At 64.6% G+C, this 56,271-nt stretch carries 52 protein-coding genes and 1 pseudogene (1 of these 53 only partly in view); 19 read left to right on the forward strand and 34 right to left on the reverse strand.

The features are described 5' to 3' along the window. Nucleotides 1–151: 151 nt before the first annotated feature. The 4 genes from QJT78_RS17185 (at nt 152) to QJT78_RS17200 (ending at nt 3,008) form a co-directional block, all read left to right on the forward strand. Nucleotides 152–493, forward strand: a complete 342-nt coding sequence (locus QJT78_RS17185) for a hypothetical protein (protein WP_038945206.1) — start codon at nt 152–154, stop codon at nt 491–493. Nucleotides 494–507: 14 nt separating this feature from the next. Then, nucleotides 508–1,332: an ABC transporter permease gene (locus QJT78_RS17190; RefSeq protein WP_240537795.1), complete on the forward strand. Its 825-nt coding sequence runs from the start codon at nt 508–510 to the stop codon at nt 1,330–1,332. A gap of 20 nt (nt 1,333–1,352) precedes the next feature. Continuing rightward, nucleotides 1,353–2,192, forward strand: coding sequence for an ABC transporter ATP-binding protein (locus QJT78_RS17195; RefSeq protein ID WP_038945204.1), 840 nt, complete (start codon nt 1,353–1,355; stop codon nt 2,190–2,192). Nucleotides 2,193–2,282: 90 nt separating this feature from the next. Next, nucleotides 2,283–3,008: a Crp/Fnr family transcriptional regulator gene (locus tag QJT78_RS17200; protein ID WP_028148492.1), complete on the forward strand. Its 726-nt coding sequence runs from the start codon at nt 2,283–2,285 to the stop codon at nt 3,006–3,008. A 10-nt stretch (nt 3,009–3,018) separates the two neighbouring features. Here the strand turns inward: QJT78_RS17200 and atzF are convergent, their stop codons facing one another. The 9 genes from atzF to flgB all read right to left on the reverse strand — a co-directional run bounded on the left by atzF (nt 3,019) and on the right by flgB (nt 12,013). Next, nucleotides 3,019–4,404 (reverse strand): allophanate hydrolase, encoded by a 1,386-nt coding sequence (gene atzF / locus QJT78_RS17205; protein ID WP_028148493.1) that lies wholly within the window; start codon nt 4,402–4,404, stop codon nt 3,019–3,021. 169 nt (nt 4,405–4,573) lie between these two features. Beyond that, nucleotides 4,574–5,605, reverse strand: a complete 1,032-nt coding sequence (locus QJT78_RS17210; protein WP_028148494.1) for a TIM44-like domain-containing protein — start codon at nt 5,603–5,605, stop codon at nt 4,574–4,576. Between the two features lie 229 nt (nt 5,606–5,834). Then, on the reverse strand, nt 5,835–8,417 hold the full coding sequence (locus QJT78_RS17215; RefSeq protein WP_028148495.1) for a PAS domain-containing protein: 2,583 nt from the start codon (nt 8,415–8,417) through the stop codon (nt 5,835–5,837). A 154-nt stretch (nt 8,418–8,571) separates the two neighbouring features. Beyond that, nucleotides 8,572–9,651, reverse strand: coding sequence for a flagellar biosynthesis protein FlhB (flhB, locus tag QJT78_RS17220; protein ID WP_028148496.1), 1,080 nt, complete (start codon nt 9,649–9,651; stop codon nt 8,572–8,574). 7 nt (nt 9,652–9,658) lie between these two features. Next, complete coding sequence (gene fliR, locus QJT78_RS17225) at nt 9,659–10,429, reverse strand: flagellar biosynthetic protein FliR (protein WP_028148497.1); 771 nt, start codon at nt 10,427–10,429, stop codon at nt 9,659–9,661. Nucleotides 10,430–10,446: 17 nt separating this feature from the next. After that, on the reverse strand, nt 10,447–10,710 hold the full coding sequence (gene fliQ / locus QJT78_RS17230) for a flagellar biosynthesis protein FliQ (protein ID WP_014494021.1): 264 nt from the start codon (nt 10,708–10,710) through the stop codon (nt 10,447–10,449). Nucleotides 10,711–10,785: 75 nt separating this feature from the next. Continuing rightward, nucleotides 10,786–11,094, reverse strand: a complete 309-nt coding sequence (fliE, locus tag QJT78_RS17235) for a flagellar hook-basal body complex protein FliE (protein WP_008142413.1) — start codon at nt 11,092–11,094, stop codon at nt 10,786–10,788. A 16-nt stretch (nt 11,095–11,110) separates the two neighbouring features. Beyond that, on the reverse strand, nt 11,111–11,536 hold the full coding sequence (flgC, locus tag QJT78_RS17240; RefSeq protein WP_028148498.1) for a flagellar basal body rod protein FlgC: 426 nt from the start codon (nt 11,534–11,536) through the stop codon (nt 11,111–11,113). Nucleotides 11,537–11,608: 72 nt separating this feature from the next. After that, entirely contained in the window at nt 11,609–12,013 is a 405-nt protein-coding gene (flgB, locus tag QJT78_RS17245; RefSeq protein ID WP_014494019.1) for a flagellar basal body rod protein FlgB, read from the reverse strand. A 349-nt stretch (nt 12,014–12,362) separates the two neighbouring features. Between flgB and QJT78_RS17250 the strand changes: the two genes are divergently transcribed. Together QJT78_RS17250 and fliP are read left to right on the forward strand one after the other, a co-directional pair. Beyond that, on the forward strand, nt 12,363–13,346 hold the full coding sequence (locus tag QJT78_RS17250; RefSeq protein ID WP_028148499.1) for a flagellar biosynthetic protein FliO: 984 nt from the start codon (nt 12,363–12,365) through the stop codon (nt 13,344–13,346). Beyond that, on the forward strand, nt 13,343–14,098 hold the full coding sequence (gene fliP / locus QJT78_RS17255; RefSeq protein ID WP_028148500.1) for a flagellar type III secretion system pore protein FliP: 756 nt from the start codon (nt 13,343–13,345) through the stop codon (nt 14,096–14,098). Before QJT78_RS17250 ends, fliP begins: the two co-directional genes overlap by 4 nt. A gap of 228 nt (nt 14,099–14,326) precedes the next feature. On the opposite strand, the gene QJT78_RS17260 is transcribed toward fliP, so the two are convergent. The 5 genes from QJT78_RS17260 to QJT78_RS17280 all read right to left on the reverse strand — a co-directional run bounded on the left by QJT78_RS17260 (nt 14,327) and on the right by QJT78_RS17280 (nt 20,452). Further along, nucleotides 14,327–14,563: a hypothetical protein gene (locus tag QJT78_RS17260; protein ID WP_028148501.1), complete on the reverse strand. Its 237-nt coding sequence runs from the start codon at nt 14,561–14,563 to the stop codon at nt 14,327–14,329. 81 nt (nt 14,564–14,644) lie between these two features. After that, nucleotides 14,645–18,379, reverse strand: a complete 3,735-nt coding sequence (locus QJT78_RS17265) for a tetratricopeptide repeat protein (RefSeq protein ID WP_212490703.1) — start codon at nt 18,377–18,379, stop codon at nt 14,645–14,647. Nucleotides 18,380–18,610: 231 nt separating this feature from the next. Continuing rightward, nucleotides 18,611–18,805 (reverse strand): hypothetical protein, encoded by a 195-nt coding sequence (locus tag QJT78_RS17270; RefSeq protein WP_085965484.1) that lies wholly within the window; start codon nt 18,803–18,805, stop codon nt 18,611–18,613. A 36-nt stretch (nt 18,806–18,841) separates the two neighbouring features. Then, nucleotides 18,842–19,705, reverse strand: a complete 864-nt coding sequence (locus tag QJT78_RS17275; RefSeq protein WP_038943411.1) for a tetratricopeptide repeat protein — start codon at nt 19,703–19,705, stop codon at nt 18,842–18,844. A gap of 54 nt (nt 19,706–19,759) precedes the next feature. Next, nucleotides 19,760–20,452 (reverse strand): FecR family protein, encoded by a 693-nt coding sequence (locus QJT78_RS17280; RefSeq protein WP_080586591.1) that lies wholly within the window; start codon nt 20,450–20,452, stop codon nt 19,760–19,762. A 113-nt stretch (nt 20,453–20,565) separates the two neighbouring features. Here QJT78_RS17280 and QJT78_RS17285 point away from each other — a divergent pair, with 113 nt between their 5' ends. Then, the gene (locus QJT78_RS17285; protein ID WP_157790162.1) at nt 20,566–20,748 is read left to right on the forward strand and encodes a hypothetical protein; all 183 of its coding nucleotides are present in this window, start codon (nt 20,566–20,568) and stop codon (nt 20,746–20,748) included. A 219-nt stretch (nt 20,749–20,967) separates the two neighbouring features. Beyond that, nucleotides 20,968–24,567 (forward strand): VCBS domain-containing protein, encoded by a 3,600-nt coding sequence (locus QJT78_RS17290; RefSeq protein WP_049807636.1) that lies wholly within the window; start codon nt 20,968–20,970, stop codon nt 24,565–24,567. Nucleotides 24,568–24,589: 22 nt separating this feature from the next. On the opposite strand, the gene QJT78_RS17295 is transcribed toward QJT78_RS17290, so the two are convergent. The 5 genes from QJT78_RS17295 to fliL form a co-directional block, all read right to left on the reverse strand. Continuing rightward, nucleotides 24,590–24,784: a hypothetical protein gene (locus QJT78_RS17295; RefSeq protein WP_038952814.1), complete on the reverse strand. Its 195-nt coding sequence runs from the start codon at nt 24,782–24,784 to the stop codon at nt 24,590–24,592. A gap of 658 nt (nt 24,785–25,442) precedes the next feature. Next, nucleotides 25,443–26,204, reverse strand: coding sequence for a hypothetical protein (locus QJT78_RS17300; protein ID WP_014494009.1), 762 nt, complete (start codon nt 26,202–26,204; stop codon nt 25,443–25,445). 9 nt (nt 26,205–26,213) lie between these two features. Continuing rightward, nucleotides 26,214–26,660, reverse strand: a complete 447-nt coding sequence (locus QJT78_RS17305; RefSeq protein WP_038943407.1) for a DUF6468 domain-containing protein — start codon at nt 26,658–26,660, stop codon at nt 26,214–26,216. Then, the gene (gene fliM / locus QJT78_RS17310) at nt 26,657–27,859 is read right to left on the reverse strand and encodes a flagellar motor switch protein FliM (RefSeq protein WP_014494007.1); all 1,203 of its coding nucleotides are present in this window, start codon (nt 27,857–27,859) and stop codon (nt 26,657–26,659) included. The genes QJT78_RS17305 and fliM overlap by 4 nt, the downstream gene beginning before the upstream one ends. Nucleotides 27,860–27,878: 19 nt before the next feature. Continuing rightward, nucleotides 27,879–28,379, reverse strand: a complete 501-nt coding sequence (fliL, locus tag QJT78_RS17315; RefSeq protein WP_028148507.1) for a flagellar basal body-associated protein FliL — start codon at nt 28,377–28,379, stop codon at nt 27,879–27,881. Nucleotides 28,380–28,760: 381 nt separating this feature from the next. On the opposite strand from fliL, the gene flgF reads away from it, so the two are divergent. The 4 genes from flgF to flgH are packed head-to-tail and all read left to right on the forward strand — an operon-like array spanning nt 28,761 to nt 32,263. Then, nucleotides 28,761–29,522: a flagellar basal-body rod protein FlgF gene (gene flgF, locus QJT78_RS17320; RefSeq protein WP_028148508.1), complete on the forward strand. Its 762-nt coding sequence runs from the start codon at nt 28,761–28,763 to the stop codon at nt 29,520–29,522. Nucleotides 29,523–29,538: 16 nt separating this feature from the next. Further along, nucleotides 29,539–30,327, forward strand: a complete 789-nt coding sequence (gene flgG, locus QJT78_RS17325) for a flagellar basal-body rod protein FlgG (protein WP_014494004.1) — start codon at nt 29,539–29,541, stop codon at nt 30,325–30,327. Between the two features lie 10 nt (nt 30,328–30,337). Continuing rightward, entirely contained in the window at nt 30,338–31,495 is a 1,158-nt protein-coding gene (gene flgA, locus QJT78_RS17330) for a flagellar basal body P-ring formation chaperone FlgA (RefSeq protein ID WP_038943403.1), read from the forward strand. Nucleotides 31,496–31,498: 3 nt separating this feature from the next. Beyond that, the gene (gene flgH, locus QJT78_RS17335; RefSeq protein ID WP_028148510.1) at nt 31,499–32,263 is read left to right on the forward strand and encodes a flagellar basal body L-ring protein FlgH; all 765 of its coding nucleotides are present in this window, start codon (nt 31,499–31,501) and stop codon (nt 32,261–32,263) included. Nucleotides 32,264–32,410: 147 nt separating this feature from the next. Here flgH and QJT78_RS17340 read toward each other — a convergent pair whose 3' ends face one another. After that, the gene (locus QJT78_RS17340) at nt 32,411–33,190 is read right to left on the reverse strand and encodes a fumarylacetoacetate hydrolase family protein (protein ID WP_038943401.1); all 780 of its coding nucleotides are present in this window, start codon (nt 33,188–33,190) and stop codon (nt 32,411–32,413) included. A 96-nt stretch (nt 33,191–33,286) separates the two neighbouring features. Then, entirely contained in the window at nt 33,287–34,315 is a 1,029-nt protein-coding gene (locus QJT78_RS17345) for an aldehyde reductase (protein WP_038943400.1), read from the reverse strand. 93 nt (nt 34,316–34,408) lie between these two features. Here QJT78_RS17345 and QJT78_RS17350 point away from each other — a divergent pair, with 93 nt between their 5' ends. Beyond that, nucleotides 34,409–34,807, forward strand: a complete 399-nt coding sequence (locus tag QJT78_RS17350) for a helix-turn-helix domain-containing protein (RefSeq protein WP_028148513.1) — start codon at nt 34,409–34,411, stop codon at nt 34,805–34,807. Between the two features lie 297 nt (nt 34,808–35,104). On the opposite strand, the gene dksA is transcribed toward QJT78_RS17350, so the two are convergent. Together dksA and QJT78_RS17360 are read right to left on the reverse strand one after the other, a co-directional pair. Continuing rightward, nucleotides 35,105–35,470 (reverse strand): RNA polymerase-binding protein DksA, encoded by a 366-nt coding sequence (gene dksA, locus QJT78_RS17355; RefSeq protein ID WP_008554760.1) that lies wholly within the window; start codon nt 35,468–35,470, stop codon nt 35,105–35,107. Nucleotides 35,471–35,684: 214 nt separating this feature from the next. Then, nucleotides 35,685–36,296, reverse strand: a complete 612-nt coding sequence (locus QJT78_RS17360; protein ID WP_038943399.1) for an NAD(P)-dependent oxidoreductase — start codon at nt 36,294–36,296, stop codon at nt 35,685–35,687. A 165-nt stretch (nt 36,297–36,461) separates the two neighbouring features. Between QJT78_RS17360 and QJT78_RS17365 the strand changes: the two genes are divergently transcribed. Further along, a complete protein-coding gene (locus QJT78_RS17365; RefSeq protein ID WP_028148515.1) occupies nt 36,462–36,833 on the forward strand; it encodes a helix-turn-helix domain-containing protein in 372 nt (123 codons plus the stop codon). Here the strand turns inward: QJT78_RS17365 and QJT78_RS17370 are convergent. Next, a complete protein-coding gene (locus tag QJT78_RS17370) occupies nt 36,830–37,243 on the reverse strand; it encodes a flagellar assembly protein FliX (RefSeq protein ID WP_028148516.1) in 414 nt (137 codons plus the stop codon). The genes QJT78_RS17365 and QJT78_RS17370 overlap by 4 nt on opposite strands. 270 nt (nt 37,244–37,513) lie before the next feature. Between QJT78_RS17370 and QJT78_RS17375 the strand changes: the two genes are divergently transcribed. From QJT78_RS17375 to QJT78_RS17390, 4 genes are all read left to right on the forward strand, one after another. Next, nucleotides 37,514–38,638 (forward strand): flagellar basal body P-ring protein FlgI, encoded by a 1,125-nt coding sequence (locus QJT78_RS17375; protein ID WP_028148517.1) that lies wholly within the window; start codon nt 37,514–37,516, stop codon nt 38,636–38,638. Then, on the forward strand, nt 38,638–39,006 hold the full coding sequence (gene flgJ, locus QJT78_RS17380) for a flagellar assembly peptidoglycan hydrolase FlgJ (protein WP_028148518.1): 369 nt from the start codon (nt 38,638–38,640) through the stop codon (nt 39,004–39,006). Before QJT78_RS17375 ends, flgJ begins: the two co-directional genes overlap by 1 nt. A gap of 11 nt (nt 39,007–39,017) precedes the next feature. Beyond that, nucleotides 39,018–39,515: a hypothetical protein gene (locus QJT78_RS17385; protein WP_028148519.1), complete on the forward strand. Its 498-nt coding sequence runs from the start codon at nt 39,018–39,020 to the stop codon at nt 39,513–39,515. A 159-nt stretch (nt 39,516–39,674) separates the two neighbouring features. Further along, entirely contained in the window at nt 39,675–40,037 is a 363-nt protein-coding gene (locus QJT78_RS17390) for a hypothetical protein (RefSeq protein WP_028148520.1), read from the forward strand. 53 nt (nt 40,038–40,090) lie between these two features. Here the strand turns inward: QJT78_RS17390 and flaF are convergent, their stop codons facing one another. The 3 genes from flaF to QJT78_RS17405 form a co-directional block, all read right to left on the reverse strand. Beyond that, nucleotides 40,091–40,459, reverse strand: coding sequence for a flagellar biosynthesis regulator FlaF (flaF, locus tag QJT78_RS17395; protein ID WP_028148521.1), 369 nt, complete (start codon nt 40,457–40,459; stop codon nt 40,091–40,093). A gap of 290 nt (nt 40,460–40,749) precedes the next feature. Then, nucleotides 40,750–42,363, reverse strand: a complete 1,614-nt coding sequence (locus QJT78_RS17400) for a flagellin (RefSeq protein ID WP_038943398.1) — start codon at nt 42,361–42,363, stop codon at nt 40,750–40,752. A gap of 244 nt (nt 42,364–42,607) precedes the next feature. After that, nucleotides 42,608–44,212, reverse strand: coding sequence for a flagellin (locus tag QJT78_RS17405; RefSeq protein ID WP_028148523.1), 1,605 nt, complete (start codon nt 44,210–44,212; stop codon nt 42,608–42,610). A 323-nt stretch (nt 44,213–44,535) separates the two neighbouring features. Here QJT78_RS17405 and flbT point away from each other — a divergent pair, with 323 nt between their 5' ends. Further along, nucleotides 44,536–44,961, forward strand: coding sequence for a flagellar biosynthesis repressor FlbT (gene flbT, locus QJT78_RS17410; RefSeq protein WP_028148524.1), 426 nt, complete (start codon nt 44,536–44,538; stop codon nt 44,959–44,961). Between the two features lie 79 nt (nt 44,962–45,040). Here the strand turns inward: flbT and QJT78_RS17415 are convergent. From QJT78_RS17415 to QJT78_RS17445, 7 genes and pseudogenes are all read right to left on the reverse strand, one after another. After that, nucleotides 45,041–46,535 (reverse strand): annotated as a pseudogene (locus QJT78_RS17415) (aspartate aminotransferase family protein). Next, a complete protein-coding gene (locus tag QJT78_RS17420) occupies nt 46,532–47,785 on the reverse strand; it encodes a hypothetical protein (protein ID WP_028148526.1) in 1,254 nt (417 codons plus the stop codon). The pseudogene QJT78_RS17415 and the gene QJT78_RS17420 overlap by 4 nt, the downstream one beginning before the upstream one ends. 1 nt (nt 47,786) lies before the next feature. Beyond that, a complete protein-coding gene (locus QJT78_RS17425) occupies nt 47,787–49,436 on the reverse strand; it encodes a hypothetical protein (protein ID WP_212480623.1) in 1,650 nt (549 codons plus the stop codon). Next, a complete protein-coding gene (locus QJT78_RS17430; protein WP_028148528.1) occupies nt 49,426–50,208 on the reverse strand; it encodes a hypothetical protein in 783 nt (260 codons plus the stop codon). Before QJT78_RS17430 ends, QJT78_RS17425 begins: the two co-directional genes overlap by 11 nt. 72 nt (nt 50,209–50,280) lie before the next feature. Further along, on the reverse strand, nt 50,281–52,155 hold the full coding sequence (locus tag QJT78_RS17435; protein ID WP_028148529.1) for a flagellar protein: 1,875 nt from the start codon (nt 52,153–52,155) through the stop codon (nt 50,281–50,283). A gap of 20 nt (nt 52,156–52,175) precedes the next feature. Next, on the reverse strand, nt 52,176–54,059 hold the full coding sequence (gene flgK, locus QJT78_RS17440) for a flagellar hook-associated protein FlgK (protein WP_028148530.1): 1,884 nt from the start codon (nt 54,057–54,059) through the stop codon (nt 52,176–52,178). 34 nt (nt 54,060–54,093) lie between these two features. Next, nucleotides 54,094–56,271: the 3' portion of a flagellar hook-basal body complex protein gene (locus QJT78_RS17445; RefSeq protein ID WP_028148531.1), read on the reverse strand. The gene runs 102 nt beyond the window's last position; only the last 2,178 of its 2,280 coding nucleotides appear in the window; its start codon lies off the right edge, out of view; it ends in the stop codon at nt 54,094–54,096.

Here is a 56,271-nt window from a genome sequence, read left to right on the forward strand (position 1 = left end):
CATAAACGTCCTGCCTGACCGGCTACTGCTGTTCAGCGGCGCTGACGGCGATCATCAGGTGGGGGAGTTTCAAGTGACCATACCCGGGGGATTTTGACCGACCCACGGGGATACAAAGGGCACTTACTCCGAAACGTTCAACATCGTCGTCATGAGGACCTATCTGGATGCCAACCCGGCGCTGGTTGAGAAGTTCATCGCCGCGCTGATCGACGCCGAGGTCTGGATGGAGGCACACCAGGATGAAGCGATCACGGTCGTGGCGGACGCGGTCGGCATGAAGCGGGACGACCTCGCTCCGATCTGGGCCGACTATGTTTACCGGGTGCGTCTCGACGACCGGCTGATCGAGATTCTCAAGACCCACTCCGCATGGCGCCTCGAGAGCGGCAACCATCCTCCGGGAGCGGCGATGCCCGACTTCAGCAAGGTCGTCGTCGCCGAGCCGCTGAAGAAGGTCGACCCCGCACGCGTCACGCTCTCGTGGAAATAGGCACCCGCACAGCCATGCAGGATGGCACCTCAGCAGGACAGGAGATTGCTCTCCGCACTGACGGTCGCGGTCGGCGGCCGGATTCAGCTCGTCTTCGCCGCCTCAATATTCTGGTCGGGGCGCTTTCGCTCCCCCTTTTCATCGGCCTCTGGGAACTGGTCTCCCGTTCCGGGGCCGTCAACATGGTGCTGTTTCCGCCGCCGACGGTGGTTGCTGCGGCGGTCCTTGAGTGGATACGAAGCGGACAGTTCCTTGGCGATTTGCTGGCCAGCCTCTTTCGCGTCACCACGGGGTTCATCTTAGGCGGCGCGCTCGGCATCCTGCTCGGTATCCTCACCGGCCAATTCCCTGTTGTCTCGAGCTTGCTGTCCCCGCTATTCCACATCCTGCGGCCAATTCCGCCGATTGCTTTCGTGCCGATCGTCATCCTCTGGTTCGGCCTGTCGGAGGCGGGAAAACTGTTCCTCGTCGTATGGGGCGTGTTCTTCACGGTTTGGCTTTCGACCCACATCGGCGTGCAGAAGGTCGACCGCGGCCTGATTCGGGCGGCGTTGATGCTCGGCACGCCCCGGCGGCAGATGCTCCAGGAGATCGTGCTGCTGGGCGCGCTTCCCTACATCGTGGTCGGGTTGCGCACCGCCGTCAGCATCTCCTTTTACACGCTTGTCGCCGCCGAACTCGCAGGCGCTTTCGCCGGCATTGTCTACAGGATCGAGATTGCGCAGCAGAATTTGCAAACGGGCCAGGTCATGGGCGGGCTCGCAGCGCTCGGGTTGATTTCGTTCGCTGCCGACAGGCTGTTTTCGGCTGTTGCGGAACGTACTGTCTGGTGGCGTTGATGTCGGGAGCTCGATCGATCATGAAATTGGCTCTGGCAAGTTCGCCAGCCTCCGTCGAACCGGCGCGGAAACAACCGGTCATTCAAGTCTCAAACCTGAGCATCGTTTTTGACACCCGCCGCGGGCAGACCATCGCGGTGGATCGCGTTTCCTTCGACGTGGCGCCTGGCGAGTTCGTTTGCATCGTCGGGCCCTCCGGCTGCGGCAAGTCGACGGTGCTCAATACGATCGCCGGACTGGAAGTGCCGTTTGAAGGCGACATCCTGGTAGAGGGCTCGCGTGTCTACAGCCCGCGACCCGATGTCGGCATGGTGTTCCAGCAGCCGCATCTTTTCCCCTGGAAGTCGGTCCGCAGGAACATCGCCCACGGCCCCAGGATGCTTGGGAAGTCCAGGATGGAAGCGAATGCCATCGCCGACGATCTGATCGCGATGGTCGGTCTCAAGCGTTTCGCCGACGCCTATCCGAACACGCTGTCCGGGGGCATGCAACAGCGCGTGGCGATCGCGCGAGCGTTGGCCAATCAGCCCCGCGTGCTGCTGATGGACGAGCCCTTCGGGGCCCTCGATGCGCAGACCCGGGCGGTGATGCAAGACAATCTGCTGGAGCTGCGCGACCGGATCAAGGCGACGATCGTGTTCGTCACGCATGACATCGATGAAGCCATCGTGCTGTCCGACCGTGTTCTCATCATGAGCGCGGGACCCGGCCGCATTCTGCGCGAAGTCGCGGTCAAGCTGCCGCGCCCGCGGTCGAGTTCTGTCATGGTCGAGCCAACCTATCTTTCCCTCAAGAAGGATTGTCTCGACGTCATCCGCGCAGAAGGGTTGCGGGCGTTCAATCAGTCGGACGCGAGCTGATCCCCAAGAACCCGGAAATCGCGAAGCAGCCCGCAGCGCGCTGGCATGGTTCTTGAATAATCGATGCCGGGTCTCACCGTGGAGCCGGCGATGCACAGGGCGAATAGCGCGATAGCGGCAGGCGTGATGCTGGCCGAGTCGGACAATCTCGTCAGGCCGCTGCCCGGCTTGCTGGACGGTCTCAACCGGGCTGATTGCAATCGGCTGCGTGCGATCGGACGCGAGAAGGCCCTGGAAGCCGGCCAACTGGTTTGGTCTCAGGGCGACACACAGGCTGGGATCTACCTGATCAGCGAGGGACGCATACGCAGCTACTATGCGGCGCCGTCGGGGCGCGAGGTCACGCTCGCCTACTGGTTTCCCGGCAACTTCGTCGGCGGCCCCGATATATTCGGAACGGGCCCGCACATGTGGTCATCGGTTGCGGCCGAATCCAGCCTGTTGACGTTCATGCCGGGACTGGCGCTGCGGCGGCTTGCGCTGGAATCGCCGGCGATCGCCGTCGCCTTGCTGGATGCCCTGGCATTCAAGGCGCGATGCTATTCGGCGATGGCCCAGATGCTCGGGACGCGCTCGGTGACCGAGCGGCTGCATAGCCTGTTGATCTTCCTGTCGCACGTCTACGGCGTGAAGCGCGACGGCGAGATCGTCATCGGGATGCCGTTTACCCACGGCGATCTCGCCAATCTCATCGGATCCACCCGCCAATGGGTGACGGTACAGCTCGCACGGCTCCAGCAGGAAGGCGTGATCAGGTACGACAGATCCGTGATTTCGATCCTGGATCTTTCGACGCTCGAGCAAGAGATGGAATGAATTCCGACCTTCAGCCGCCAGACTTCAATTCGAACGCCGCTCGGCCTGCACTGGCCTCGAACCGCCGCGCCAGTCCGATCAGCGCGCGATCATGCCAGGCCGGCGCCAGCAGGGTCACGCCCATGGGCATGCCGTTCGGCAATGTCGCGTTCGGAACCGCCACGCCGCAGAGATCGAGCAGATTGGCAAAGTACGAGTAGTAGCCGAGGCGATTGTTGAGGGTGATCGGATCGCGATCCATCTCCTCCAGCGTGAATGGCCGCGGTGCGGTCGGGACCACCAGCGCATCGATACCCGCAAAGATCGCCTCGGCGTCGCGGCGAAGCCGGTGCAAACGGTGAATGGCACCAAATGTATCGATCGCTGAATAGCCGGCGGCCGAGCCCAGCACGGTCCTCGTGACATCAAGCAGGGAGCCGGAATCGATGTCCATAAGCGAAGCGATGGCCGAGTGCCGCTCCGCGACCCAGGGTCCGCTGAACATCAACTCCCCGGCCTGGCGGAACGGCGCGAAGTCCACCTCGATCGCCGTTCCCCCGATCTCCGTGAAACGCTCGCAGGCGCGCTCATAGAGCTCGCCGCATTCCGGCATGCCGAAGCATTCGAGATCGGCGGACGCAATGCGGCCGAAGCGGAAGGATGGCACTGTTCCCGTGGCGAAAGAAAAGGCCCTGGGCAAGCGGCTGTAGGGATCTTCGAAATCGAACCCTTCGATGATTTCGATGATCGCCTCGCCGTCGCTGACGGTGTTGCAGAACACCGAGACGCAATCGATCGTGGGGCAATTCGGCACCAGCCCGCGTGATGACACCAGCCCAACGGTCGGCTTGATTCCGACGATGTTGTTGAAGCCGGCAGGTATGCGGCCGGAGCCGCCGGTATCGGTGCCGAGCGCGAACGCGACGTGCCCGGCCGCAACGGCGACCGCGGACCCCGAACTGGAGCCTCCCGCAATATAGCGCGCATCGGCAACCGACGCGCAGGCGCCATAGGGCGAACGCGCACCGGACAGGCCTGTGGCGAACTGATCGAGATTGGTCTTTCCGAGGCAAATTGCGCCGGCCGCGGTGAGGCGTTCGACACTGTGCGCGGAATGCCAGGGCGTGTAGCTGAACGCCGGGCATGCGGCAGTGGTCGGCATTCCCTCGACATCGATATTGTCCTTCACACCAAAGGGAATGCCGAGCAGCGGAAGATTTTCGCCCGTCCGCGCGCGCGCCACGAGCTTACGGCATGCTTCGAGCGCCTCCTCCCGCGGACGGAGATAGATCCAGCAATTGCGGTCGCGCTCGGCCTCGATCCGGTCATACGCCGTTTCGATCGCCTCCAGCGGCAGGGACGAATTCCTGGCAATGGTTTCGTGATTTGTCCTGGAGCGCGCGACAGACTGGCTCACCGAATATCTCCCTCTCTAACCGGCAGGTGCGAAATTGCGGGAGCTCTGCGCAGGCAACAAGCAATTAAGTGCTTCGCGCAAAATGGTCGGCCGTATCAGGATATAACCGGCTCAAAGAAAAAGGGCGCCGTGCCGAAGCACGACGCCCTTGTCCTTAATCTGCGTACGATCAGTTGGTCTGCTGGATCGCCGACAATTCCCAGCCGCTGCCCGGACGGCGGGCAAAGGTCCAGATCTCGGTGGCCTCGCCCGGCTGCTCGCTGCCGGCGACAACCGTACCGCTGTTGCGGTCCAGCGTCTTGTCGGTCAGGGCGAAGCGCAGCGCCACCGTGGCGTATTCGGTCTCGCCTTCGCGCCAGGCTTCCGCGAGGTCACCCTGCAACAGCTTGACGTTGGTCACCTTGTTGACGACGTTGCGCGCGCGGTTCTGGCCGAGGTCCTGCTCGAAATAGGAGACCATTTCCGGCGTCGCAAGCGTGTGCAGTTTGGCCACGTCCTCGTTCGACCATGCGGTCTGGACATCGCCGAGCAGGCGCTCGAATGCCTCATAGTCATCAGGCTTGATCTCGAGCGGTGCGTTGTTGGCGCCGCCGAAGCCGAAGCCGCCGAGACCACCGCCAAGTCCACCACCGACGCTACCGCCACCGAGGCCGCTGCGATAGTTCGGCTGCGGTCCCTGACCGCTGCCTGCATCAGCATTGGCATAGGCCGCCTGCTGCGAGTGGCGGCGCTGCCACCAGGACATCGCCAGCCGCACCACCAACACCACGAGCGCGATCTGGATGATCAGGCCAATGATCGACGACAGGCCGCCGAGGCCACCGAACAGGCCGCCGCCGAACAGCATGCCGAGCAGGCCTGCGCCGAGGAAGCCGGCCGCAAGGCCGCCCATGAAGCCACCGGCGCGGCCGAACAGGCCGCCACGCGCGGGTGCGGCGGCAGCCGAATTCATGCCGGCACCCGGCTGGGTGTAAGTCCGGTTGAACTGCGAGGTCGAGCCCGGCGCGGTCGTGGTCGAAGGCGGCGCCGAATAGGTGCGCGAGCCGCGCGACCCCGACGACATTCCACCACCGACGCGGGCGTCGGCGGACGAAATCACCAGCGCAGTCGGCAGCGCAAGCGCCAGCATGACGGCGAGGGTCTTCAAGAGAGTGCGGGAGCGTTGCGAGAAAGTCATGTGCGTTTCCCAAATCCCCGGCATGGGGACGTGCTCCTAACATGGGCAGACTTCCCGAAAAGTGAAGCCGGTTTCGGAACTTATGGCTGCGGCCCTCAGTCGCGGGGATGTGGCAAAAGCCCATATTTGGCGGGGGTTTGGCCGGGGGCGCTGAGGAACCGCGGTCGCGGGTTACCGGCGGGTTTACGACAGGAATGCCGCTTTTTCCTCGTCGTTTCGAGGAACTCTCGCAAATCGACAGTGGTGGCCGCCGTCATCCCGCCTTTGCCATCGTCTCCTTTACGGCCGCCACGAGCTGGCTGAGCGTGAACGGCTTTGGCAGGAAGTCGAATTGCTGGCCTTCCGGCAGGCTCTTCTCGAAGGCGTCCTCGGCGTAGCCGGAGACGAAGATGAACTTGATGTCGGGATTCTTCTCGCGCATCGCCTTCAGCAGCGTCGGGCCGTCCATCTCAGGCATCACGACGTCGGAGACGACGAGATCGATCGCACCGCTCTGCTCCTCCAGGACCTCCATGGCCTCGACGCCGTTCTCGGCCTCGACCACGGTGTAGCCGCGCGAGCGCAGGCCGCGTGCGTTCAGCGCGCGCAGGCCCTCTTCGTCCTCGACGAGAAGAATGGTGCCCTGGCCGGTGAGATCGGTGCGCGGCTTGGCCTCCGCCGCCGCAGGTGCGGTCTCCTTCGCGGCGCCATTGGCCGCGCCGACCACTGCTGCGGGCTGCTCCTGCACCTCCGGCTCGGCGTGATGGCGCGGCAGGAAGATATGGAACGAAGTCCCCTGCCCCGGTTCCGAGTCCACGTAAATGAAGCCGCCGGTCTGCTTGACGATGCCGTAGACGGTGGAGAGCCCGAGGCCGGTGCCCTTGCCCACTTCCTTGGTCGAGAAGAACGGCTCGAAAATCTTGTCGCGGATATCGGCGGGGATGCCGGTGCCGGTGTCGGCGACCTCGATCCGCACATAGTTCGCGGCCGGCATGCCCTTGTAGGCGAGCTTGGCCGCTTCTTCCGCGGTGACGTTGGCGGTGCGGATGATCAGCTTGCCGCCGTCGGGCATGGCGTCGCGCGCGTTCACCGCGAGGTTGACGATCACCTGCTCGAACTGGGAGACGTCGACCTTCACCGGCCAGAGATCGCGGCCGTGGATGGTCTCGTGCTTGACCTTTTCGCCGATCAGCCGGCGCAGCAGCATGGCGAGATCGGACAGCGCATCGCCGAGGTCGAGCACCTGCGGCCGCAGCGTCTGCCGCCGCGAGAACGCCAGCAACTGCCGCACCAGCGTCGCGGCGCGCGTCGCGTTCTGCTTGATCTGCATGATGTCCTGGAACGACGGATCGGTCGGCTTGTGCGCGTTCAGCAGGAAGTCGTTCGCCATCATGATGGCGGAGAGCACGTTGTTGAAGTCGTGGGCGATGCCGCCGGCGAGCTGGCCGACCGTCTCCATCTTCTGCGACTGGTTGATCTGGTTCTCCAGCGCGCGCCGCTCGGTGGTCTCGAGCATGTGCACGATGGCGGCTTCGGCGTCGTTCTCGGCGGCATCCACCGGCGTGACGAAGAACTGGCCCCAGCGTTCCTTGGTTCCTTCGAGCGCCACCTCGACCGGCGCGACGTCGGCCTGGCCCTCCGCGGCCTGGTTGATGGCCGTGATCAAAAGGTGCCGGTCGCGCGAATTGACCGCGCGGAAGATCGACTTGCTGGCGCTGTCGAGCCCGAGGGCCTGCCCGAGCTTGGCGTAGCGCGCGTTGGCGCGCACGACGTTGCCGCCACGGTCGACGGTCGCGATCGCCATCGGCGTATGGTCGAAGAAGCGCATGAAGCGCACTTCGGCGGCGCGGTCGGGATCGCTGCGCTCGTCGCGGGCGCGGCTGATGACGAGCGTGCGCGACGGCCCCGGCGCGCCGTCGGCACCGAAGGCGAGCTTGTGATAGAGCCGCACCGGCATGGTCTTGCCGGTGCGCATGCGCAGGTCGATGTCGAAGACTTCCGTCTTCACCTCGCCCGGCACTGCCACGATCGCAGTAAGCAGCGAGGCGCCATCGCCGGAGACGATGTCGGTGAGCTTCAGCCCGCCCGAGCCGATCTCGGCGAGATCATAGTCGAGCCAGTTCGCCAGCGTCGCGTTGACATAGGCGAGCTCGCCGGCCGGATTGACCGAGAAGAAGCCGCAGGGCGCGTGATCGAGATATTCGATCGCGTGCTGGAGTTCCTGGAACACGTCCTCCTGGCGTTCGCGGTCGCGGGTGATGTCGGCGATCGACCACACCGCGTATTTCGCCTCGCGCTTCCCGGTGCCGAGCGGGCGCACCCGCATGCGCAGCCAGCGGCCCTGGCTGCCGTCATGGCCGGAGATGCGCACCTCTTCCTGCTGCCGTTTTCCTTCGCGCGCGGCCTTGAGCAGGCGGAACACGGCTTCGGAGACGTCGGGGTTGCCGATGAAGACGCGCTCCACGGGCCGCACCTCCTGCGGTCCGCTGGCGCCGGTGAGCGTCAGATAGGCGGCATTGGAATAGACCACGTGACCGCGGGGATCGGTCACGGCCAGGCCGTCGAAGGCGTGGTCGGCAATGCGCCCCATCACGGGATCGTCGAGACTGCGGTCGACGAAGCGGATGATGCCGGCGGCGAAGGCGAACAGGTTGAACAGGCCGACCATCGCCAGCACGGCGAGGATGCCGAGGATATAGGGCTGCGCCTGCGCGCGCCCGAGCGTCATCAGCCCGACGGCGACGGCGACGAGGCCGGCGGCCACCAGCAGCACCAGCGCAATGCTGCCCGAGCGCGGCGACGGCTCGTGCGCCGCAACGGGCTCGCGTGTGAGGTCGTGGTCGGTCTCGGCAGTCATTTCAAGCTGGCACAGCCTGTCGGCAGAGAATCAACGCGCTACGGGGCGCGTGGGGTCCTCCCTGCCTGAATCGGACCCGCAGGCGCAAGGGCAGCAAGGGCGAAAGGTACGCTGATTCCCAGATTACGGCCATTTCCGGTACTTTTCGGGCATTTTATCCGCGTCCGGCACCGAATCCGTGCTTCAGCCGCATGACGTAACCGATGACCTCGGCGACAGCATGGTAGTGCTCGGTCGGGATTTCCTGGTCGATTTCGACGGTGGCGTAGAGCGCGCGGGCGAGCGGCACGTTCTCGACGATCGGGATGTCGTGCTCGCGCGCGATCTCCCGGATCTTGAAGGCGAGGTTGTCGACGCCCTTGGCGACGCAGATTGGCGCAGACATGCCGCGCTCGTAGGACAGTGCGATCGAATAGTGGGTCGGGTTGGTGATGATCACGGAGGCCTTGGGAACCGCCGCCATCATGCGCTTCTTGGAGCGCTGCTGGCGCAATTGCCGGAGCTTGCCCTTGATGTGCGGGTCGCCTTCGGACTGCTTGAACTCTTCCTTGATCTCCTGGAGCGACATCTTCTGCCGCTGGAACCAGCTGCGATATTGGAAGAAATAGTCGCCAATGGCGATGATCGCGAGCGCCGCGACCACTGCGCCGAGCAGATGAATGGTCAGGCTGGTGCTGGCGCCCAGCATCGCGGCCGGATCGAGCCTGACCATCGCCTCCATGCGATGGCGCTCCGGCCACAGGACCACGGTCATGACCGCGCCGAGCACGACCAGCTTGCCGAGCCCCTTGAGGAAGTTCGCGGCTGCCTGCTTGCCGAAGATGCGCTTGAGGCCCTCGGCCGGCGACAGCTTGCTGAATTTGGGTTTGAGGGATTCGGCCGACCAGACCAGGCGGTGCTGGAGCACGTTGCCGGCAATCGCCGCCAGCACCAGCATCAGCAGGGGCACGCCGATCGCTGCGAGCACGGCGACCTCGATCTGCTGCATCAGCGCGAGCAGAGCCCTGCCGTCGGTCTTGATCATCCAGGAATTGGCGAGCAGGTTGCGCATCGGCGTCACCAGCCCGCTGCCCACCGAGCCCGAGAAGGTGGAGACCACGAGCGTGCCGCCCGCGATCATGAACCAGGTGTTGATCTCCTGGCTCTTGGCGACGTCGCCGCGTTCGAGCGCCTCTTCGAGACGCTTTTGTGTCGGGTCTTCTGTTTGACTGTCGGGATCGTTGTCGTCTGCCATCGATCACCTATTTGAGCGGCATCATCTGGTGCATCACACCGATGAAATAGTCGAGATACGTGCCCATCATCGCGGTGAGCACCACGGCGAGCACCAGGAAGCCCACGAAGATCGACAGCGGCACGCCGACGAAATACACCTGCATCTGCGGCATCAGCCGCGCCAGCACGCCGAGCCCGATGTTGAAGACGAGGCCGAACACCAGGAACGGTCCGGAAAGCTGCAAGCCCAGGCTGAACGCGGCGGCAAAGGCGCGCGTCGCCAGCGAAGCGACGTCGCCGCTCGATACGGTCTCACCGGGCGCGAAGATCGTGTAGCTGTCGTTCAGCGCGGCGATCACCAGATGATGGCTGTCGGTGGCAAACAGCAGCGTCACCCCGAGCATGGTCAGGAAATTGCCGACCAGCACGCCCTGCTGTCCCTGTGTCGGATCGACCGAAGTGACGAAGCCGAGCCCCATCTGCTGCGCAATCACGGCGCCCGCGACCTGAAGCGCCGACAACGTCACGCGCGCGGTCGCCCCCAGCACGATGCCGATCACGATCTCATGCAGCATCATGACCAGCAGCGGCGCGATCGAGCCCATGTCGACATGGTAGGCGTTGCGATGCAGCGGCAGGATGATCAGCGTGAGCAGCAGCGCGATCGCCAGCTTGATCCGCGTCGGAATGTTGGTCTCGCCCAACCCCGGCAACAGCATCACCATCGCACCGACCCGGGCGAAGGCGAGCATGAAGGAAGCGGCGAGCGCCGGCAGCAGCGAGACGTCGATGCGCATGTCGGGCGCATTGTGCCTCAGCCGCCGATGATTCGCGACGAGATCCGCATCATGTGGGAATGGAGTGCGTCGGCCATGAACGGCAGCGCCAGCAGCATCGTGGCGAAGATGGCCAGGATCTTCGGCACGTAGATCAGCGTCTGCTCCTGGATCTGCGTCAGCGCCTGGAACAGCGACACGACGACGCCGACCACGAGGCCGACCACCATCAGCGGCGACGATACGATCACGATGGTCCAGATCGCATCACGCGCGACGTCGAGGGTTTCAGGTCCGGTCATATTCTTTTTCTCACTGTGAGTTGTTCATCATTCCGGAGCTCGCGACGTCGTCGCGCCCCGGAATGACGGGACCGATCAGATCGGCATCTTCATGATGTCTTCATATGCCGCGATCACGCGGTCGCGGACTGAGACCAGCGTGGACACCGCGACGTCGGTGTCGGCGACCGCCGTCACCACATCCATCACGTTGGCCTTGCCGGCGGCCATCGCCACCGTCTGCGCGTCGGACTTGCGGCCGGACTCCATGACGCTGCCGACAGCGTCTTTCAGGAGCGACGCGAAGGACTGCCCGCTCGCTTCGCTGCCCTTGCCGGCGCCGCTGTTCTCCAGCACGCGGGCGAGGTTGGCATAAGCATTGGCTGCGATTGTCGGTGATGCCATGGCTTAATTGTCCTGTTCAGCTCTTGAGGATGTCGAGCGTGCGCTGGATCATCCGGCGCGTCGCACTGATGATGTTGAGATTGGCCTCGTAGGACCGCTGCGCGTCGCGCATGTCGGTCATCTCGACCACCGAGTTCACGTTGGGATATTTGACGTTGCCGGTCGCATCGGCCGCCGGATTGCTCGGTTCGTATTTGGTGCGGAAGTTCGACTGGTCCGGCTTGATCCTGCCGAGGGTGACGACCTGCGCGTCGAGCGTGCGGTCGAGCGCGGAGGAGAAGGTTGGCACCTTGCGCCGGTAGGGATCGCCGCCTGATGTCTGCGAGGTCGAATCCGCATTCGCGATGTTTTCGGAGATCACCCGCATGCGCCCGGCCTGCGCGCGCAGGCCGGATGTCGCGATCGCCATCGAGCGGGCAAAGTCGCTGCTGTCATTCGCCATGGCCTACCTCCAGCTCTTTGGTTTGAGCATGATCTGGTCGGAAAACCGCTGCACACTCTTCCGGATCATGCCCTAGCCTTTGCCGATCGCGGTCTTGAGCAGACGCAGACTCTTGGAATACAGCGAAGTCACCGCCGCATAGTCCATCTGGTTGCTGGCGGCCTTCATCATCTCCTCTTCGAGATTGACGGCGTTGCCCGCGGGACGGGTCTCGAAACCTGCATTCCTATTCTGGTCGAACGCCGAGGCAGCACCTGACGGCGTCATGTGGGAGCCGCTGGTGCGGGTGAGCGCCAGGGGGCCCATCGAGCCCGTGACCGCTCCCGCCTTGTCGAGCTTCGGCTCGACGAGGTCGCGCGGCCGGAATTTGGGCGTATCGGAATTGGAGACGTTCTCGGACAGGACGCGCTGGCGTTCCTGGTGCCACTGCATCTTGGTGCGAAGCGCCGACAGCTCCGGGAGGTCGTTGATGGACATCGTTGCGGCTCCTTCCGCCTCTCGGACCAAAGGCCCGTAGCTAGGCAGAATTTGCCGCGTGTATGGTTAACAGGTGGTTAAAGATGGCATCGATGCATGTCCCTTGATGGAACACCACTTTGCGCCCCCGTGATTCTACGCATCCAAAAGCGGCATTAACCCAACCGTTTGGCGGGCCATGCACAGGCCAAGAAGTCGTTTTGGATCGAGCGATTCATAGGTTATTAAGAGCTGGGGACGGCAAAACTTGCCGTGGGACGTTAAGAAATCGCAGTTTGGGGCATCCCACGCCGATGGTCGGCGCGTCTGACCATGGGCACGAGAAAAGCGCCATTTGTCGGGGACAAGTATGCAAGGCAGCCCAATCACCTTCATCGTGGCGTTCATCGTCGTTCTGGCGTTGATCGGCGTCGCCGCATGGTTGGTTCGCCGATTCGCCAGCAGCCGGCTCGGTGCCAACACCCAGCGCGGCCGGATGCCCCGGCTTGCCGTGATCGATGCCGCCGCGGTCGATGGCCGGCGCCGCCTGGTGCTGGTCCGGCGCGACAATGTCGAGCATCTCCTGATGATTGGCGGTCCCACCGACATCGTCGTCGAGCCCAATATCGTGCGCGCCGCGCCCGGCCGCGACCAGCTTCCGCAGCGTTCCAATGCCGCCGAGCCGCCGCGCCTTGCCCCGATGCCCGATACCAGCAGCTGGACCGACGAAGCTCCGCGGCCCGAACTGCTCGATCATCCCGAACCGCAAATGCCCGAGCCACCGCCGCCGCGGCCGCGTCCCTCCTTCGCCGACGAGGTCCGCCGGCCCGCCCCCGCGCTGGCCGAGCGCCGCAACGAACCGCCACTGGCGGGCTTTCCGCCTGAGCCGATCCTGCCGCCGCGCCCCGAGCGCGAGGCACGCCCCGAGCCGGTTCCGCCGCGCATCGCCCGCAACGAGCCTCCGCTGATGCCACGTCCCCCGCGGCAGACCGAGCCGGTGAAAGTCCCGCCGGTGCGCGCCGAGCGCGCGGCCGCGCCACCGCCTCCCCCGCCCGTGCCGCAGGCTCCGCCCGTTCCGCCGCCGGCCCCCGCTCCTGCCGCGCCCTCGAACGCCGAGCAGAATCTCGCCGAGATGGCGCAGCGGCTCGAAGCCGCGCTGCGCCGCCCCGCCGGCGAGACGGTCGCGCCTCCGGTTGCGCCCGAGCCGCCCGCGCCACCGCCGCCCCGCGCCGCACGCAGCGAGCCGCCGGCACCACCGACTCCGCCCGCAAAGCCGGCCGCGGAGAAGACCAGCTTTGAAAATCTCGAAGACGAGATGGCCTCGCTGCTCGGCCGTCCGAAGCCGTCTTCGTGAGGCTGCCGGCCCTCCCGCGTAGAGTTGTTTTTCTTTCTGTCCTGATCGCCGCGGCTTCGCTCGCGATGCCTGCGCATGCGCAGGACATCAGCATCAATCTCGGCGGCCAGGGAGGCGGCGTCACCGAGCGCGCGATCCAGCTCATCGCGCTGCTCACGGTGCTGTCGATCGCGCCGTCGATCCTGATCATGATGACGTCATTCACGCGCATCGTGGTCGTCTTGTCGCTGCTGCGCACCGCGATGGGCACGGCGACCGCGCCGCCGAACTCGGTGATCATCGCGCTCGCGATGTTCCTTACCTTCTTCGTGATGGGACCTGTGCTGCAGAAGTCCTACGACGAAGGCATCCGCCCACTCGTCGCCAACCAGCTTGGCGTCGAGGACGCACTCCAGCGCGCTTCCGTCCCCTTGCGCGGCTTCATGCAGAAGAACGTGCGCGAGAAGGACCTCAAGCTGTTCCTGGATCTCTCCCGCGAGCCGCCGCCGGCCACGCCGGATGACCTCGCCCTGCGCATCCTCGTCCCCGCCTTCATGATCTCCGAGTTGAAGCGCGCCTTCGAGATCGGCTTCCTGCTGTTTCTCCCCTTCCTGATCATCGACCTCGTCGTCGCCTCCGTGCTGATGTCGATGGGCATGATGATGCTGCCGCCCGCAACGATCTCGCTGCCGTTCAAACTGATCTTCTTCGTGCTGGTCGATGGCTGGTCGCTGGTGGCGGGAAGCCTCGTGCAGAGTTACGGGGGCGGATAACTGCGGCTCCATCCGCCGTCATGCCGCGGCTTGCCGTCTTCGCTGAAGCTTCGCCGGCCGAGCGCCCTTATGGGCCCGGCGTAGCCTAGCGGAGCCGGGACCGGGGCATCCAGTACGCCGCGGCCTTTCGATTTCATCACTGCGGTCTCTGGAATACTGGATCGCCCGATCAAGTCGGGCGATGACACCGAGAACGTGGCTTACAGTGAGACGGCGTCAACAGCGCCCCTACCCCTTCACGTCATACTGCTTGCTGAGGTGATCGCCGATCTGGACCAGCATGGCGACGCTTTCGGGGAAGCCCGGCTTATCCGTCGCGGCCTGGTCGGCATCGGCGCGGAATTCCCAGCTGTCGCCGTCGCGGACGATCGAGATGACGAGGTCATCCGGACCATCGGCATGGACCTTCAATTCGGCCCGCGCCATGGCGATGAGTTCGGCTTCGGTCTTGGCAGGCTTGCTCATATCGACGCTCTCCCGGCATGAAGACGCGCAGGTTGCCGCTTCAACGGGCACCTGTCGAGAGGCCTCGTGGTAGCAGGGTTCCTACCGCGTCATCTTGATCTGGCGCACGACGGGGATCGTGGGCAGCGAGCCGGTGTGGTCGGCCTCATCCTTGGCTTGCGGCGAGGCCGGCGCGCGGGCGGTGGCATCGGGGAAGCGCTGCTTCATCTCGCGCAGGAAGCCGTCGAGCGTATCGACGCTGGCAGCGAGCTTGGCGATCTCGGCGAATTCGGCGCTGGAGGACGCTGCCGGCTTGCTCGCGATGTCGAAGGCGACCCGGTCCGCACTCTCGCTCATCAGCGGCGCATATTTCTCGCGGAAGCGCGACAGGCCGATCGAATCGTCGGCGAGCGCGTAGCCGACGGCGGCGCGGATGATGTCGCTCTTCTCCACCGCGTTGAGCGGCTTGAAGTCGCGGAAGCGGTCGCCGTAATAGAGCTCGATCTGCTCGGCGGATTCGCGCCAGCGCCGCGCCGCCCAGAAGATGTCGGAGCGCAGGCGGAGCACCTCGCGCCCGGAAACGTTGGAGACTATGTCGAGCGCGAGATCGTGGCGGCCGACGTCGCTCTGCGCGCGCGCCTCCAGCAGCAGCCGCTGCTGCCGCAGCTCGCCGGAGAGATCGCTGATGCGGCTCGCGCGCAGCGCCGAGATCGCCATGTCGGGCTTGCGGTTGGCGAGGTAGATCATGGACAGGCGCGCGGCGACCTGGGCGCGGGCTGCGCCTTCGAGGCGATGGTCGACCTGGTACTGCAACAGCTCGGCAGCCTGGTCGAGCAGGTCGATCGAGGCGAGACGGTCGGCGAGCCGGCGGATCAGCTCGTCGCCGCGGCGGCCGATCGGCGTCAGCTCGCGGAACTCGTAGAACATCCCGAGCGCCTCGACCGGCGGCAGCTCGTCGACCTTGGGCCCCAGGAAGATCTGCGTGAACAGGTCGGAGGCGAGGTCCTGCGCCTGACGCGAGGCCTCGGCGTTCGGCTGGAGCCTTGTCGCGGTGCGCGCCGCCCTGAGCGCGTCCCGGTAGCGCCCGTTCTCGGCATATATCTGCGACAGCATCTGGAGCGTCTTGACCTCGATCGAGTCGCCCCGCCAGGTCATCGACAGCGTCTCGAGCTCACGCAGCGCGTCTTCCTTGCTGATCTCGTCGCGCTTCTGCCAAAGCGCCACTTCGAGCTGCTTGGCCTCGGCCGCCGCCTGACGATCGTTCGAGGCGACCGCGAATTTGTAGTCGTCGAGCGCGTCCTTGTCGTGGCCGAGCGCCTCGGCGAGCCGGCCGCGCAGCACGGCGAAGCCGGGCGCCGCCTCTGGCGATATGCCGACCACCTCGATCTCGCTGCGGCGCTTGGAGGCGCCGGCATAATCCTTCACCTCGAGCGAGGCGCGCATCGCCTCCATCGTCACGATGCGCTGGATGTCGATCGGCAGCGAGGCGATGGCGAATTCGACGTTCTTGAACTTCTCGCGCGCATCCGCCCACTTGCCCTGGCGCGCATAGGCGAGCGCCTTCCAGAGCTGGGAATCGTGGCTGTTACCGATCACGGGATTGGCGAGGTCCTTCAAGCCCTGCGCTGGCCGGCCGATCAAGATGTTCGCGATCGCATGCATGACCAGCGCGCCGCTCTCCTCCTTGTTGAGGGGATCGGCCAGCATCAGGTCGGTCACCGACTTGGCTTCGTGGTACATGGCGCGCGACATGTAGAACTGTGCGAGATCGAGCCGCGGCAGCGAGCGCTGCGCCGGCTCGACGGCCGCGATCGCCGTGATCAGACTGCCCTGGCGCGTCCAGAAATCCTCGGACTGGCCCTTGCGCCAGCCTTCCGGACTGAAGACCGGCCGCACCGCGGTCGGTGCCCGCTCGGCGGAGATATCGACCGGCGACAGCGTCAGTCCGCCCTTCTTGCCGAGAATGACCTTGTCGGATCCGACCTCGACGCCGACCTCGTCGGAGTTCGGCCGGATCGCGATGCCGTGCGCGGATTCCAGCAGCGAGAGATCGACGAGATCCTGCCGCTTGATGAAGCCGCGCACCGGCCGCTGCCCGGTGACGACATAGAGCGTGTCGCCGGCGTCGGGATCGGTCAGCTTGTGCAGCAGGCCCGGATTGGCGAAGGGAATCGCGATATTGGCGAGCGCGGGGTCGGTGATGTTGCGCGACATCATCAGCGGCAGCGGCGTCGCCTGGATCTTGTCGGCGAGCGTCAGCAGCCAATTGGTCTCCTTGCCGACCTCCTCGCTCGTCAGCGAGTAGACCAGCGGCCGGGTGAGACGGATGCGGACCGCCTGCCCCCTGTCGAGCGGCATGCGGCTGACCTCGCCAATCATCGCACCGCCCCGGCTGCGGATCGCCTCGACGTCGATCGGCTTCGGCGTATCGAACACCAGCCACACCGTGTCGCCGCGGCGGAACGCCGCCGCAGGCGTTGCCACCTGAAGCGGGAAGATCACGCGCAAGCCATCGCTGTCGCGGCGGACATCGACGCTGGCCACGGTGGGCTGCGGCGCAGCCGGCGCCTCGGCAGGTGCGGCCTTGACGCTGTCCTTGACCGGCTCTTTCGCAGCCTCCTTCACGACCTCCTTGGGCGCTTCGGACACCGCGGGCTTGGCGGGCGCAACCACAGCTTCCGTTGCCGGCGCCGCAGGCTTCGACACGTCCTTGGGCGGTTCCGCAGCATGCGGTGCTTCGGCCGCGGGAGCCGGCGCAGGCTTCGGTGCTTCGACCGTCGGCATCGCCGCCGGAGCTTCCGGCTTCACCTCGGACTTGGCTTCGATCTTGGCTTCGCGCGCGATCGTCTCGGACGTCGGCGGCGCGATCTCGCGATGGACCTCCTTCGGCTTCTCGGCCGCCGGCTTTTCCGGAGCCGGTCCATGGCTTTGGGCCACGGGCTTTGCCTGCGCGATCACCGCCTCAGCCGTTGCGGCGGTCTTGCCCTTGTCGGGCTGGAAGGAGATGTCGACGACGTAATTCTTCTCGTCGCGGAAGGAGTGCACGTCCGAATCGCCGATCAGCGCGATCTCGACACTGGTCTGGTCGATGTCGGCCTTCTGCTTGATCGAGGCGACGTTCGGGGGCGCGGCGACGACGGCGTCCGCCAGATCGAAATTGAGGCCGGCATTGAACGAGAGCGTCAGCTTCTGCTCGTTGAGCACGGAGGACACGCCGACGCCGTCGGGCATCTCGAACACGAAGCGCACGAAAGTCGGCTGCACCGAGGCGCGCACGCGGATCTGCGGACGCTTTTTGGTCTCTGCCGCGGCGCGCTGGGCGCGCAAGGCACGTTCGGCGACACGCGCACGCTCGGCCAGTTCCTTGACCACGTCCATGGGCAGGCTTGGTGGCGGCCCCTTCCAGCCCTCCGGTAAGAGGTCGATGAAGGTGCGCTCGCCGGCATTCATGGTGTTGACGGTGACGCGCCGCGCCAGCGACAGGCGGATGGCGCTGCCGTCGGGATCGCGGCGGGCGGAATTGACGTAGTCGGGCGCACCTTCCGGAACGCGATCGACGGGAACGTCGACCGCCCGGTCGAAGCGAATGATGAGAATGGAGCCGGCCGTCGTCACCTCGGAGGGAACGTCCTCGCCGAGCTTGATCACCAGACGGGCAAAGCCGCCACCGGCCGAGAAAGTCGCCTCGCCCCGGACCACATCGGCGGCGCGGGCGGGCGCACCGAGGCCGATCAGCAGGCAGGCCGCCAGCACGGGTGCCTTGCGGACATGGCGCGACAGCCCCCGCGCCAAAGCGCGGGCTCGCGACATAAATCCAGCGGCAGCCTTCTGCGCCATTGGCGGCGTTTCTTCCAATTCGGCGGTCCATGCCGGCACTGGCGCCGGCCCGTGCCGTCGACTGTAGGTTTTGCCAATTAAGGACTTGTTAATGCTGTAATGACGAATTCACCTGGCACAGTGCGTCGCGACGCCTGCTTGCGGGCTCGGGCGTTCGTGCTTCGAAATCTGGAGAGCAAGTGGTTAAGGAGGTGTTAACACCCCTTCGTTCGCACCCGTCAGGAATGCCAATCAAACCCCGCGATTGGCCGGCAAGGCATTCAACTTGCCTCGCGCTTCGTGAATTGACTGCAAGGTCAATCGCTTTTCCGAGATTCGGCGCTCGATGTACTCACGCTCGAGATCCGTCAGCGGCGTGTTTAACAACCGCTGATAGCGGCGAATGCTATCGTCGTGAGCCTGAATGAGCGCGAACCTTGCATCCATATTCACCTCCGATTCGTTCCGCCTCAACGGGCCAACTCAATCGTAATCGACGCCGTAACGCGCGAACTCGTCACCGATGTTCTTCTGAATTGTCCTTGCAGTCGAAATGTCAGATTTTCCGCCGATCGCATCGCCTTGCTTCAGCTTGGCAAGCCCGCGGCCAAAAAGCGCGCTCGCCAGTTCGGGGGCGGCTCGCAAGGCAGCATTGTAGTCATCGATCGCCGCACCGAACTCACCCATCTTCAGGTGGATCAGCCCACGCGAGTCGTACACGGCAGCGCTGGTCGATCCCGATTGAAGCGCTCTGTCGCAATCCTCCAGCGCTTCTCGCGAGGCACCGAGAACCGCCCGGGTCCAACATCGTCCGCTCCATGCCGCCCGCGAGGCGGGCTGGAGACGGATTGCCTCGTCGTAATCATGCGCCGCGCGCTGGTGGTCGTTTTTCTTCAGGTAGGCTCCGGCGCGGTTGACGAAGGCGGCGCCATAGCCGGGATCGAGCTTGATCGCATCATCAAAGGCTTCGATCGCGAGCTCATATTCGCGTCTCCTCAAGTGAGCCACGCCGCGGTTGTTGAAGGCCTTTGCGTATGTCGGATTGAGTGCGATCGACTGATCGAAATCGCTGATGGCGCTGTCGTAGTCGCCTTTTGCAGTGTAGGCGTTGCCGCGATTGTTATACGCGATTGCCAGAGCTGCCGTCGAATCTGGACGCGCCTGTATGAAAGTCGTGCAGGCACCGATCCGGGCATCGAGCGAGGTGGTACCCTTCCCGTTGCACAGTTCGATATTGCTGAGATAGCTGTCCTTCACCCCGGAGTTCTGGGCCACGACCGGCAAGCCGACCAACATCAGGACGACAAGCGCCAGCCCGCCTTCGGCAACGGAGGATCCTGGTTTCATGTCAGGCTCCCGATCTTCTGAGATCTGGCAATTGCACCGGCTGGGACCAATTCTCTAGCAGCCGCGGCAGATGTTCAGATTGAGCCTTTGCTCGGCCCTTTGCTCGGGTTGGCGTGGCCCCGCTGCGCCGGGCTTCTTCGTATATTTGTTCTTGCCCTCTTCGATCAGAGTGGAAAACCTGGTGGTTCCGTCGTCCGAGATTTCGACGTGAGGTGTAGTGCCTCGAATGCCCATCGTCGCGACCGGCGTTTCGATCTTCATGTCACCGGTCTTCGCAACCTGGCCGGCAACAAAAACGAACGTACCCTTGGTCAGGTTGAAGGCTGTCGAATTGGACTTTCCACCCGGCTCGTAGACGTATTCGTCCAATGTCATACGGGCGTTGCTCGACAAGTTGAACGAAGTTCCATCGACGAAATTGATGCCGACCCGACTGTCGGCACCGGTTCGAACCACATCGCCCAAATAGACGGGATCACCGACTTTCGTCTGGATGGATTCGGCCCCGACGTTTGCCTGGACAATGGCGGCGCCCGCATGCTCGATGATGACCGAGCCATCGGCTGTCACAACTTTCCCGATTGGCTTTGACGACGAGTCCAGCACGGCACGCCGCGGAGAATCGTCCTGCGCCTGAACCGGGCGGGGTGACGAAGCGGCCAGCGCAAGGACGAGACCTGCCACGAGAACAATCGCTGCACGAGTGCCCATGGCTTCCTCCTTTTCGAAGATATGATCCTCGAGCATCCGAACGGCTCCGACCGCGCCGACGAAAGCCATCGGGGATAATGGCAGACCAGCCACAGCAAACCACGACAGCCAAAATGGTTATTCCGGGGTAATCCGAATGGCTGATCGCCGTGTCCAAAAGAGTCACTATCCGCGCCGGGCAATTTCAAACAGCTTTTGGCGCTGAAAGCGGTACCGTCGGGCGAAACGACAGCAATTCTGCCGTGATCCGCCTGGGCGGAATTCTCAGAAACGACAACTTTTTAGCGGGCATAGCTGAGGTTGCCGGCACAAAATTGTTCCCGATCGCGTGACGCGGCAAGCCGGCCAAGATGCGGCGGCATAGGGCGACGCCTGAGGCCGACCGCTAGGGCAATCGAGGTTGAAAAATGGCCGTCACGTCCACTGCAGAGCACGGGGACGAGCGCGGAGCCGCTGCGGGCCTACATCGCCGCGTGAAGACGGCGAAGAGCAATCCTCCTGCTGTACCCGTTGTTCAATCTCATGAGCGAGCCTCTGCCGGCCGTTTCGGGATGCTGTCGCTCACGGCATTGCTCTTCTCGATGATCAAAGAGGTCAGGGCCGCAGACCCGAACGCAACGTTCCTGGACGACGATACGATTACATATAAGGACTTTGCACACGGCACGTTCGAGCTCACGACCAAGGAACCAATCCCGCGGCACATCATCGTCGAGGACCCCGGACAAACGGTCGTGCTGAGCAAGGTCGGCTCCGGGCTTACCGTGAATCAGCTCGACAACAGCGCGACCCGCATGGAGGAGCTGCGGGTGGCCCAGCAGGAGGCGCTCGAAAATTTCTCGAAGGGATTTGGCAAGAACGGGTCCGGCACGCCTCCGTTCGTCGAATCTCTGCCGCTGGAGCCGATCAATTTCATAACGCCCGCGGCGCCAAACGCACTGACACCGTTGCAGCCGATTATCGTCACGGTGCCCGACATCATCACGCCCGTGCGGACGCCGCCGATCTTGAATGTGCAGGCGGGACCGCTTGAACTCGACACGGTCGTGTTCGACGTCTTCACCGCAACGAGGGGAACCTTCAGCGCCAGCAGCTCCAGCGCCGCGCTGACTTTCGGCATCAGCGGAGGCGCTACGGGCGCTACCGCGCTGGAGGGAGCGATCTACGACGTATCGAAGACCAGCTCTTTTGGCACGCTTTATCTGAACAGCTCGACTGGCGCCTATGCCTTCGTTCCCAACAGTGGCGCGATCAACGCGCTGAAGACGCCGACCACCGATAGCTTTATGATCACCGTGTCCGACGGGTCGCTTTCGGCTCAACAGGTCTTCACGATCAACATCAACGGAGCCGACGACGCGGCGATCATCTCCGGCACGACGACCGGCTTGTCAATCGAATCCGGCGGCGTCGCCAATGCCCCATCCGGCCCACCTGTCACAACCGGCCCACCCGTCACAACCGGCAAGCTTTCGGATATCGACGTCGACGACCCCGCCAACACTTTCGCGGCTGTCAATTCCCCGACGAAGAGTGCACACGGCTACGGCACTTTCACCATGACCGCCGACGGCGTCTGGAGCTACACGCTCGATCAATCCAACAGCGCAGTGCAGGCTCTGAACGTCGGCCAGACGCTGACCGACACCTTCACGGTGACCAGCATCGGCGGCACCCCGCAATTGATTACCATCACGATCAACGGCTCCAATGACGCTGCCATCATTTCCGGGACGACGACCGGCACCGTGACGGAAGCCGCATGTTGGAAGCCCGGGACTCCGATCGCGACCGGCAAGCTTGTAGATACGGATGTCGACAATACGCCCGACAGCTTCACGCCGGTGACCTCGCCAAGGGCGAGCGACCACGGTTACGGCTGCTTCCGGATGACGGCTGACGGCGTCTGGACTTACACGCTCGATAACACCAATTGCGTCGTCCAGGCGCTGAACGCCTACGACACCCTGACCGACACCATCACCGTGACCACGATCGACGGCACCCCGCAGGTGATCACCGTCACGATCAACGGTTCCAACGATGCTGCCATCATTTCCGGGATGACGACCGGCACCGTGACGGAAGCCGCATGTTGGAAGCCCGGGACTCCGATCGCGACCGGCAAGCTTGCAGATACGGATGTCGACAATACGCCCGACAGCTTCACGCCGGTGACCTCGCCAAGAGCGAGCGACCACGGTTACGGCTGCTTCCGGATGACGGCTGACGGCGTCTGGACCTACACGCTCGATAACACCAATTGCGTCGTCCAGGCGCTGAACGCGTGCGACACCCTGACCGACACCTTCACCGTGACCACCATCGACGGCACCGCGCAGGTGGTGACGATCACCATCCACGGCACGAACGATCCGGCCATCATCCACGGTTGCATCACTGGCTCGGTGACCGAGCCCGATTGCAGGGAACACGGCAAGCCGATTGCGAGCGGCAGACTGACTGACACCGACGTCGACAACACGCCGAACACATTCACGCCGGTCACTTGTGCGACACGGAGCGCGGGCGGCTACGGCACTTTCACGATGACCGCCGCCGGTGTGTGGACCTACACGCTCGACACCACCAACTGTGCCGTGCAGGCGCTTCCTTCTTGCGAGACTTTGACCGACACCTTCACGGTCACGACCATCGATGGGACGGAACAGACCATAGCCATCACAATCCACGGCGCCGACGATCGCGACCATTTCGGCCACGCGGCAGCTCTCGATGCCGCCGATCCGCCCCACGCCGCCGCGCCCCCCGAAGACAATGCGGCTGCGCAAGCTTTTGCCGCCGGTCCGACGGTGGTTGCGAGCACCCATGACGCGAGCACGGATGGCATCGGTGTCTCCGGCGAAAGTCCGGATCATGGCAAGATCGGCACAAACGGCGGTCGCGACACCTCTCACGACGGGCCCGAACAGACCCTTCTTGCCGGCGGCGCCAGAGACGATCATTTCGTCTTTGCCTCGACGTCGAATTCCAGTGCAGCGCGCCCTGATATCATCTCTGGCTTCAAGGCAGACTCTGAGCGGAGCGACCTGATAGCGCTCGGCGCGCTCACCCTCTCCGTTCTGGCACTCGACCCCTCCAGCACGACGGTGCCCGCACATACGATCGCCTGGCTCTATGACAGCTCGGCGAACCAGACCATCGTTTACGTCAATGCGACGGATCAGAGCCTGAGCATCGGCGATTCCAGCCTGGTGGAGGTCCATCTCGATGGCTTCTCCACCGTCCAGACGTCGGATTTCATGCTCGCGCTGGAAACGTCAGGTCATGCGATGGCAGCCGAGCCGACCAATCTGGAACCGGGCGCGGACAACGACGCGACCGTTAGCCCGACGACGGTGACCAGCCTCTCATCAGGCGAAATCGTCCATGAGCGAGCCGCCCTGATCGACGGAGACGGGCCCGGGCAAGCTGCGAAGGCGAGCGCGTGCAGGTTCGATGCCGATTGCGACCGGATTGCCCTCGTCAGGCACACCGAGTTCGTTCAGCCCGACGATACGAACGCGCGATCGGACGCGCCCACCGGCGAGAACGTGGCCTCCGCGGTGAGCCACGTGCAGCCCGTCCATCAGCTTCATTCCACGGCAGTCGCGGAGAATAGGTTCGTATTCGACAAGCTGACACCGTTCGACAAAGGCAAGGAGATCGCGCCCGCTCCAGAGAGCGTGGCCGCCAAGGACAGCGGCCCAGTCGCACCGTCCACGGTCGACCTAAGCGTCGAGTCCGGCCCAGACTCCATCGAGACGTCACTCCACGAAAATCACCTGCGCGAGCATCATCATGGGGAGCCGATAGCCGAGAACGATCTTCCTCGAGTTGCTTCGGTTCACCTCGGGGACTCATTTCATTTCAAGCAGCACGGCTCTGACGGTTCGGGTGACATTGCGCCCGCGCCCTGGCACGCGGCGGTCGAACCCTACGCCATCAAGGATGGCGCTTTGCATGGCCACAATTCAGAGCTCAGCGCAGGATGGGACGATCCTTGGGACCCGTCCGGTCATCACGAACATGCTGGCATCGTCCACGGATTCAGGGCGGCGTCGATGCATGAACCGTCCCCGCCGCACATTGATCCGGCCCACGGCGCAGGCTCAGCTCACGCCCACGTGCCGCACGATCTTATCGTGTGATGTCCGCAGGGCAACTGGATCTTCAGTGTTGTTTTCCCGTGCCATCCGATGCGGCGGAGCTGTCCCGCTCGGGACAAGCATCGTCAGTGTCGCCATCCTCTTGCGGCGGCAATGCATGCTGATGGTCAAGCGCGGATGTCCAGGCCAACGTCATCGCCGCGATGAGCAGCCGATTGACGGCTTCGATTGCGCGTTCTGCTACGGACGAGTAATTCATGGCTTCCGCCCGCGCGGCTGATTGCCGATGGCGGGAGCCTAGGACGAACTCTCCAGCACCACTGTACTCCAGTTCACAGTTGCACGCGTCAACTCATCGCAGCCTCAGAAGATGCCGCTTGCTTCAGCTGCATCTGCAACGCGAGCCGACGAGCTTCGTGCGGCAAGGACGGCAAGCTCGCGGCCCCCACTCCCCGGCGCGTTTGATCTGCGTACTTGGTTGCCAAGTAGGCTCGCACAACCTCAGAGGTGTTGCGGTCCATCAACGACTCTGAATCAAATGTGATCATTGCGATGTGAATGCGATTGGTCAACTTTTTTGGGGGAGCAATCAATGAGCGGAGAAGCCAACTGCATTGTATGTAGCCAGGCAAGAGCGGTCGTAGCCGTCTTTCCAATCGCGCGGGGCTATGCACTAAAGGTGTACGAGTGCTCTTGCTGCCACAGCACCCTTCATCTCGTGACTCGCACGACGAAGGCTGCGCTGATCAGGCAGCACTGCGAGACCCTCCTTCCCGTCGAGAAGCCGCTGAGCGCGACGGGTCCCAGGGTTCAACAGCGGTTCGCGAACTAGATACGCAAGGCGTCTAGCCGCGTACAGGCCGAACGACCGCGCGATTGCGCGCAGGCTGCAGCAGCGCGCCGCGCCTCCGGAGCCCTCAATTCGGCTTTTGCGTCGGCTTGCCGTCGATCTTGGGGAGATCGCCGGCCGCGGCCGATTGATCGCCGCCGCCATTGGCCCGGCGGGCCATCTCGACCGTCAGCCGCTCGGCGGCCTCCGGCGACATCACGCCCATGATGTCCGACATCTTTCGCGGCGCGATCTGCGAGGCGATCTCGATCAGCACGCCCATCTCGAGCCGGTCGAACACCCGCGCGGCATCCTTGGGCTTCATGCCCTCATACATGGTCACGAGGCCCTTCATGCGCTGGGCTTCGGCGGCCTTCTGCTCGGCCTGGGTCGCGGAGATGCGGGATTCCACCGCCTTCATCTCCTCGACCTTGTTTTCGATGCGCTTCTCGGCCGACTTCAGCAGGCTCTCGCGGATGTCGATCTCGCGCTGGCGGGACTCGATCTCCTGGCGGCGTGCCTGCAAGCGCTCAAGGATCGCGCGCTCGGAGGCCGAGACCTGCGGCTGGGCCTCGTCCATCTTGACCACGGTGCCCTCGGGCTTGGTCTCGGGCGCGGCGGGCTTGGGCGCCTCCTTAGGCGCGCCGTGGGTAGATCCCGTAATATCGGGGTCTTCACGCCCGGTCGGAAAGTTCAGATTCTCCTGCGCCCAGGATTTCTTGATCTGGCTCGGCTGGTAGTCGAAGACATAGCCGCCATTGATCACGAGGCCCACGACCTTGAGCGTGGCGAGCCCTGCGACGGCGACCAGGACGACCGGAATGACGCGGATGTTACGAAAGGATTTCATACCCTGACTTTATGCCGCGAGGCCGTTGGATCGTCGTCGTTCGGAGAAGGCTTCGGCCGCAGCCGCCACCGCCTTCGCCGATGAGGGCTTGGCCGCGGGCACCGCGGCCGTTTCCGGGCTCGCCGCAGGGCGCGCGGCGATCGCGATCTTGGACAGGCGCCGCACCACGTTGTCGGCTTCGCCGAGCTGCTTATAGAGCTGGTCCGACATCTGCGTCGCCGCCGCCAGCTGGCTGCCGAGGTTCTCGTTGACGTCGCGCTCGGCGAGCTTCAGCCCGCCGATCGCGCGCTCGGCGATCTCGGTGGCGGTGATCAGCTCGCCGATGACCGCCTTCAGCGAATGCTCGTCCGCCTTCAGCCGCGTCAGCCGCTTGTTGAGCATGACACAGTAAACGATGGTCAGCATCAGCAGGATAGCCACCAGCGTCTCGATCGCCATTCCCAGGGAGTGGTTCATGGGGCCTCCATCATCTTGTTCTGCTCGTCCACCTTCTCGAACATCGCAAGTGTCGTACTTGGCTTGCGCAGGGGTTTCGTCACCCGTATCGCGACGCGGTCGCCGACCCGGCCCATCCGCCCCTCGGTCAGGGTGACGTCGCCGCAACGCACGGTCACGTTGGCATCCGCGCGCATGTCGAGCGGCAGGGTGTCGCCGACCTTGAGCCGCATCAGCTGCTTGAGCGGGATTTCGGCCTCGTAGAGCACGGCGTCGACCGCGATCTCGGCCTGGTTGATCTCGGTGGCGAAATGGCCCTCCCAGATCGTGTCGCGGCCGAATTTTTCGCCCATGAACATCTGGAGCAGGACGCCCCGGATCGGCTCGATGGTCGCGTAAGGCAGCAGCAGCTCGATGTTGCCGCCGCGATCTTCCATGTCGATGCGCAGGCGCACCAGGATCGCGGCGTTGGCAGGACGGCTGATCGCGGCGAAACGCGGATTGGTCTCGAGCCGGTCGATCGTGAAGGTCACCGGCGACAGCGGCCGGAACGCCTGCTCGGCGTCGGCCAGCACCACCTCGACCAGCCGCTTGACCAGCTCGGTCTCGATCGTGGTGTAGGGCCGGCCCTCGATGCGGAGCTGGCTGGCGCCGCGGCGGCCGCCGAGCAGCACGTCGATCATCGAATAGATCAGGCTGGAATCGACCACCGCCATGCCGAAGTTTTCCCACTCCTCGGCCTTGAACACCGAGAGAACGGCCGGCAGCGGGATCGAGTTCATGTAGTCGCCGAAGCGCACCGAGGTGATGCGGTCGAGCGAGACTTCGACGTTGTCGGAGGTGAAATTGCGCAAGGAGGTCGTCAGCAACCGAACCAGGCGGTCGAAGACGATTTCGAGCATCGGCAGACGCTCGTAGGAGACCATCGCCGAATCGATGATCGCGCGAATGCCGGAATGGTCGTCGAGCGTGACGTCGCCGACCGCGAAGCCGAGAAGATTGTCGATCTCCTCCTGCGACAGCACCCGCTCGCCCGAATTCTTGCCTGCGCCGAGATCGCGGCTGCCGTCCTCGACCATGGCCGCCCATTGCAGGGCCATGGTCTCGGATAGTTCGTTTTCGGCAGCAGCCTTCGCGGCCTCCGCGGGATCCTCGGAATCAAGCGAGGCCTCCCATTGGGCGGCAATTGCATCCTGGTCTGGTTGGTCGGTGCCCGCCATGATCCCTAGCCCGTTATGCTCACTGGATCACGACTTCCTTGAACAGCACCGCGCTGACCTGGATCGGGGAAACCGCCGCATTGACGCGCTTGGTCAGCTCTTCCTTGAGGCGGAAGACGCCGGCGGACCCGTTGAGGTCGGAGGAGCGCAGCTCGCGCACATAGGTCTGGAAGATGTCGGTGATGCGCGGCATCGTCGGCTTGATCGCCTCGATCTGCTTCTCTTCCTTCAGCTCCAGCACGACCTTGAGCTTCAGATATTGCACGCGCTCACCAGGCGCGCCGGCGAGGTTGACCATGATGTCGGGCACGTCGACGAAGGCCGGCGGCTTCGGCGGCGGCGCCGCCTCGGCGTGATGCTCGTCGTCGCCATGACGGAAGAAGAAGAACCAGGTCGCGGCACCGCCACCGAGGACGGCGAGCAGGCCGACGGCCATGATGATGAGCTTGAGCTTGTTCTTCGGCGGGGCGGCTTCCGCGCCTTCGGCGGCTCCGCCGCCTTCCGCTTCATTGTCTGCCATGGTCGATAGGCTCGCTCATCTCATAAGGGGTCGAAAGAGCGAAGCCTCCTGGCAGACAGTGACGCGATACAAATGCCCCAGCGCAGTGCGCTCCTCTTACACGCAAACGCTACGGTAATAATGGTTAACGGAATCTTTCGATTGGGCCTCCACTAGGAAAAATCTGCCGGGCAAACATGGCTAACAGAACCTTTCTGCCGCCTCCCCGCGCCCCTCAAAAATCGACAAGACATTGAAATTACGTCATTTTCTGAGTTGGCACGGCTTTCGCTGAGAGAGGACCGAGGCCGGAGGGTTTGGGAGAACCCGGCGGTCTCGTTCACGGGGCGGCCAATGCGCTTGGGAGAGCGAGGTGGCAGGCTCACTCAGGGGAGATTTCCGATGCAGAACGCGCTTCTGATCGGCTTGTCACGGCAGATGACGTTGGAACGGCAGATGGATGTCATCGCCAACAACGTCGCCAATGCCAACACCAACGGCTTCAAGGCCGACCATTCGCTGTTCGAGGAGTTTCTCAACTCGAACGCGCGTGAGGACAATTTCATCGCGTCCGACCGCCGGGTCTCCTATGTGCAGGACCGCGGCACCTTCCGCGACGTCGGCCAGGGGCCGATGGAGCCGACCAACAACCCGCTCGACATGGCGATCGACGGCAACGCGTTCTTCGCGGTGCAGGCCAATGGCGGCGAACGCTACACCCGCGACGGCAAATTCTCGCTCAACAGCACCGGCCAGCTCGTCACCTCCGATGGCAATCTCGTGCTCGGCACCGGCGGCCCGATCACCTTCCAGCCCACCGACCACGACATCAACGTCGCGCCCGACGGAACCGTCACGGTGATCGAGGGCACCGCCAAGACCGACTCGATCCGCGGCAAGATCCGCATGGCTGCGTTCGATGATGCGGCGAAGCTGACCAAGCTCGGCGCCAACCTCTACGACGTCGGCTCCGCTACCCCGCAGGCCATCACCAGGTCGACCGTGCGCCAGGGCTACATCGAGAAGTCCAACGTGAACTCGGTCGGCGAGATGAGCCGCATGGTCGAAGTCATGCGCAGCTACACCGCCATCGCCAACCTGCTCCAGCAGCAGAGCGACCTCCACAAATCGGCGATCGAGAAGCTCGCCGACGTTCCGGCCTGATTAGGGGATCACTGACATGCAAGCGCTCCACACCGCTGCGACCGGAATGGCGGCCCAGGAACTCAACGTCCAGGTCATCTCCAACAACATCGCCAACCTGCGCACCACCGGTTTCAAGAAGCAGACGGCGGCGTTCCAGGACCTGATCTACGAGCACGTCCGCCGCGTCGGCGCGCAAGCCTCGGACCAGGGCACCATCGTGCCGGTCGGCGTCGACATCGGCGGCGGCGTCAAGACCGTCGGCACCCCGCGCAGCATGACGCAGGGCACGCTGTCGCAGACCGGCAACGACCTCGACCTCGCGATCTCGGGCGAGGGCTTCTTCAAGATCCTGATGCCCGACGGCACCTTCCAGTACACCCGCGACGGCACCTTCCAGATGGACAACCAGGGCCGCGTCGTCACCGCGCAGGGCAACCCGGTGCAGCCGACCATCACCATCCCGAACAACGCCTCCGGCCTCGCCGTCAACGAGCAGGGCCAGGTCTCGGTGACGCTGCCGGGTTCGTCGACGTCGGCCGTTCAGGGCCAGATCGGCGTGACCCGCTTCATCAACAAGGCGGGCCTCCAGCCTGTCGGCAACAATCAGTTCGTCGAGACGCCCTCTTCCGGCCCGCCGCAGGACGGCACCGCGAACTCCGAAGGCTACGGCAAGGTCACGCAGGGCAGCCTGGAGCAGGCCAATGTCGACGTCGTCTCGGAGATGAGCGACCTGATCGCCGCGCAGCGCGCCTACGAGATGAACGCCAAGGTCATCAGCGCCGCCGACCAGATGATGCAATCGACCACGGCGTTGTTCCGCTGAGGTGATGACGATGATCCGCACCACCCTCGCCGCGATCTCCGCTTTCCTGCTGCTGGCGCTGCCGGCGCAGGCCGCCGACGATTTCATCGCAGCGCCGACGCTGCGCGCGAGCGTCACCGTGACCTCGGACGTGGTGCGGGTCGGCGATCTCATCGACAATGCCGGCTCAACCGCGCTGATCCCGGTCTACCGCTCGCCCGATCTCGGCACCACCGGCGCGCTGCCGGTCGCGCATGTCTTGTCGGTATTGCGCGCAAAACAGGTGATCGGCGTAATGACCGGCGACATCAAGGAAGTCCAGGTCACCCGCCTCGCCCGCACGCTCGCCAACAAGGACCTCGAAACCGCGGTGGCCTCGGCGCTCGAGCGCCGCTTCGGCCTTGGGGAAGCCGCTAACATCGCCGTCACGTTCGACCGCGGCGTCGCCGACATGCGGCTCGACGCCTCCAACACCGGTGCGCTCCAGCCGGTCGCAACCCGCTATGACGCCCGCAACGGCCGTTTCGACATCGCCTTCGAGATCAACAACGACAACAATCCGACGCCGACCAAGCTGCGCTTCACCGGCACCGCTATCGAGACGGTGGAAGTGGCCGTGCTGACGCGCGACATCGACCGCGCCGACCTCTTGAAATCCTCCGACGTCGCGCTGGAGCGCCGGCCCAAGGCCGAGGTCACCGGCGAGCCCGCCTCGCGCGATCGCACGCTCGGCATGCAGCTGCGCCGGCCGATGCGGGCGGGCATGCCGATCCGCGTCGCCGACATCGTCAAGCCCGACTTCGTGTCGCGCGACCAGAGCGTCACCGTCATCTACCAAGTCCCCGGGATCTACCTCACCACGCGCGGCAAGGCGCTCGAAAGCGGCGCCGAGGGCGACACCGTCAGCGTGCTCAATCTCCAGACCAAGCGCACGCTGGCAGGCATTGTCACCGGTCGCGGCCAGGTGACGATCCAGGGCGCGAGCCAGTCCGCGCCGATGGCGCCTGCGGTCGAGCAGACCTCCTCGCTCAAGCGCGACGAAGCGCCCACCCCCGCGGCCGCTGCTGCAGCGCTCGCCCAGAGCCTGGTCCAGGCCCCCGCGTCTCCGGCCCAAGCCGCTCAAGCTCAGATCGCTCAGGCCCAGATCCCGCAAGTTCGCGTCCCGCAAGCTCCAGCCAAGTCAGAGTAAGTCATGTCCAGGTTCAGTTCGGCTTCCCGTCTTCGTCGCGTCGCGATCTCCGGTCTGCTGCTGGCAGTTTGCGCGATGGCGAGCGGCTGCTCCTCGATCGACCGCCTGTCGCAGATCGGCGAGCAACCGAAATTGTCGGCGATCGACAATCCGACGACGCAGCCCGGCTACAAGCCGGTGCAGATGCCGATGCCGAAGCCGGAAGTCGCCTCCTACAATCCGAACTCATTGTGGCGCAACGGCAGCCGCGCCTTCTTCAAGGACCAGCGCGCGACCCATGTCGGCGACCTCCTGACCGTGACCGTGAACATCACCGACAAGGCCAACATCGCCAACGAGACCCAGCGCAGCCGAACCGCCAAGGAGGATTCGGGGATTACCGATTTCATCGGCAGCCAGACGATCACGCAGCCGCTCAAGATCCTGCCCGGCCGCCTTCTCACCACCGACTCGACATCCTCCGCCGACGGCAAGGGCTCGGTCAATCGCACGGAGGCCTTGCAGACCAACGTCGCCGCGGTCGTGACCCAGGTGCTGCCGAACGGCAACCTCGTGGTCGAAGGCAAGCAGGAGATCCGCGTCAACTACGAGATCCGCGAACTCATCGTCGCCGGCATCGTCCGCCCCGAAGACATCCAGAGCGACAACACCATCGATTCCAGCAAGATCGCACAGGCCCGCATCGCCTATGGCGGCCGCGGCCAGATCACGGACGTGCAGCAGCCGCGCTACGGTCAGCAGGTCATGGACGTGCTGCTGCCCTTCTAAGCCTCTCCCGAGCTCCCACATCGTGTTCGCGAACCTAGGCGCGAACGACGATGTACTACGCGGCCCTCGCTAGCTCCCCTGGCGAGGGCCGCATGTATTTTGTAGAGCCGATTGGGACGACTGACGGCGGGGATTGCCGTAGCAGCCTCACGTAAACTCCGCCTCGACCGTCCCCAGCCCGTCGAGTTCCATCCGCACCTTGTCGCCGGCCTTCAGCCACAGCGTCTTCACCAGGCTCCCCGTCAGCACGAGTTGCCCCGCATGCAGCCCTTTGCCTTCGGCGGCGAGGTGGTTGGCGAGCCAGGCGAGTGCGTTGAAGGGATGGCCGAGCACGTCCGCGCCGGTGCCGTGGCTGACCTCTTCGCCATTGACGATGGCGCGGCCCTTGACCGCCTTCAGGTCCGGCACCGACGAGCGCGGCACCGCCTCACCCAGCACGCAGCCGGCGGCGAAGAAATCGTCGGCGATCAACATCGGCGCGCCCATCGACTCCCACTTCACATAGCGGTCGTCGACGATCTCGATCGCGGGATGATAGGCCTCGACGGCCTCGCCGACCCATTCGGCGGTGAACGGCGCCTCGCCGGCGGCGAGGTCGCGCTTCAATCGCACCGCGATCTCGCACTCGACGCCGACACGGACATAATCGGCAGCTGCGAGCTTGGCCCCGCTCTCGTGCACGCCCTTCTGGAACACGCTGCCGCCGCAGGGATGCGGGATGCCGATATAGTCCTGCATCACCTGACTGGTGCAGCCGATCTTGTAGCCGACCAGCGGCCCGACTTGCGGCAGCAGGAGATCGTGCAGCGCGCGCTGGACCTGATAGCCCTCGGCTTCGTCGGCGGGCGGATGGTCCAGGGCCGCGAGCGGCGCGCGGTTACGGCGCGCGAGCGCAATCGCCTTTGCGGCTTTGAGAATCTTGTCCATTGGCGCCTGCTCCCACGCTACGCAATTGAGGTCGGCACTTCAGCATCCCCGCCGCGGCGTGACAAGCGCGGGCCAAGGGCGGCCCACGGGGCGCTCTCAGCCCTTGACGAGACCGAGCCGGATCAGGCTCTCGGCCGTCGCGAGGATCGCCTCAGTGTTGGAACGGGCCTGCCAGCCGAGCAGCGACCTCGCCTTGGCGCTGGTGGCATGCCGAACCCTCCCAAGCATCGGAACGACCGCGCGCAGCAGCGGAATCCGGTTCGCGGCCAGCCGCACCAGCCAGTCCGGGGCCTGGAGCCGCGGAACCCGGCGCGCCCTGGGCCCGAGTTCCCGCCGCAGCACCCTGGCGATATCGAGGATCGACATCGTCTCACCGGAGACCGCGATGAAGCGCTCGCCTTTCGCTTCGGGCGCCGTCATGGCGCGCAGGTGCAAATCGGCCACGTCGCGCACGTCGACCACGCCGAAATAGACCCGCGGCACCGCCGGCATGGCGCCGTCGAGCAGCGATTTGACGATCTCGATCGAGCCGGAGAAGTCCGGCCCCAGCACGGGGCCAAAAATGCCGGCGGGATTGACGACGGACAATTCGAGCCCACCGCCCTCGCGCGCGACGAAATCCCAGGCCGCCCGCTCGGCCAGCGTCTTGGATTTGATGTAGGGCTGCACGTCGGCGCCGTCGAGATTGGTCCAGTCGGTCTCGTCGAACGGACTGTCGCGCGCCGGATGGCCATAGCCGATCGCGCCCAGCGACGAGGTGACGACGACCCGCCTGACGCCGGCCTCGCGTGCGGCACGCAGCACCCGCAGCGTGCCGTCCCGGGCCGGGATGATCATCTCGTTCTCGTCCTTGGGAACACTGGTCGACAATGGCGAGGCGACATGGAGCACGTAATCACAGCCGGCGACGGCGTCGTGCCAGCCGTCGTCCGCGGTGAGATCGGCGGTGAAGAAGGACAGGCTTTCCGGCGACGCGGCTCCGCCCTCGCGCAACATGGCGAGCACGTCGGCCTGCCGGTCCGGGCGGCGCACCGTGGTCCGCACCTGATGGCCGGCGGCCAGAAGCTGCAAGACGACATGGATGCCGACGAAGCCGGACCCGCCGGTGACCAGAACAATGCTCATTGCCGAATTCCCCCCATTGTGCAGGCGGGCGAATTGGTTCCACCGACCTGCTCAAGGCCGCATCTGGTCACTATCTCCCGGGGAACAAGTAGAATGGATTTCGAGACCGGTATGGAAAACCTGACCAGCGTTTGCGACGGCGACTGCGATTGCAGCCCCGACCCTGCCCTGCTCGCCGACTTCAAGCGCGCAATCCATGCGCTTGGCGGCAAGTGGAAGCTGGAGATCCTGTTCGCGCTGATGAACGGCGCCGTCCGTTTCGGCGCGTTGCGGCGATCGATCGGCGGCATCACCCAGCACATGCTGACCACGCAGCTGCGCGAGCTCGAGCAGGACGGCCTGGTGTCGCGAACCGTCTTCGGGGAGAGACCCTTGAGGGTCGAGTACCAGTTGACGGATGCGGCCTACGGCCTGTTGCCGGCGTTTAAGGAAATATTGAGCTGGTCCAGGCTTTATGGCGATGCGCGCCTTGTGGCGTCGCAGCAAGCCTGATTGCAGCCAAGCCTGATTGCAGCGATGTGTGAAGCTGCCGTATCCGCGCCTCAGCATTCGAGTCGATCTCGTTGATGCGACTCGCAAAACCTCCCGCACCTGAGGTGAAGGCTCTTTCTCATCCGAACTTACGTGAGCTCGGAGGAAGTGACTCCAGCCCATTGATTGCGATTCACTTTTCGTGATCGCGCCTGCGCTGATGCGCGTCACGGAAAGCGGCAGACAAATTGCTGGTCACGGCGCTCAAGCGGCACCGTGAGTCCAAAAACAAAGAGCCGCATCGCTGCGGCTCGGACTCTATTCGTCGCGGTAGACCTTCTCGCGTTTCTCGTGGCGCTCCTGCGCTTCCACCGAGAGCGTTGCGATGGGCCGGGCTTCGAGCCGCTTCAAAGAAATCGGCTCGCCGGTGTCCTCGCAATAGCCGTAGGTGTTGTCCTCGATACGCTGGAGCGCGGCGTCGATCTTGGCGATCAACTTGCGCTGGCGGTCGCGGGCGCGGAGTTCGATGGCGCGGTCGGTTTCGGACGATGCCCGATCAGCGAGATCGGGGTGGTTCACGTTCTCCTCCTGCAGAGCCTGCAGGGTGAGCTTGGACTCTTTGAGGATCTCATCCTTCCAGGCGAGGAGCTTCAAACGGAAGTACTCCTTCTGCCGGTCGTTCATGAAAGGCTCTTTTTCGGTCGGTCGGTAGTTTTTCAACTTTTCCAAGGGCGGCCTATCTGTCTAAGCAACGACTCGCAACGGAAACGGGGTCCGTTAAGCCGGGCTTATATAGCGGCCTCCTGTGACAGACAATATTTCCCTGATCGTTCGGTTAGCGCCCCCAAGCCCTTGCACAGGAAGGTTTATCCTGGAGAACCCGGGGGCGGCCGAAGGCCTAGTAACCGACCGTGAAACGCTGCCTCGGATGGGCCGGCCGCTCGATCTCGTCGGCGAGCGCAATGGCGTAGTCGGCGAAGCTGATCCAGCTTTTCCCGTTCGCATCTGCGAGAAGCTGATCGGTCCCGAGCCGGAACTTGCCGGTTCGCTCGCCCTCGATGAAGAGGGCTGACGGCGAGATAAAGGTCCAGTTCAGGTCCTTTTCCTGTCGCAGCAGATCAAGGAAAGCCCCGCCCGCCTCCGCTTCGGCCTTGTATTGGGCGGGAAAACCGGGGGTTGTAACCAGTTTGACGCCGGGAGCGACTTCCAGGCTGCCGGCACCGCCGACAACGAGGTAGCGACCGACGCCGGACGCCTTCGCCGCGCCGATCAGCTTGAGCGGGTCGCTGGCCAGGAAATGCACGGAACTCACGGCGACGTCATGCCCCGCCCACAATTTGGCAAGGCCAGCCTGGTCGAGCACGTCGCCCTTGGTGGGCGTGACGTTCGGCAGGGCCGCGATCTTTTCGGGGTTCCGGGCGATCGCCGTGACCGCATGGCCGCGGCGCGACAGTTCCTTGGTGATCTCCGACCCGGCCCGGCCCGAGGCGCCGGCGACTGCGATTCTCATGGAAGGCTCCTTTGCTTCTTTTTGGTAACTAGCGGTTACTAGATATCGCAAAGGATGCTGGTGTTAAGAGAGCACTTTGTGCTTACCTGATTACGCAAGAGTAACCGGGACCCGTCACCGGCGCGCGAGCCGGCAAGGGGCCAAACGGATCGTGAGGAGTTGACGATGAAGCCAGACGTCTATGCAGCGAACTGCCCCACGCGCCAGATCCTCGACCGCGTCGGCGACAAATGGGCGGTGCTGATCCTGCTGCTGCTGCGCGAGGAGCCGATGCGCTTCAATCAGTTGCGCCGAACGATTGAAGGCATTTCGCAGAAGATGTTGAGCCAGGTTCTCAAGTCGCTCGAGCGTGACGGCCTGATCAAGCGTCACGCCATCGCGACCGTACCGGTGACGGTGGAGTATTCGATCACGCAGCTCGGTGTGACGCTCGCGGCCGCCGTCGATCCCCTGCGCGATTGGGCCGAGCAGAACCTGAAGGACGTGCTCGCCGCTCAGCGCCGCTACGACGCGCAGCAGAAGGATGAAGCGGCCTAAGCCTGCCCGGCCTTGGCCAGCTCGACCTCGACGCGCAGCTCGATCTCGGACAGCAGGGAATCCAAACCAGGATCGCCCGAGGATGACTTCAGGTTCGCCGCGGCATCGCGCAGCCGCATCACGGTCGAGGCGTCGAGATTGCCGGACAGAAGTCCCATCTTGAGATCGTCGAGCACGTCGAGCGCGGTCCTGCCGCGGGCGACCGAGCGCTTGCGGCGCTCGACCGGATCTTCCTCGATGCCCTGCAGTGCGAGCAGCCCGTCGATGTTCGCGGCGGCCTTCGGTGCGGCAGCGCCCCGCGTCTCCAGCGCCGACGAGGTGTCGGGCAGCACGAAGGTGCCGGAGCTCGTCCGCCTGGCCTGGCTGGCCGGCGTACCAAGCGTGGTGCCGTTCGGTCCGTAGATGCGCATCGCGGGAATCCGGGTGATCGATGCCGTCACCTTCGCCGTCTTATGGTTAACGGCGCGTAAACGGCCCGGCAAAATCTGCCGACAGGCGGCAGTTTCGCTCCTCAGGGAGAACGCTCCCTGGCACCGGTGGAAACAGGTTTATTCAACCTATTCAATCGCGTAACCCCGCTGCCCCGCGTTGGCACAGCACTCGCAAGGAAAGCGTCGGACCAGCTCGTCATGGGAGTGTCGTGGATGGTCCAAGATGTGAGGAGCCTCGGGGAGCAGAGGATGCCAGGCGTTCGTTGGGTGAGGATTGTTGGGGTGGCCTGCGCCGCGCTGTCAGCGCTGGCGCTCTCGGTCACGTCTGCAAGCGCGACATCGCGCATCAAGGACCTCGCCAATATCGAGGGCGTGCGGCAGAACCAGCTCATCGGCTACGGCCTCGTCGTCGGCCTCAACGGCACCGGCGATACGCTCAACAACATCCCCTTCACCAAGCAGTCGCTGCAAGCGATGCTCGAGCGCATGGGCGTCAACATCCGCGGTGCCACCATCCGCACCGGCAACGTCGCCGCCGTGATGGTCACGGGCAATCTGCCGGCCTTCGCCACCCAGGGCACGCGCATGGACGTCACCGTCTCCGCGCTGGGCGACGCCAAGGATCTGCGCGGCGGCACCCTGCTGGTCACGCCCCTGCTCGGCGCCGACGGCAATGTCTACGCGGTCGGACAGGGCTCGCTCGCGATCTCCGGCTTCCAGGCCGAAGGCGAAGCCGCGAAAATCGTGCGCGGCGTTCCGACCGTCGGCCGCATCGCCAACGGCGCCATCATCGAGCGCGAGATCGAGTTCGCACTCAATCGGCTGCCGAATGTGCGGCTCGCGCTGCGCAACGCCGACTTCACCACGGCCAAGCGGATCGCGGCCGCGATCAACGACTATCTCGGCGTCAAGACCGCCGAGCCGATCGATCCCTCGACGGTGCAGCTTTCGATCCCGCCGGAGTTCAAGGGCAACGTCGTCGCCTTCCTCACCGAGATCGAGCAGCTCCAGGTCGATCCTGATCTCGCCGCCAAGATCGTCATCGACGAACGCAGCGGCATCATCGTGATGGGCCGCGACGTTCGCGTCGCCACCGTCGCGGTGGCGCAAGGCAACCTCACCGTCACCATCTCCGAGAGCCCGCAGGTCAGCCAGCCCAACCCGCTGTCACGCGGGCGCACGGTGGTCACGCCGCGCACCGGCGTCAGCGTCGTCGAGGACGGCAAGAAGTTCGCCGTCGTCAAGGACGGCGTCTCGCTTCAGCAGCTCGTCGACGGCCTCAACGGCCTCGGCATCGGCCCGCGCGACCTCATCAGCATCCTCCAGGCGATCAAGGCCGCCGGCGCCATCGAAGCCGACATCGAGGTGATGTGATGCAGACCAGCATGATCAACACCCCGCACGTCGTCACCTCCTCGGCTTTCTCGGTGGAGAGCCGCAACGGCCGGCCTGACTTCGAGCTAGCCGCCGCGTTGCAGAAGGTCTCGCCGCAGCAGCAGTCGAAGGCGCAGAAGACCGCCACCGATTTCGAGGCGATGTTCCTCAACAGCATGTTCTCGCAGATGACCTCGGGCCTGAAGGGCGAAGGCCCGTTCGGCGACACCCCGGGCACCGGCGTGTGGCGTTCGATGCTGACCGAGCAATATTCCAAGAACTTCGCCAAGGCCGGCGGCGTCGGTGTCGCCACCGAAGTCTACCGCACCCTCATCATGCAGCAGGCGAAAACGATCCGCACGGCATAAGGTCAACCGAGATGAACCACTTCAACGCCTCACGTCAGCCGGCGCAAGCGCAGCGCCCCAACACCGCACCCGGCAACGCCGAGGCGCGCAAGGTCGCCGAGCAGCTGATGGATGCGATGAACGCCCTGCTCGGACTGGTCGAGCGCGAGACCGAGCTCGTTCGCGCCGGCCAGGTCCGCGAAGCGATGACGCTCGAGAGCAAGAAGCAGGAGCTGTCGCGAAACTATGTCAGCGCCGTCAGCGAATTGAAGACGAACCAGGCCCAGCTCGCGAAATCCGCGCCCGAGCTGCTCTCGACGCTGCATCGGCATCACGACGCGTTCCGCGCGATGCTCCAGGTCAATCTCACCGTGCTCGCGACCGCACACGCCGTCTCCGAGAGCGTGGTGCGCGGCGTCAACGCCGAGATCCAGAAGCGCAACGTGCCGAACACCTACACGGCGGCGGGACGCCGCGCGGCTCCAGGCCCACGCCACATCACCCCGCTCGCGGTCAGCCGCTCGCTCTGAGCGCGCGCGAAATCTCCCTGCAATTTTACGAAAAACCGCGCGGCGATATCGCCGCGCGGTTAGGCACGTTTGCTTACCCGGTCTTCAATCCTGGTGTTCCATGGTTGCGTATTGAGAGGGGTTGGGATTTGACTCAGACGAGGCAACCAGGAGGCTGCCATGAGTACAGATTTCAGCATCAGGCCGGTGGGGATACCGGCCCCCGTGCAGATCATAACGACGTCCAATGCGGCGGCGAACGAGGCCGTGCAAACTGATTTGCCGGTGAGCCAGACGGTCGCGGCGAGCGATACGAGCGCGGCTGCGCGCAATGATTTGCAGAGCACCAACGATAGCGTTTCACGCCAGGTCGTTTTCAACCAGCCCGCCGCGTCCTTCGTGTTCCAGGTCGTGAACGAAAGGACCGATGCGGTTGTCGATCAGTTTCCGGACGAAGCGATGCTGCGGCGGCGGGCCTATTTCCACGCACTGGACATGAAGTCCGAGCCCCCGCGTCCACTCAGCACCGATCGCAGCGCCTGACGTTCACGCCGCGGGTCGCGACGACCGTATCGAGGTCGTTCGAACCGGTCGCGTTACGACCGTCCCGAAAGACCGGCGGCGATATTGCGATTGATGTCGATCAGCGGGCGGAAGTGATCGAGCTGCGGGCTCATCAGCAGCGCTGCAGTCTGGCTCAGCACGAACACGCTGATATTGGCGATCCTCTGCCGAACGTCGAGCGGCTGCGGATTGGTGTCGCGCATCGCCTCGCTCAGGAAGATGGTCCAGAGCTTGCGGTTGAACATCAACGCCTGCGTCGTCTGCTCGTTGAAGGGATCGGCGCTGTTGATGGCGTCCTGCAGCTTGTTGGCGGCCTTCAGGAGCGTCTGCGCCTCGATATCGCGAGGAGACGCAGTGGTCGTGGCTACACGCGCGTAGGCCGAAGCAGCAGAACTCGACATCGATCACCCTGGAGGTTTCCTCGCCCGTTGTACAGGCTTAAGGATTTCTTTCCCAACCCTAGGCAGCACCGCTTAAGATTTGCTTACGTGAGAGTGCGGACGATCTCCGGACTATTACGGGTCGCGGCATCCACCTTCACCTCAAGGCTAAATCCGCGTGCGCGCACTGTAAACGATTGCATCCATCATGCGCTGATCTGAGCTAATCGACAGTTAGCGATCTCGCTCAAAACAACGGCGAAGCCTAGGCTTCGCCGTCGAATGATTCATCGTGTACGTCAGCGTCGCGCTTAGCGGAGGAGCTGAAGCACGCTCTGCTGCGACTGGTTGGCGAGCGACAGCGCGGAGACTGCGATCGACTGGCGCGTCGAGAGCGCCTGGCTGTTGGCCGCTTCCTCGTTGGTGTCCGCAAGCGTCAGGCTCGACGAGCCGGTCTGCAGCACGTTGATCAGGTTCTTGCTGAAGTCCTGACGGATCTGCACGATCGACAGGTTCGAACCGAGCGTCGACGCCTCGGCACGCAGCGTGGTGCTGGCCGAGTTGAGCGAAGTCAGAATGGCGTTCGCCGATTTCGAGTCCAGGAAATCAACGCCCGAGGTCAAGGGAGCAAGGTTGAGGCCGGCATCGTTGAAGGTGACGCCCTGAATGTTCAGCGTCGAACGCCCGGTTTCGTTGAACACGAGCTTGAGCGTATCGCCGTTCAGCAGATTCACGCCGTTGTAGGAAGAGTCCTGCGCCGTGGTGTTGATTTGCGCGAGCACGTTGTTGTACTGCCCGACCAGATTGGCGCGCGTGGCTTGCGAATCCGGGTCGACGGTGGGCGCCTGCGCGATCAGGCCGTAGAAGGGCTGGCCGCTCGCCGCGGCCGTGCCGCCGATTGCGCCGATCGTCGAGGACGCCGAGTCGTTGGAGGTCACGATGTTGAGATGACCGGTCGTGTCGATCGTCGCCTGCAGGTTGTTCGCCGCCAGCGCAGCGTTGAGCTGATTGAGCGTGGAAACCTGCCCGACGCCGACGCCGGCGCCGAAGGTGATGCTGGTGGCGGTGCCGCCGCCGGTCGCGCCGATCGTCAACGTCTTGCCGCTGAGCGGGGGCGGAACGCGGGCGGTGGTGCCGGCAGTGAGGCCGAGCGCCGTGAGCACGTTGCCCGAGCCGGAGATCGCCAGATCCTGGCTCGTGCCGGTGCTGAGCACGAGCTTGCCGCCGGAAACGGTCGAGGCCGTGCCCGTACCCGTGATGCCGTCGATCGCGCTCAGTACCGACTGCACCGTGAGTGTGCTGCCGGCACCGATGCCGATCGTGACGTTGCCGAACGAGTCGGTGGTCGAGGTGGTTTGCGCGGTCGAGAAGGTGATCGTCTTGCCGTCGACAGTCAGGACCGAACCGTTGGTGATCGTCGTACCGAGATCGTCGGAACCCGCACCGGCGGTACCGACCAGCTTGGTCGCGCCCGTGATCGGCGCCGCGCCGCTCGTATCGTCATTGTTGACGACGGTGCCGGTGACCGTGTTGTTGGTGTATGCCGTGCCCAGCAGGTTGTTGGCGGTCGCACCGGGGACCGCGGCCGCCGTCACGTTGGACTTGGGCGAGTACCCCGTCGGGCTCTGCAGCACCTGGCTGGCGATCGATTTGGCGCTGTCGACCAGCTTTTGCAGCGAGGTGATGCCGGTGTTGGCGGCCTGCAGCACCTGCACACCGTTGCTGATGCCATCCAGGAGATTGCTGATGTCGCTGGCGCGATTGTCGAGCCCCTGTGCGGTGAAGAAGTTGGTTGGATTGTCCAGCGCCGTGTTGACCTTCTTGCCGGTTGCAAGACGTTCCTGCGTGGTAGCGAGCAGGTCGGCTGTCGACTGCAGCGACAACAGGTTCTGGCGGACTGATGCCGAGAGAACGATGTTGGACATTGGCAGATCTTCCTCTTGGAGCGCGACGCGTACGAATCGGAGCCCGCCGGTCTGGCAAATGGGCTTTTGTCTAGTTCTAGGCGCACTCCTTTAAATTAAGGTTAATGGCGGCTTAAGCCACAGGGTTAACAAGGTATTAACCGGCCAGGGTTCCCCAAAACCCGGCTCACGCCGCATCACGCGCAAAAAAACGGCGGGGCAAATGCCCCGCCGTAATGCCTTGTTTGACGATTTTCGCCGCGTATCAGCGCAGGAGCTGCAGCACGCTCTGCTGCGACTGGTTGGCCAGCGACAGCGCCGAGACCGCGATCGACTGGCGGGTCGACAGCGCTTGGCTGTTGGCCGCTTCCTCGTTGGTGTCGGCCAGCGTCAGGTTGGACGAACCGGTCTGCAGGACGTTGATCAGGTTCTTGTTGAAGTCCTGACGGATCTGCACCACCGACAGGTTCGAACCCAGCGTCGATGCTTCCGAACGCAGCGTGCTGCTGGCGGCATTGAGCGTGGTCAGGACCTTGTTGGCCGAGGCGTTGTCCAGGAAGTCGGTGCCCGAGGCGAGGGTCGAAATGTTGAGACCCGCGGTGTTGAAGGTCACACCGGTGATGCTCAGCGTCGACTTGCCGGTTTCGTTGAACGTCAGCTTCAGCGTGTCGCCGTTGAGCAGGTTGACGCCGTTGAAGGAGGCATCCTGCGCGGTCGTGTTGATCTGCGCGAGCACGTTGTTGTACTGCGCAACCAGGCCTGCACGCTGGCTCTGCGAGGTCGGATCGGCAACCGGAGCCCCGATGGCAGCGCTGTGGAACGGACCGGTGGCGGTAAAGGCCGAGCCGCCGAGCGTGCCGATCGTCGAGGAGGCCGCGTCGTTCGTGGTCGTGATGGAGATCACGCCGGTCGAGTCGATCGAGGCCTGCAGGTTGTTGGCCGCCAGCGCCGAATTGAGCCCGTTCAGCGTCGAGACCTGGCCGGTGCCGGTGCCGAAGGTGATGCTGGTGGGCGTGCCGCCGCCGGTGGCTGCGATCGTCAGCGTCTGGCCCGAGATGGCGGGCGGGACGCGGGCGGTGGTGCCGGCGGTGAGACCGAGCGCAGTGAGCACGTTGCCCGAACCCGCGATCGTGAGATCCGAGGTCGTGCCGGTGCTCAGCGTGAGCTTACCAGCCGCGACGGTCGAGGCGGTGCCGGTGCCGGTGATGCCGTCGATCGCGGTCAGCACGCTCTGCACCGTCAAGGTGCTGCCCGTGCCGATGCCGATGGTGACGTTGCCGGCGGTGTCGGTGGTCGAGGTGGTCTGCGCGGTCGAGAACGTGATGGTCTTGCCGTTGACCGTCAGGACCGAGCCGTTGGTGATGGCGGTGCTGAGGTCGTCGGAACCCGCGCCGGCGGTACCGACCAGCTGGGTGGAGGCCGTGATGTTGACCGCAGTGCCGGTGTTGTCGTTCAGCACGGCGGTGCCGGCAACCGTGTTGTTGGTATAACCGGTACCCAGCAGGTTGTTGGCGGTCGCGCCGGTGATGGCGGTCGAGGTCACGGTCGACTTGGTGGAGTAGCCCGTCGGGCTCTGCAGCACCTGGTTGGCGATCGACTTGGCGCTGTCCACCAGCTTCTGCAGCGAGGTGATGCCGGTGTTGGCTGCCTGGAGAACCTGAACGCCGTTGCCGATGCCATCGAGCAGATTGCCGATGTCGCTGGCGCGGTTATCAAGACCCTGGGCGGTGAAGAAGTTGGTGGGATTGTCCAGAGCCGAGTTCACCTTGCGGCCAGTCGACAGACGGGACTGGGTGGTGGCGAGGAGGTCAGCGGTGGACTGGAGGGAGAGCAGGTTCTGGCGAACCGATGCCGAGAGAACGACGGACATACTGTTACCTTTCTGGTAGCTACGCGTCCTATCTGACCATGATTGATCAGACGACCGGCGGACCGTGCGTCCAAGCCTCTAACAATCCGTGAAATGAAACCCGCAGTTTTTCCGCCGCGACGCTGAAAGCCCCCTTCGAGGCCGCGGCAGATGGCTGGACATGCCGCTATCGGCCTTGAAATTGTTGCATTTTCCGTCCCCGGCGCCGTCGTTTACGACCTGTTAACCATGTTGCGCAAGGATCGGCTCCAAATCACGAACGATCGCCCTCATCGCACGAACGCCGCGACGGATCGTTGTAAAAGGGTTGATGGAGAACAGGCATGGCTCTCAAGGTTGAGCTCAAACCGCACGAACGCATCATCGTCGGCAATTCGGTGATCACCAACACCGACCAGCGCGCCCGCCTCCTGATCGACGGCGAGAACGTGCCGATCCTGCGCGAGCGCGACATCCTCACGCCGGAGACCGCCGACACGCCGGCCAAGCTCGTCTATCTCGCGGTCCAGCTCATGTACATCTCGCCGGATCCGCAGAGCCAGCACGGCACCTACTTCAACCTGGTGCGCGACATCGTCACTGCGGTGCCGAGCGCCTGGCCGATCATCGAAAGCATCAACAACAACATCATGAGCGGCGATCTCTACCGGGCGCTGAAGGATGCCCGCAAGCTGATCGCCTATGAAGAGAAGCTGCGGGACCAGTACCAAGCGACGCATCCCAAGAGCGACGTCAGCTCGGCCGCCTGATCGGCACGCATCAGCCTGCCCAAACGACAACGGCCCCGGATCATCTCCGGGGCCGTTGTCGTTTCAGCTGCGTTCCTGGTCACTGCGCCGCCAGCGGCGGCGCCTCGACCTCGATCAGACCATCGCCGGTCCGCCGCGCGCCGAACTCCAGCACGGCAGCAACAAGCGCGTCGATGTCCGTCTCGTCGGTACGGTGATTGACGATGGCAGCGCGGATCGCGAACCTGCCGTCCAGCGTCGTGCTCGAGGGCGCCGCAACGCCGGACTCCTGGACATCGGCGACGATCTCGCGATTGACCGCATCGTCGACGCGGTAGCGGAAGCAGACGATATTGAGGTTCACCGGTGCCAGCAATTCCAGCCGCGGCTCGGCCAGCACGTTCCAGATATTTCGCCAGCGCGCAGCTTCGCGCGATCACCGCACCCAGCCGGTCGGTGCCGAACGTCTTCAGCGTGAACCAGGTCTTCAGCGCGCGGAAGCCGCGCGACAGGTCGGGGCCGAGATCGCAGGGCCAGACCGCGCCCGCCGCAAGCCCCCTCGCCTCGCGGCGCAGATAGGCCGCCGGCTGCGCAAAGGCCTGCCGGTGCTGCTCGCCGTCGCGGACCAACAGGAAGCCGGCATCGTAGGGCACCTGCCCCCATTTGTGGAAGTCGAGCGCAATGGAATCGGCGAGCTCGATGCCGCCGAGCATGGGCGCGAGCTCCGGCGAGAAGATCGCGAGCGCCCCGAAGGCGCCATCGACGTGAAACCAGATTCCTTCCTCGCGGCACAATTCAGCGATCGCCTTGAGGTCGTCGATCGCGCCGATATCCACCGTGCCGGCAGATGCGACCACCAGGAACGGCTTGAACCCGACTTCGCGATCGATCGCGATCTGCGCGCGCAACGCGGCGACGTCGATACGATGATCGGCATCGACATCGATCCTGCGCAGCGCATCGGTGCCGAGCCCGGCGATGTCCATCGCCCTGGAGACACAGCCATGCGCGGCCCGCGACGTGTAGGCCGTGAGCAGCGCGCCGTCATTGCCGATGCCATGCTGCCGCGCCAGCGTCCCGAGCGCAGCGGTGCGCGCCACCAGCACCGCCATCAAATTGGCCATCGACGTACCCGTGACGAAGATGCCGCTCGCACTCTCCGGGAAAGTGAACAGGCGCCGCATCCACGCGACGATCTGGCGCTCGACTTCGATCGGCATGTGATCGCGTCCGCCGAGATTGGCATTGAGGCCAGCCGCGAGCATCTCCGCGAGCATGCCGACCGCGGTGCCGCCGCCATGCACCCAGCCCATGAACCCGGGATGGACGTTGCCGGTCGCATAGGGCGCGACATGCTCGGCGAATTCGCGATAGACATCGGCAAGGTCGCTCGCCTCGCGCGGCACGTCGGCCTTCAATGCCGCGCGGATGCCGTCGGGAATCGGCTGCCACACCGGCCGCGCGCGGACATTGGCGATGCCGTCGATCGCTTCGTCAAGCATGCGATGGGCGAGCGTGCGAAATTCGCTCCAGTCCTGCGGATCGAGCGAAGCCTGCGCGACGGAGCTATGCGCGTTACGGATGATCTCGTTCATGCTGCGCTCGCCTTGCCCTCTCTTGCGTGCCGCGACAGCATCGCCGTGAACGCGGCAAAGATCTTGCGCATCTGCGGCGGCTTGTACGGAAACACGACCGGCGAATCCATGTTGTGCACGACGGCGGTGTTGTCGGCTTCGAAGACCAGCAGCTCGCGGTCCTGGTTCTCGGCGCAATCCACGATGAAATAATCGAGACCGACGCGCCGGCTCATCTCGTCGAGCGCGGCCTTGTGGCGCGCGGCGAAGGCGTGGTCGAAGTCCAGCATGAAGACGGCCTCTTCAGCCCGCTTCTCCTCACTGAACGCCATGTAGGCGTTGAGATACCAGATGTCCCAGCGATCGGCGATCGCCATGTGGCAGGCGTAGGGCTTGCCGTCGACCATGGCGAGACGGTATTTGCGGTAGAGCCCGTCGGGGCTCGCATAATCGACGAAGCGCGCGACGAAGAAATCCTGCTCCTCGCGCTCGGCGAGATAGGCCGCGAGTGCCGGCGCATCGTCGAGCTTCGCGAGCCCGACACCGGCATGCGTGCCGCGCGGCCGCGCGATCATCGGAAAGCGTAATTCGCCGGCGATGTCCTCGCAAGTGATCCGGCCCTGCGCGAGATCCGTCAATTGCGCGCGCGTCGCGTGGATGGTCGATGGAATCTCGAGACCAGGGATGCCCGCCAGTAGCCGATACAGCTTGTCGCGATCGAGGTTGCCGATGAGATCGGGGCGATTGAGCAGCGGCCGCGGCCAGCGCGGCGCCGCCTTTTCGATCAGGGCGAGCGGTTCCCGGCATTCCTCGGAATCGGATGCGATCACGATGGCGACGTCGTGCTCGGGCAAATTCTCCGGAAGACCGGAGCCCTTGACCACATAGAGCGTCAACAGCTCGATGTCGGAGCCCTCGAGCAGGAAATCGATCGGCGTATTCCCGCCCATGTCGATGTCGGCCGCTAGCGCAAGCACGCGCAAGCTGGGCTTCGGAGCCGCAGCGGGCGTGCGAAACAATTGATGGAAGGTCAGCACCTCCGACTGGATCGCCAGCCCCGCCGCCTTGTCGCCGAGTAGCTGGACGATCAGCGATAGGTCAAGGCCTTCGCCCGCGTGCGCTGCTCCTTCCGTGATCCGCGTGACGAGCTCATCGCGCAGCGGCTGCAGATCGACACCTTCGAAGGCCTGGCGCGTCAGCTGCGCAAAGCCGATGCGGTCGGCATAGTTCGGCACGGTCACGCCGATCGGCGCGGAAACTGGATGCTGCATCTCATACCTCGAAGGCGGACTTTTCCGGCGCGGTTGCGGCTGCGCCGCGGTCAAGCAGCAGCTCGATCTTCACCACGACATGAGCGATGCGATCGAGCAGGTGCTGCACATTGCGTTGCGCCTGCGCCATATCCGGCGACCAGGCCTCGGTCACGAGCCGGGCCCCGACGCAGAGGCGCAGCACGGCCTGCGGCGCGTCGTCCTGCCGCTCCAGCCGGACCGGCTGGCCGATCAGGCTGCGCTGGACGGCGACCTGCCGGTCCGCCGCGCTGCCGCTGATCTCGTCGTTCATGTCACGCCGCAGCGCCCGATGGACGGCGCCGGTCTCGGCCATCGAGACCGGCTTGCCGTCGCGCAGAAGCATGAACGGAAAGATCGTGGCGTGCGCGAACTCCTCGTCGTCCCCGGCAGTCTTCTCGGTCGCCGTTGGAACGGGTTGAAGCGACGGCGACAGCGCGATCATGCTGGCGATGCCGGCGGCAAGCTCGGCCAGCGCCCTGACGCGGAAAGCTCCGGGCACGGCGTAGTAGCTGCCGATCTCCGCGAGCGCCGCCTCCCAGCGCAGCCATTGTCCGAAATTCGGCCGGCGCTCGAAGCGTGAGCGCAGCGCCGTCCAGGCCATCGGCCAATCGCAGCGGCCGGCATAGTCGAAGAAGCCCGGCGCAATCCCCTCAATCCGGTCGAGCGACCGCGAAAACCCTTTCGGCACCAGCAGCGCGCCGCTGAAGGCAGGGCCGCCGAAGAATTTCGAGCCGGTGATCAGCACCATATAGCCGCGGTCGAGATAGGAGCGCAGCCGGCGGCGGCCGAGCCGCGCCTGGCAGGCGTCGACGACGACCTGAACCTTGCGCGGCCAGCGCCGCGCGATCTCGTCGAGACAGGCCACGCTCGGCGCGCGCCAGCCGAGCTTCGAGGAATCCATGATCTGAAGCAGCACGGGCGCACCTTGCGCGATCGTCGCTTCGATCGCCTCCAGCACCGCGGCATCGGTGTCGCCGCGCATCGCGATCCCGGGCTCGGCCCGAAGCAGCGGCAACGGCACACTGGCGCCAGCGATTCCGGCAACCGCGCCGTCCTTGCGGACCGCAAGGCCGCTCGCCGTCATGGAGCTGAAATGGTGACCGCGCGCGGTATGGGCCGTGCCGCTACCGGTCTGGTCGGCGCCGACCACGATCGTCACTGGAGGCGCGCCGAGCACCGCACGCGCTAGGAACAGGGCGTGGAGCTGAGAATCCGTCCCGGACGGCGAGAACACGACGTCGACGCGCGGCGAGAGCTGGAGATGGCCGCGCAACTCCTCGCGCATGTCCTCGCAGCGCGCATCGAAGGCGATCTCGACCTCATCGAACAGGCACCTATGCATCAGCTCTTCGCGTGCCAGCGCGGCGCGGTCATAGGCGAGTTGCGAGATCGTCGATGCCGTCGAGGAGGCGAAATTCCAGATCTCCGGTTCCGGCGAGGCCGCACAGCCATAGGCATTGACGCGATCCCCAGCGTCGAGCGCCAGCCGCGGATCTCCGCCGGAGACGAGCAGCGTGTCCAATGGTGTGAAGAGATCGCGCAGGCGGTAGCGCGAGCCGCCGTCGAATGTGCGCTCGGGGACTGACAGACCGGATGCGCCGGCGCTCATCCCGGAAGGCTCACGCCGCATCGGCAGCTGCCGCGGGCGCGGCTGCGAATTGCGAGGCGATGTCGCCGTGGAACACCGACGGCCCGACGTGATCCAGCGAGCTCTCGATGTCGGCCCAGATCTCGCCGCCGATGTCGGTCCAGCGCTTGCAGAAGGCAAAGTCTTCAGAGAGATACGTCCCGGTCGCCGGGTCGATCATGCATTCGAACAGCGCGAAGCGGTTCTGGCTCGCCGCCAGTGTGTCGTGCGAATGCTCGCGGACGAATTGCAGGCCGGCATAGTTGGGGTGGCGGCACATCGCCTCCAGCACGTGGCGGCGGATCATCAGGAAGCCGGTGCCGGCGTAGCGCACGCGGGTAAAACCGTTGACCACCACGATGCGGTCGGGATCCTCGATCTCGAGCACATAGTCGAGCGCAGCCGCCGGCACATCCGCGCGGCCGGACTCGATCGCCCGCCTCGCCTTGTCCCAGTTGACCCGTTTGATCGGATAACAGCCGGCGACGACATCCGCGCCGCATTCGATCAGCCGGAACACCTGCTCGGGCTTGAAGCCGATGTCGGCGTCGATGAACAGGAAATGGGTCGCCTTTGGATCGTCGAGGAACATCGCGGCCAGATTGGCCCGCGCGCGCGTGATCAGCGCATCGCCGTCGCGCAAGAGCACCTTGAGCTCGAGATTGGACATGCCGTGCACGGCGCGCTGGAGCGCGAAGATCGAGCTCGCATAAATGCTCGAGACCTGCCCGCCGAAGCACGGCGTGGCCACCACAAGCTGCATCTTGTCCGACATCGACGGCCCCCGCCCCGCTCAACTCCTCACCAAAAGGTAAAGAGGCATGGTTAACGGCGTCTTAATGCGCCGTTACAGGAACTTGACGAGTGAGAGCTGCGAGAGGTTCGAGGTGACCTGGTAGGACGCCTGAAGCGCGTTCTGGAGCGACAGGATCTCGCTCGCCACCTGGTCCGGCGAGGCCGATTCCGCCTGGTCGATGATGGACTGGAGCTGCGCCTTGGCCTGGGTCTGGCGCGTGCCTGCGTCCTTCATCGTGTTCTGGGCCATCGCGAGGTCCGTCTGGATGTCCTCGATGTGCTGCTGGCCGGGCTGCTTCGTCAGCGACTGTGTCACCCGCAGGCTCAACGCGGAGACCTGCCCGCCCGCATACTGGCTGGTCGGCGAGGTCGAGAACGTCCCGAACACGGCGATCGCCTGCAATTGCTGCCGGATCGCGTCCTCGTCGGCCTGCGCGCCATATTGCACCGTGACTGAATCATCGACCCGCGCCATCGCCGTGGAGCGCGGCGAGCCTGGCCCGTCGTTGCCGGTGTACCATTTCACGGTATTGGCCGAGCCGTTGACCAGCGTCGTCGCCGAACTCGCCGGTGAAGAACCGACGCGCAAAGGCGGCTGCGTCGCGGTGACCGGCGTCGAGCCGAAACCGAGCGCGTTGAGTGCGCCCGAGTTCGAGGTCGTGATGTTGAGGCTCGCCGCGTCGTCCGTGTTGATCGTGATCGAGCCGCCATGCACGGTCGACGGCTTCGACGTGCCCGTGATCTGGTCGATCTTGCTCATCAGCGTCTGGATGCTGTCGCCGACATTGAGCTGGTTGCCCGTCGCGCCCGAATTGACGAAGGTCAGCGTGGTGCCGTTCACGGTGATGGTGTCGCCGGCGGCGAAGCCCGGCGAGATCGAATTCGAGGGGCTCGCGCCGGACAGCGCCGTTGCTCCGCTGATTGGAGCCGGTGGCGCCGCCTGGTTGTTGACGGGCGCACCGATCGCGGAGCTTGCGGTGTTGAAGAAATTGTCGCCGGCCGTGATCGCGGATGCCGCGACAAGCGAAGTGTTGGCGAGCTTCGTGATCGCGGTGTTCAATGCCGTGTTGAGGTTCGCGGCCGTGTTGGCAGGGGTCGTCGCGTCGATGGCGAAGCTGCCGATCGGCGTCGGCGTGGCCGTGGACGCGGTCAGGTCGACCTGCCCGGTGGTGCCGTCCGGCAGCGTGAACTGGACGCTCAGCTTGTCGCCGTCGTTCGGATTGAGGCCGTTGAGATCGACCGAGAACGACACCGGCGAGCCGCTCGGGCCGGTGACCGTCGCACCCGTCAGCGTCGAGGATACCGCCGCGATCTTCATTCCGAACGGCGATCCGGCGACGTCCTCGGATACCCGCACCGAGCTCGGCGTCGGCTGCGTCTGCACCAGCCGTCCCATGCCGTTGGCACCGAGGTCGGCGGCCTGGCGTTCCGCCATGACGGTCTTGAAGCCCGCCTGCGTGGTCGTGCCGTTGATGATGTCGCCGGCATTGGCAACCGACTGCGTGTTGAACGCCGTCCCGGAGAACAGATAGCGGTTGCCCGACTGCGTGTTGAGAACGCCGACCATCGAGCTGAACTGCGAAGCGGCCGTGTTCTGCGCGACGGTCTGTCCGTTGACGTTGAGATCCTGAGCGGTGCTTGCGGAGCCGGTCTGCACCGTGTTGCGGATCGTCGTGAGCGACTGGAGCGCGGTATTGGCGAGGTTGATGTTCACGTTCACGTTCGTGATCGTGTCGGTATAGGCGGCGATGTTGGAGAGCTGCGAGCGCCCGGCGATCGCAAAGCCCTCGTTGGTGCCCATCCCGGAATAGTTCTGCGACAGCTTGCCGGTCGCGAGCTGCGTCGACAGGTCGGTGAGCTGCTGATTGATGTTGCGGATCTGCGCGCCGAGGACCGACGAAGAGTAGTTAATGCTGCTGATCGACATCTTTCAGAACCCTGTACTGGTTACACTTGAGCCTGGATCAACGTGTTCATCATGCTCTGCACCACCGACATGACGTGGGCGTTGGCGGCATAGGCATTCTGGAGCTGGATCAGGTTCGACATCTCCGAGTCCAGATTGACGCTGGAGGTCGAGTCGAACTTGGCCTGGAGCGTCGAGACCACGACGCTCTGGCCCTGCTGGAGCTGGGTGGCCTGGGTCGAGGCGTTGGCCTGGATGCTCAGGAACTGCTGGAGGTAGTTCGAGACGCTGCCGGTGAAGGGCTGGTTCGCCGAGCCGAGGCCGGTCGTCGGCGAATAGGAAAACACCGCATTGGTGAGCTGCGAATAGAGATAGTCCGAGCGCGTGGTATCGCCGGCGGGCGTCACCGGCGAGGTGTTGTAGACGGACAGCCGCGTGGGATCGCTGACCAGCTGCGTGTTCACGGCGATGCGCCCGGCAAGGCCGGTCATCTGCGAGCCCGAGGCGGTGATCGCACCGGTGTAGAGCGCCTGCCCGCCGTCGGTGAACACCGCCAGCTGCGGGCTGCCCGAGGTCAGCGACGAGATCGTCTTGGTGGTCGAGGCCGAATTGACCTGGGCAAGGCCGGTATTGTCATCGGTCACCCGCAGCGTCGTGGCCGTCGCCGGCGACGGAGCGGCGGAGAACGTCAGGTGCGAGCCTGAGAGCGCGGTGTTGAGCGCAGCGGCGATCGCATTCATGCCGCCGGAGAAATTGACGCCCACCCGCATCGGGTTGGCATTGGTGGCGTTCTGGAGCGGCAGCGCCGCCGGGTCGGTCACGTTGACGAGCGTGATCTGGCGCTGGGTGTTGGTCGCCGTGTCTTTGTAGGTGATGTTGACCGTATTGCCCGGCTGCGCACCGGCAAGGTCGAGATCGAATCCGGCCGGCGGGCCCGAGACCGTGCTGCCGGCCGTGGTCTTGTCCGACAGCGCGCTCGACATCGTGGCGGCGAGCTGGTCGATCTGGTTCTGCGCCTGCACCAGCGTCTGGTCGCGCAACTTGAGATCAGCCGCGATCTGGCCGGAGGAGACCACGTTGTTGGCGACGACGTCGATCTGCGAGCCGTTCGGCAGCTTGATGTTGAGCGCGCCGACGCCGGACTTGGCCGGGTCGGCGTTGTAGAGCGAGGTCGCCGACAGCGCGCCGGCGGAGGCAAAGGTGAATTGCGAGGCGAGCCCGGCGCCGACCAGCTGGACGCCTGTCGTGGTGTAGATGTTGGCCTGGTTCGAACCGTCGGTGGTGACGCGAACGTCGACATATTTCGACAGCGTGTTGATGGCCTGATCGCGCTGGTCCATCAGCGTCGCGGCCGAGGGATCGTTGGCCGACAGGCCCTGGAGCTTGGTGTTGATGTCGGCGATCTGCTGCATCGCCGCGTTGGCCTGCTGTGCCGAGGTGCCGAGGTCCTGCTCGACATTGGAGCGCAGCGACTGGATGCCCTTGGTGGTCACGTTGAGCTGCTGGGCCAGGGCCTGCGCCGCGCCGAGGGCAACCGTCTGCGCCGACGACGAGCCCGCGCTGGTCGACAGCGCCTGCAACGCCGTGGTAAAATTGTTCAGCGCGGTTTCGAGCGTGCCGCTGTTGCCGGGCGTGCCGTAGACACTCTGAAGCTGCTTCAGGATGTTGGCCATCTGGTCGGCGTAACCGCTGCCGCCGGTCTCGGTGCGCAGCTGGTTCTGCACAAAGGTGTCGAGCTCCCGGCTGACGCCGGTCGTCATCGCCGTCGAGCCGAAATCGCCGGTGGTGACCTCGATCTGGTTCGGCCTCTGGACGACGTAACCCGGCGTCTGCGAGTTGGCGACGTTCGAGGAGACGATCGAGAGCGCGGCCTGGTTGGCACGCAGACCGCTCATCGCACTGGCGAGGGCTGAACTCAAACCCATATCACTAGCCGCCTTTGGTTACGTCACGCGCCGATCAGCGCAACACGTTCAAGAGATCCTGCACCATCGAATTCGCTGTCGTGATCACCTTGGTGTTGGCCGAATAGGCCTGCTGGGTCACGATCAGCTTGGTGAATTCGTCGGCGATGTCGGTGTTCGAGCCTTCCAGCGACGAGCCGCTGATGCTGCCCGACGCGCCGTCGATCGCTGTGCCCGACTGTTCGGTCGCGGCGTAGGCGCCACCGTCGAGGGCCTTGAGGTAATTGGTGCCGTTGAAGTGCGACAGCGTCACCTGGGCGAGGTTGAGGTTCTGGCCGTTGGAGAAGGTGCCGACCACGAGGCCGCTGTTGTTGACGGCAACCGAGCGGAGCTGACCGGCGGCGTAGCCGTTCTGCGTGATGGTGTTGATCGTCACCGCGCCGCTGGTGCTGGCATATTGCGTCAGCCCGCCCGAGGACATGTTGAAAGCGACCGAGCCGAGCGACTGGCCGCCGACGCTGACGTTGTTGATGGTGATGCCCGATCCGCTCGGCGAGGTCAGCGAGCCGTCGCTGGCAAAGGTGAAGGCCTGCCCGGTGTTGACCCAGCCGACCGTCGTGCCCGTCGCATTCGGATCGGTTTGGTAGAACAAGTTCCAGGTGTCGGAATGGCCGGTGCCCAGCGAGGCGCTGTCGGTCTTGGCCCAACGCAGCTGCAGGTTCACCGGCGTGCCCGCGGCGTTGTAGGCGGTGACCGCACCGCCGCTGATCGATTCCTTGGTGAACGTGGCGATATCGTTGCCGATCACGCCGCCGGTGCCGGCAGTGCCGCCACCGCCGCGGTTCTTGGAGATTGACGACGTGAAGCCGAGCGCGGCGAAGGCGCTGCTGTTGTTGGGGCTCGTCACCGTCAAGGTGGGATTGGCGATACCGGTATTCAGGGTGATCACGCCGTTGCTGATCGAAGAACCGCTCGCACCGCTGAGCGTGTCGATCTGGCTGAGCAGAGTCGCTATGGAGTCGGTGATGTTGATCTGGTTCGGAGGGGTAGCGCCGGAGGCCACGAAGGTGATCGTATTGGCAGCTCCCGTGCCGTTGACCTGGATCGTGTTGCCGACCACGAAGGGCGTCGAGAGGACTTCCGCCCCGCCGGGCGTCGCGGTGCCGCCGAGCTGTGTACCACTCGTAATCGCGGGAGTGGACAGCACGTTACCGCCGCGCGTCACGCTGCTGACGCCGAGCAATCCTGCCGCAGTGCCGCCGATCGTCACGTCGGCCGTGGTGCTGGTCGTGATCTGGATGTTGCCGCTGGCATTCATAGTCACGCTGGAGGCGGGAACGCCGGCTCCAGACGCGATCGCGCTGAGGACATCCGACATCAGTGCGCTGGTGGGCGACTTCAGACCAATCGTAGTGACCGCCGGGGGGCCCGCAACCGTCGAAACGCCCGAGACGGTGTTGTCGAAGTTGATTGTTTGGCCGTTGACCGTCAACGACTTGCCGGCCAGGTTGGTGAGAAGGCTGGTGTTGAGATGCGTGGCCAAGCCCGCATCGAGAGACGTGCTGCCAGTTGCCACCGCCGAAGCGCTGTCCAGCAGTGCCACCGAGCCAGTCGCGGTCGTCGCCGTATAGGCCGAGCGCAGATTGCCGGTGGCCGCCGCGCCGGAGACCGTCGCATTCGAATAGGGCGGCGGCGGCGAGCCGACGATCAGCGGGTTGGCGGCGAAATCGGACGGGTTCAGGCCGCCGGCCGCCAGCAGCGTGCCGCTCGCCGCGGTCGAGCTCGCCCCCGTGTTCGGCACGCTCGGCAGGTTCGCGGCGTACTGAATCGAGGTTGTCGCCTGTGCCGGGATGAAGTTGTTCTGGAATTTCAGGACGGACGCCACATTGCCGGTCGGGTTGCCGGTCTTGGGGTCGACCGTGACGCCCATCAGATAGTAGCCGGCGCCATTGACGAGATTGCCGTTGGAATTGAGCTGGAAGTCGCCGCGGCGGGTGTAATAGGTGACGCCGCTGAACTGCGGCAAGTTGTCGACGACGTTAGTCGCCTTCTGGATCGAGAAGAAGCCGTCGCCGGTGATCGCCATGTTGGTCGCGACGGAGGAGGACGAGATCGTACCCTGGGTGGTGATGGTCGCCTTGGCGTTGGCCGTCACACCGCCCGCGACCTGCTTGCTCGGGACCGAGGCGTCGGGGATGAGATCGACGAAGCTGGTGCCGATGCCCTTGTAACC

The organism is Bradyrhizobium sp. Mp27 (assembly GCF_029953005.1).
Taxonomy (GTDB): Bacteria; Pseudomonadota; Alphaproteobacteria; order Rhizobiales; family Xanthobacteraceae; genus Bradyrhizobium; species Bradyrhizobium barranii.

Excerpts from the sequence above, each read along its gene's own strand:
- QJT78_RS17185 (WP_038945206.1), top strand. The coding sequence starts at position 152 with ATGAGGACCTATCTGGATGCCAACCCGGCGCTGGTTGAGAAGTTCATC.
- QJT78_RS17190 (WP_240537795.1), top strand. The coding sequence starts at position 508 with ATGCAGGATGGCACCTCAGCAGGACAGGAGATTGCTCTCCGCACTGAC.
- QJT78_RS17195 (WP_038945204.1), top strand. The coding sequence starts at position 1,353 with ATGAAATTGGCTCTGGCAAGTTCGCCAGCCTCCGTCGAACCGGCGCGG.
- QJT78_RS17200 (WP_028148492.1), top strand. The coding sequence starts at position 2,283 with ATGCACAGGGCGAATAGCGCGATAGCGGCAGGCGTGATGCTGGCCGAG.
- QJT78_RS17210 (WP_028148494.1), bottom strand. The coding sequence starts at position 5,605 with ATGCCGGGGATTTGGGAAACGCACATGACTTTCTCGCAACGCTCCCGC.
- QJT78_RS17215 (WP_028148495.1), bottom strand. The coding sequence starts at position 8,417 with ATGACTGCCGAGACCGACCACGACCTCACACGCGAGCCCGTTGCGGCG.
- flhB (WP_028148496.1), bottom strand. The coding sequence starts at position 9,651 with ATGGCAGACGACAACGATCCCGACAGTCAAACAGAAGACCCGACACAA.
- fliR (WP_028148497.1), bottom strand. The coding sequence starts at position 10,429 with ATGCGCATCGACGTCTCGCTGCTGCCGGCGCTCGCCGCTTCCTTCATG.
- fliQ (WP_014494021.1), bottom strand. The coding sequence starts at position 10,710 with ATGACCGGACCTGAAACCCTCGACGTCGCGCGTGATGCGATCTGGACC.
- fliE (WP_008142413.1), bottom strand. The coding sequence starts at position 11,094 with ATGGCATCACCGACAATCGCAGCCAATGCTTATGCCAACCTCGCCCGC.
- flgC (WP_028148498.1), bottom strand. The coding sequence starts at position 11,536 with ATGGCGAATGACAGCAGCGACTTTGCCCGCTCGATGGCGATCGCGACA.
- flgB (WP_014494019.1), bottom strand. The coding sequence starts at position 12,013 with ATGTCCATCAACGACCTCCCGGAGCTGTCGGCGCTTCGCACCAAGATG.
- QJT78_RS17250 (WP_028148499.1), top strand. The coding sequence starts at position 12,363 with ATGCAAGGCAGCCCAATCACCTTCATCGTGGCGTTCATCGTCGTTCTG.
- QJT78_RS17260 (WP_028148501.1), bottom strand. The coding sequence starts at position 14,563 with ATGAGCAAGCCTGCCAAGACCGAAGCCGAACTCATCGCCATGGCGCGG.
- QJT78_RS17265 (WP_212490703.1), bottom strand. The coding sequence starts at position 18,379 with ATGGCGCAGAAGGCTGCCGCTGGATTTATGTCGCGAGCCCGCGCTTTG.
- QJT78_RS17270 (WP_085965484.1), bottom strand. The coding sequence starts at position 18,805 with ATGGATGCAAGGTTCGCGCTCATTCAGGCTCACGACGATAGCATTCGC.
- QJT78_RS17275 (WP_038943411.1), bottom strand. The coding sequence starts at position 19,705 with ATGAAACCAGGATCCTCCGTTGCCGAAGGCGGGCTGGCGCTTGTCGTC.
- QJT78_RS17280 (WP_080586591.1), bottom strand. The coding sequence starts at position 20,452 with ATGCTCGAGGATCATATCTTCGAAAAGGAGGAAGCCATGGGCACTCGT.
- QJT78_RS17290 (WP_049807636.1), top strand. The coding sequence starts at position 20,968 with ATGCTGTCGCTCACGGCATTGCTCTTCTCGATGATCAAAGAGGTCAGG.
- QJT78_RS17295 (WP_038952814.1), bottom strand. The coding sequence starts at position 24,784 with ATGAATTACTCGTCCGTAGCAGAACGCGCAATCGAAGCCGTCAATCGG.
- QJT78_RS17300 (WP_014494009.1), bottom strand. The coding sequence starts at position 26,204 with ATGAAATCCTTTCGTAACATCCGCGTCATTCCGGTCGTCCTGGTCGCC.
- QJT78_RS17305 (WP_038943407.1), bottom strand. The coding sequence starts at position 26,660 with ATGAACCACTCCCTGGGAATGGCGATCGAGACGCTGGTGGCTATCCTG.
- fliM (WP_014494007.1), bottom strand. The coding sequence starts at position 27,859 with ATGGCGGGCACCGACCAACCAGACCAGGATGCAATTGCCGCCCAATGG.
- fliL (WP_028148507.1), bottom strand. The coding sequence starts at position 28,379 with ATGGCAGACAATGAAGCGGAAGGCGGCGGAGCCGCCGAAGGCGCGGAA.
- flgF (WP_028148508.1), top strand. The coding sequence starts at position 28,761 with ATGCAGAACGCGCTTCTGATCGGCTTGTCACGGCAGATGACGTTGGAA.
- flgG (WP_014494004.1), top strand. The coding sequence starts at position 29,539 with ATGCAAGCGCTCCACACCGCTGCGACCGGAATGGCGGCCCAGGAACTC.
- flgA (WP_038943403.1), top strand. The coding sequence starts at position 30,338 with ATGATCCGCACCACCCTCGCCGCGATCTCCGCTTTCCTGCTGCTGGCG.
- flgH (WP_028148510.1), top strand. The coding sequence starts at position 31,499 with ATGTCCAGGTTCAGTTCGGCTTCCCGTCTTCGTCGCGTCGCGATCTCC.
- QJT78_RS17340 (WP_038943401.1), bottom strand. The coding sequence starts at position 33,190 with ATGGACAAGATTCTCAAAGCCGCAAAGGCGATTGCGCTCGCGCGCCGT.
- QJT78_RS17345 (WP_038943400.1), bottom strand. The coding sequence starts at position 34,315 with ATGAGCATTGTTCTGGTCACCGGCGGGTCCGGCTTCGTCGGCATCCAT.
- QJT78_RS17350 (WP_028148513.1), top strand. The coding sequence starts at position 34,409 with ATGGATTTCGAGACCGGTATGGAAAACCTGACCAGCGTTTGCGACGGC.
- dksA (WP_008554760.1), bottom strand. The coding sequence starts at position 35,470 with ATGAACGACCGGCAGAAGGAGTACTTCCGTTTGAAGCTCCTCGCCTGG.
- QJT78_RS17360 (WP_038943399.1), bottom strand. The coding sequence starts at position 36,296 with ATGAGAATCGCAGTCGCCGGCGCCTCGGGCCGGGCCGGGTCGGAGATC.
- QJT78_RS17365 (WP_028148515.1), top strand. The coding sequence starts at position 36,462 with ATGAAGCCAGACGTCTATGCAGCGAACTGCCCCACGCGCCAGATCCTC.
- QJT78_RS17370 (WP_028148516.1), bottom strand. The coding sequence starts at position 37,243 with ATGCGCATCTACGGACCGAACGGCACCACGCTTGGTACGCCGGCCAGC.
- QJT78_RS17375 (WP_028148517.1), top strand. The coding sequence starts at position 37,514 with ATGCCAGGCGTTCGTTGGGTGAGGATTGTTGGGGTGGCCTGCGCCGCG.
- flgJ (WP_028148518.1), top strand. The coding sequence starts at position 38,638 with ATGCAGACCAGCATGATCAACACCCCGCACGTCGTCACCTCCTCGGCT.
- QJT78_RS17385 (WP_028148519.1), top strand. The coding sequence starts at position 39,018 with ATGAACCACTTCAACGCCTCACGTCAGCCGGCGCAAGCGCAGCGCCCC.
- QJT78_RS17390 (WP_028148520.1), top strand. The coding sequence starts at position 39,675 with ATGAGTACAGATTTCAGCATCAGGCCGGTGGGGATACCGGCCCCCGTG.
- flaF (WP_028148521.1), bottom strand. The coding sequence starts at position 40,459 with ATGTCGAGTTCTGCTGCTTCGGCCTACGCGCGTGTAGCCACGACCACT.
- QJT78_RS17400 (WP_038943398.1), bottom strand. The coding sequence starts at position 42,363 with ATGTCCAACATCGTTCTCTCGGCATCAGTCCGCCAGAACCTGTTGTCG.
- QJT78_RS17405 (WP_028148523.1), bottom strand. The coding sequence starts at position 44,212 with ATGTCCGTCGTTCTCTCGGCATCGGTTCGCCAGAACCTGCTCTCCCTC.
- flbT (WP_028148524.1), top strand. The coding sequence starts at position 44,536 with ATGGCTCTCAAGGTTGAGCTCAAACCGCACGAACGCATCATCGTCGGC.
- QJT78_RS17420 (WP_028148526.1), bottom strand. The coding sequence starts at position 47,785 with ATGCAGCATCCAGTTTCCGCGCCGATCGGCGTGACCGTGCCGAACTAT.
- QJT78_RS17425 (WP_212480623.1), bottom strand. The coding sequence starts at position 49,436 with ATGCGGCGTGAGCCTTCCGGGATGAGCGCCGGCGCATCCGGTCTGTCA.
- QJT78_RS17430 (WP_028148528.1), bottom strand. The coding sequence starts at position 50,208 with ATGTCGGACAAGATGCAGCTTGTGGTGGCCACGCCGTGCTTCGGCGGG.
- QJT78_RS17435 (WP_028148529.1), bottom strand. The coding sequence starts at position 52,155 with ATGTCGATCAGCAGCATTAACTACTCTTCGTCGGTCCTCGGCGCGCAG.
- flgK (WP_028148530.1), bottom strand. The coding sequence starts at position 54,059 with ATGGGTTTGAGTTCAGCCCTCGCCAGTGCGATGAGCGGTCTGCGTGCC.